The organism is Bifidobacterium oedipodis (genome assembly GCF_012932425.1).
Taxonomy (GTDB): domain Bacteria; phylum Actinomycetota; class Actinomycetes; order Actinomycetales; family Bifidobacteriaceae; genus Bifidobacterium; species Bifidobacterium oedipodis.
This window is the reverse complement of the sequence record NZ_JAAIII010000005.1, coordinates 1-57671: the sequence shown is the minus strand read 5'-3', so window position 1 is coordinate 57671 and position 57671 is coordinate 1. Positions and strand designations below refer to the sequence as shown.

The 57671-nt window shown below is 58.7% G+C and carries 49 protein-coding genes and 2 tRNA genes (1 of these 51 running past the window's edge); 16 read left to right on the top strand and 35 right to left on the bottom strand.

Features of this window, described 5'->3' with window-relative positions:
- The 3 genes from G1C95_RS08650 to G1C95_RS08640 form a co-directional block, all read right to left on the bottom strand.
- Window positions 1–320: the 5' portion of a purine nucleoside phosphorylase YfiH/LACC1 family protein gene (locus G1C95_RS08650; protein ID WP_169172564.1), read on the bottom strand. The gene continues 649 nt to the left of window position 1, outside the view; only the first 320 of its 969 coding nucleotides appear in the window; the start codon lies at window positions 318–320; its stop codon lies beyond the left edge, outside the window.
- 27 nt (window positions 321–347) lie between these two features.
- Window positions 348–1979, bottom strand: coding sequence for a peptidase U32 family protein (locus tag G1C95_RS08645; protein ID WP_169172563.1), 1632 nt, complete (start codon window positions 1977–1979; stop codon window positions 348–350).
- A gap of 77 nt (window positions 1980–2056) precedes the next feature.
- The gene (locus G1C95_RS08640; RefSeq protein ID WP_169172562.1) at window positions 2057–2713 is read right to left on the bottom strand and encodes a LysE/ArgO family amino acid transporter; all 657 of its coding nucleotides are present in this window, start codon (window positions 2711–2713) and stop codon (window positions 2057–2059) included.
- 232 nt (window positions 2714–2945) lie between these two features.
- Between G1C95_RS08640 and G1C95_RS08635 the strand changes: the two genes are divergently transcribed.
- Both G1C95_RS08635 and trmD read left to right on the top strand, forming a co-directional pair.
- Window positions 2946–4565: an aminotransferase-like domain-containing protein gene (locus G1C95_RS08635; protein WP_169172561.1), complete on the top strand. Its 1620-nt coding sequence runs from the start codon at window positions 2946–2948 to the stop codon at window positions 4563–4565.
- 112 nt (window positions 4566–4677) lie between these two features.
- Window positions 4678–5637, top strand: coding sequence for a tRNA (guanosine(37)-N1)-methyltransferase TrmD (gene trmD / locus G1C95_RS08630; RefSeq protein WP_169172560.1), 960 nt, complete (start codon window positions 4678–4680; stop codon window positions 5635–5637).
- A 24-nt stretch (window positions 5638–5661) separates the two neighbouring features.
- Here the strand turns inward: trmD and rsmD are convergent, their stop codons facing one another.
- The 3 genes from rsmD to rpmB all read right to left on the bottom strand — a co-directional run bounded on the left by rsmD (window position 5662) and on the right by rpmB (window position 9092).
- A complete protein-coding gene (gene rsmD / locus G1C95_RS08625) occupies window positions 5662–6273 on the bottom strand; it encodes a 16S rRNA (guanine(966)-N(2))-methyltransferase RsmD (protein WP_169172559.1) in 612 nt (203 codons plus the stop codon).
- A 10-nt stretch (window positions 6274–6283) separates the two neighbouring features.
- Window positions 6284–8788 (bottom strand): ATP-dependent DNA helicase RecG, encoded by a 2505-nt coding sequence (locus G1C95_RS08620; RefSeq protein WP_240947505.1) that lies wholly within the window; start codon window positions 8786–8788, stop codon window positions 6284–6286.
- Window positions 8789–8897: 109 nt separating this feature from the next.
- On the bottom strand, window positions 8898–9092 hold the full coding sequence (gene rpmB / locus G1C95_RS08615) for a 50S ribosomal protein L28 (RefSeq protein WP_169172558.1): 195 nt from the start codon (window positions 9090–9092) through the stop codon (window positions 8898–8900).
- Window positions 9093–9522: 430 nt separating this feature from the next.
- Here rpmB and G1C95_RS08610 point away from each other — a divergent pair, with 430 nt between their 5' ends.
- From G1C95_RS08610 to G1C95_RS08590, 5 genes are all read left to right on the top strand, one after another.
- Window positions 9523–10560 (top strand): PfkB family carbohydrate kinase, encoded by a 1038-nt coding sequence (locus G1C95_RS08610; protein ID WP_169172557.1) that lies wholly within the window; start codon window positions 9523–9525, stop codon window positions 10558–10560.
- A gap of 163 nt (window positions 10561–10723) precedes the next feature.
- Window positions 10724–12019 carry an MFS transporter gene (locus G1C95_RS08605; protein ID WP_169172556.1) on the top strand — a complete coding sequence of 432 codons (1296 nt, stop codon included), beginning with the start codon at window positions 10724–10726 and terminating at the stop codon, window positions 12017–12019.
- Window positions 12016–12171, top strand: a complete 156-nt coding sequence (locus G1C95_RS08600; RefSeq protein ID WP_169172555.1) for a hypothetical protein — start codon at window positions 12016–12018, stop codon at window positions 12169–12171. The genes G1C95_RS08605 and G1C95_RS08600 overlap by 4 nt, the downstream gene beginning before the upstream one ends.
- Before the next feature lie 62 nt (window positions 12172–12233).
- The gene (locus G1C95_RS08595; protein WP_169172554.1) at window positions 12234–13529 is read left to right on the top strand and encodes a hypothetical protein; all 1296 of its coding nucleotides are present in this window, start codon (window positions 12234–12236) and stop codon (window positions 13527–13529) included.
- A 241-nt stretch (window positions 13530–13770) separates the two neighbouring features.
- Window positions 13771–14283 carry a GNAT family N-acetyltransferase gene (locus G1C95_RS08590; RefSeq protein WP_169172553.1) on the top strand — a complete coding sequence of 171 codons (513 nt, stop codon included), beginning with the start codon at window positions 13771–13773 and terminating at the stop codon, window positions 14281–14283.
- A gap of 138 nt (window positions 14284–14421) precedes the next feature.
- Here G1C95_RS08590 and G1C95_RS08585 read toward each other — a convergent pair whose 3' ends face one another.
- Complete coding sequence (locus tag G1C95_RS08585; RefSeq protein ID WP_169172552.1) at window positions 14422–15009, bottom strand: adenylate kinase; 588 nt, start codon at window positions 15007–15009, stop codon at window positions 14422–14424.
- A gap of 172 nt (window positions 15010–15181) precedes the next feature.
- Here G1C95_RS08585 and G1C95_RS08580 point away from each other — a divergent pair, with 172 nt between their 5' ends.
- Window positions 15182–17179 (top strand): DEAD/DEAH box helicase, encoded by a 1998-nt coding sequence (locus tag G1C95_RS08580; protein WP_169172694.1) that lies wholly within the window; start codon window positions 15182–15184, stop codon window positions 17177–17179.
- Between the two features lie 115 nt (window positions 17180–17294).
- On the opposite strand, the gene G1C95_RS08575 is transcribed toward G1C95_RS08580, so the two are convergent.
- Complete coding sequence (locus G1C95_RS08575) at window positions 17295–17846, bottom strand: NADPH-dependent FMN reductase (RefSeq protein ID WP_169172551.1); 552 nt, start codon at window positions 17844–17846, stop codon at window positions 17295–17297.
- A gap of 237 nt (window positions 17847–18083) precedes the next feature.
- On the opposite strand from G1C95_RS08575, the gene G1C95_RS08570 reads away from it, so the two are divergent.
- The 4 genes from G1C95_RS08570 to G1C95_RS08555 are packed head-to-tail and all read left to right on the top strand — an operon-like array spanning window position 18084 to window position 21276.
- A complete protein-coding gene (locus G1C95_RS08570) occupies window positions 18084–18455 on the top strand; it encodes a GntR family transcriptional regulator (protein WP_205832787.1) in 372 nt (123 codons plus the stop codon).
- Between the two features lie 6 nt (window positions 18456–18461).
- The gene (locus tag G1C95_RS08565) at window positions 18462–19742 is read left to right on the top strand and encodes a DUF2974 domain-containing protein (RefSeq protein ID WP_169172550.1); all 1281 of its coding nucleotides are present in this window, start codon (window positions 18462–18464) and stop codon (window positions 19740–19742) included.
- Window positions 19743–19774: 32 nt separating this feature from the next.
- Window positions 19775–20428 carry a TetR/AcrR family transcriptional regulator gene (locus tag G1C95_RS08560; RefSeq protein WP_169172549.1) on the top strand — a complete coding sequence of 218 codons (654 nt, stop codon included), beginning with the start codon at window positions 19775–19777 and terminating at the stop codon, window positions 20426–20428.
- Between the two features lie 59 nt (window positions 20429–20487).
- Complete coding sequence (locus G1C95_RS08555; RefSeq protein ID WP_169172548.1) at window positions 20488–21276, top strand: mechanosensitive ion channel family protein; 789 nt, start codon at window positions 20488–20490, stop codon at window positions 21274–21276.
- 104 nt (window positions 21277–21380) lie between these two features.
- Here the strand turns inward: G1C95_RS08555 and G1C95_RS08550 are convergent, their stop codons facing one another.
- The 13 genes from G1C95_RS08550 to G1C95_RS08490 form a co-directional block, all read right to left on the bottom strand.
- Window positions 21381–22430 (bottom strand): CPBP family intramembrane glutamic endopeptidase, encoded by a 1050-nt coding sequence (locus G1C95_RS08550; RefSeq protein WP_417852268.1) that lies wholly within the window; start codon window positions 22428–22430, stop codon window positions 21381–21383.
- Between the two features lie 252 nt (window positions 22431–22682).
- A complete protein-coding gene (locus G1C95_RS08545) occupies window positions 22683–23927 on the bottom strand; it encodes an ABC transporter ATP-binding protein (RefSeq protein ID WP_169172546.1) in 1245 nt (414 codons plus the stop codon).
- A 4-nt stretch (window positions 23928–23931) separates the two neighbouring features.
- Window positions 23932–24807, bottom strand: coding sequence for an ABC transporter permease (locus G1C95_RS08540; RefSeq protein WP_169172545.1), 876 nt, complete (start codon window positions 24805–24807; stop codon window positions 23932–23934).
- On the bottom strand, window positions 24798–25721 hold the full coding sequence (locus tag G1C95_RS08535) for an ABC transporter permease (RefSeq protein WP_169172544.1): 924 nt from the start codon (window positions 25719–25721) through the stop codon (window positions 24798–24800). Before G1C95_RS08535 ends, G1C95_RS08540 begins: the two co-directional genes overlap by 10 nt.
- A 71-nt stretch (window positions 25722–25792) precedes the next feature.
- Window positions 25793–26962 carry an ABC transporter substrate-binding protein gene (locus tag G1C95_RS08530; protein WP_169172543.1) on the bottom strand — a complete coding sequence of 390 codons (1170 nt, stop codon included), beginning with the start codon at window positions 26960–26962 and terminating at the stop codon, window positions 25793–25795.
- Between the two features lie 167 nt (window positions 26963–27129).
- Window positions 27130–28323 carry a D-alanine--D-alanine ligase family protein gene (locus G1C95_RS08525; protein WP_169172542.1) on the bottom strand — a complete coding sequence of 398 codons (1194 nt, stop codon included), beginning with the start codon at window positions 28321–28323 and terminating at the stop codon, window positions 27130–27132.
- Window positions 28324–28439: 116 nt separating this feature from the next.
- Entirely contained in the window at window positions 28440–29438 is a 999-nt protein-coding gene (locus G1C95_RS08520) for an NAD(P)H-dependent glycerol-3-phosphate dehydrogenase (RefSeq protein ID WP_169172541.1), read from the bottom strand.
- Window positions 29439–29552: 114 nt separating this feature from the next.
- Complete coding sequence (locus G1C95_RS08515; RefSeq protein ID WP_169172692.1) at window positions 29553–30455, bottom strand: lysophospholipid acyltransferase family protein; 903 nt, start codon at window positions 30453–30455, stop codon at window positions 29553–29555.
- A gap of 265 nt (window positions 30456–30720) precedes the next feature.
- A complete protein-coding gene (locus G1C95_RS08510) occupies window positions 30721–31110 on the bottom strand; it encodes a Rid family detoxifying hydrolase (protein WP_169172540.1) in 390 nt (129 codons plus the stop codon).
- A gap of 359 nt (window positions 31111–31469) precedes the next feature.
- Window positions 31470–31937: a hypothetical protein gene (locus G1C95_RS08505; protein ID WP_169172539.1), complete on the bottom strand. Its 468-nt coding sequence runs from the start codon at window positions 31935–31937 to the stop codon at window positions 31470–31472.
- 117 nt (window positions 31938–32054) lie between these two features.
- Entirely contained in the window at window positions 32055–32528 is a 474-nt protein-coding gene (locus G1C95_RS08500; RefSeq protein ID WP_169172538.1) for an HTH domain-containing protein, read from the bottom strand.
- A gap of 104 nt (window positions 32529–32632) precedes the next feature.
- Window positions 32633–35626 carry a Spy0128 family protein gene (locus G1C95_RS12705; protein WP_169172537.1) on the bottom strand — a complete coding sequence of 998 codons (2994 nt, stop codon included), beginning with the start codon at window positions 35624–35626 and terminating at the stop codon, window positions 32633–32635.
- A gap of 294 nt (window positions 35627–35920) precedes the next feature.
- A tRNA-Arg gene (locus G1C95_RS08490) sits at window positions 35921–35993 on the bottom strand.
- A gap of 129 nt (window positions 35994–36122) precedes the next feature.
- Between G1C95_RS08490 and G1C95_RS08485 the strand changes: the two genes are divergently transcribed.
- Window positions 36123–36749, top strand: a complete 627-nt coding sequence (locus G1C95_RS08485) for a CYTH domain-containing protein (protein WP_169172536.1) — start codon at window positions 36123–36125, stop codon at window positions 36747–36749.
- Window positions 36750–36836: 87 nt separating this feature from the next.
- Here G1C95_RS08485 and G1C95_RS08480 read toward each other — a convergent pair whose 3' ends face one another.
- The 3 genes from G1C95_RS08480 to G1C95_RS08470 all read right to left on the bottom strand — a co-directional run bounded on the left by G1C95_RS08480 (window position 36837) and on the right by G1C95_RS08470 (window position 40200).
- Window positions 36837–37811 (bottom strand): co-chaperone YbbN, encoded by a 975-nt coding sequence (locus G1C95_RS08480; protein ID WP_169172535.1) that lies wholly within the window; start codon window positions 37809–37811, stop codon window positions 36837–36839.
- A gap of 143 nt (window positions 37812–37954) precedes the next feature.
- Window positions 37955–38962 (bottom strand): DUF8094 domain-containing protein, encoded by a 1008-nt coding sequence (locus G1C95_RS08475; RefSeq protein WP_169172534.1) that lies wholly within the window; start codon window positions 38960–38962, stop codon window positions 37955–37957.
- Window positions 38962–40200, bottom strand: a complete 1239-nt coding sequence (locus tag G1C95_RS08470) for a hypothetical protein (RefSeq protein ID WP_169172533.1) — start codon at window positions 40198–40200, stop codon at window positions 38962–38964. The genes G1C95_RS08475 and G1C95_RS08470 overlap by 1 nt, the downstream gene beginning before the upstream one ends.
- Before the next feature lie 80 nt (window positions 40201–40280).
- Between G1C95_RS08470 and G1C95_RS08465 the strand changes: the two genes are divergently transcribed.
- A complete protein-coding gene (locus G1C95_RS08465) occupies window positions 40281–41225 on the top strand; it encodes an FKBP-type peptidyl-prolyl cis-trans isomerase (RefSeq protein ID WP_169172532.1) in 945 nt (314 codons plus the stop codon).
- 178 nt (window positions 41226–41403) lie between these two features.
- Here G1C95_RS08465 and nucS read toward each other — a convergent pair whose 3' ends face one another.
- From nucS to G1C95_RS08415, 10 genes are all read right to left on the bottom strand, one after another.
- On the bottom strand, window positions 41404–42192 hold the full coding sequence (gene nucS, locus G1C95_RS08460) for an endonuclease NucS (RefSeq protein WP_169172531.1): 789 nt from the start codon (window positions 42190–42192) through the stop codon (window positions 41404–41406).
- Between the two features lie 105 nt (window positions 42193–42297).
- Window positions 42298–42597 carry a F0F1 ATP synthase subunit epsilon gene (locus tag G1C95_RS08455; RefSeq protein ID WP_169172530.1) on the bottom strand — a complete coding sequence of 100 codons (300 nt, stop codon included), beginning with the start codon at window positions 42595–42597 and terminating at the stop codon, window positions 42298–42300.
- On the bottom strand, window positions 42597–44069 hold the full coding sequence (atpD, locus tag G1C95_RS08450) for a F0F1 ATP synthase subunit beta (protein ID WP_169172529.1): 1473 nt from the start codon (window positions 44067–44069) through the stop codon (window positions 42597–42599). The genes G1C95_RS08455 and atpD overlap by 1 nt, the downstream gene beginning before the upstream one ends.
- 9 nt (window positions 44070–44078) lie before the next feature.
- On the bottom strand, window positions 44079–44999 hold the full coding sequence (locus tag G1C95_RS08445) for a F0F1 ATP synthase subunit gamma (RefSeq protein WP_169172528.1): 921 nt from the start codon (window positions 44997–44999) through the stop codon (window positions 44079–44081).
- A gap of 3 nt (window positions 45000–45002) precedes the next feature.
- A complete protein-coding gene (gene atpA / locus G1C95_RS08440) occupies window positions 45003–46631 on the bottom strand; it encodes a F0F1 ATP synthase subunit alpha (RefSeq protein ID WP_169172527.1) in 1629 nt (542 codons plus the stop codon).
- Between the two features lie 103 nt (window positions 46632–46734).
- The gene (locus G1C95_RS08435) at window positions 46735–47562 is read right to left on the bottom strand and encodes a F0F1 ATP synthase subunit delta (protein WP_169172526.1); all 828 of its coding nucleotides are present in this window, start codon (window positions 47560–47562) and stop codon (window positions 46735–46737) included.
- Window positions 47563–47610: 48 nt separating this feature from the next.
- Window positions 47611–48141 carry a F0F1 ATP synthase subunit B gene (locus G1C95_RS08430; RefSeq protein ID WP_169172525.1) on the bottom strand — a complete coding sequence of 177 codons (531 nt, stop codon included), beginning with the start codon at window positions 48139–48141 and terminating at the stop codon, window positions 47611–47613.
- Window positions 48142–48279: 138 nt separating this feature from the next.
- Complete coding sequence (gene atpE / locus G1C95_RS08425) at window positions 48280–48510, bottom strand: ATP synthase F0 subunit C (protein ID WP_169172524.1); 231 nt, start codon at window positions 48508–48510, stop codon at window positions 48280–48282.
- Between the two features lie 113 nt (window positions 48511–48623).
- A complete protein-coding gene (gene atpB, locus G1C95_RS08420) occupies window positions 48624–49430 on the bottom strand; it encodes a F0F1 ATP synthase subunit A (protein WP_169172523.1) in 807 nt (268 codons plus the stop codon).
- A gap of 509 nt (window positions 49431–49939) precedes the next feature.
- Window positions 49940–50974 (bottom strand): homoserine O-succinyltransferase, encoded by a 1035-nt coding sequence (locus G1C95_RS08415; RefSeq protein WP_169172522.1) that lies wholly within the window; start codon window positions 50972–50974, stop codon window positions 49940–49942.
- 264 nt (window positions 50975–51238) lie between these two features.
- On the opposite strand from G1C95_RS08415, the gene G1C95_RS08410 reads away from it, so the two are divergent.
- Window positions 51239–51315: transfer RNA gene (locus G1C95_RS08410), tRNA-Met, on the top strand.
- Between the two features lie 1058 nt (window positions 51316–52373).
- Here G1C95_RS08410 and G1C95_RS08405 read toward each other — a convergent pair.
- Window positions 52374–54608 carry a cell surface protein gene (locus G1C95_RS08405; protein ID WP_169172521.1) on the bottom strand — a complete coding sequence of 745 codons (2235 nt, stop codon included), beginning with the start codon at window positions 54606–54608 and terminating at the stop codon, window positions 52374–52376.
- A 236-nt stretch (window positions 54609–54844) separates the two neighbouring features.
- On the opposite strand from G1C95_RS08405, the gene G1C95_RS08400 reads away from it, so the two are divergent.
- Entirely contained in the window at window positions 54845–57076 is a 2232-nt protein-coding gene (locus G1C95_RS08400) for an alpha-1,4-glucan--maltose-1-phosphate maltosyltransferase (protein WP_169172520.1), read from the top strand.
- The last annotated feature ends 595 nt before the right edge of the window (window positions 57077–57671 follow it).

The window sequence follows — 57671 nt, the reverse complement described above, 5'->3', positions numbered from 1 at the left end:
AAGCTGGCGTTGGGCGCGTAGCCGGGCTTGTCGATATCGATGGCCTGGCCGGAATGCACTTGCCTGACCAGGCTGATCGGTGCACCGATTTCGCGCGACAGGGCTTCTCGATTGGCAAGCGTTTGGCCCGGGTCTCCTGCTTTGCCGCCAAGGTTGCAGTTGCCGGTTGCGCCTGTGGAAATACCGCCAAGGCGTGTGGTGTACACCACGGTGATGCCGGGGGCCAGCGTTACCGGAATGGTGACGGGGATGGGCTGGCCGGCTTCGTCGAGCGGGCTGATGGCGTTGGAGTTGAGGATTTCCTCATCGTATTGGCTCATAGTGGTTGGCTTTCTTGTGACGTGTGATTACTCGGCTTTGAGGGTGGGCTTTGCGGTGCGCGAACGGATGGCCGCGTTAATCGGCACCGGATGCGGGCACGGCATGGAGAAGACATGGGCAGGGTTGTTGATGGCGGGCACCCAGTTGCCGTCGGCGTCCCTGAGCCCGTCCGCCGGCACGGTGTAGGCCAGGGGCGGCTCGCCGGGCAATAGGAATTCCACATCTTGCCCGGGTTCAATTTTGTTGCGGCTCATCAGGGTGACGCGTCCGCCTTCGTCGGCGCTCCAGCTGAGCACCTCGCCCACAACCAGCCACGCACGGAAATAGGCGGAGCGGTCGGTGTTTTGCGTGACCTTATGCTCGGGGTAATAGAACCCGGTGGAATAGTCGCGGTGAGCCACCTTGTCTGGCTCGTCAAGCAGCCAGTCGGGCAGTTCGACGTGTGGCGCCGGGCGCACGGCCGCATGCTGCCAGGTGCCGGCCAGCATTTCGGGGGCGGTGTTGGATTTGCGCCGTGTGGAACGCGCGTGATAGCTCAGGTGATCGTCATCGATATCGGCCACAGCGGTGCGGGTATCAGCAGCCTGAGTCGCAGCAGTGCCGGCTGCGGCGCTCGACGCTGTGCTTCCGGCGGCGGGCGTCTCATAGCCATCATCGTTAACGCCGCCGAACGCCTCATCGGCGTGCAACGTGATGGCGTCGGGCTGGCCTTGAGCCTGCCGCATGGCCTCGGCATAGTCGGGATCCGTGGGGCGAATCACGCGATCACGGAAGGGCTTAAGCGTCTCCCCCTGCTCGTTTTCGAAGCCGCGCTGGACCATGTAGGCGTTCACGGCGGTTTTGTAGGCGTTGGTCATCGCCGCGATATAGTAGGCGGATTTCGACCGACCCTCGATTTTCAGGCTGGTGGCGCCCGAATCGATGAGGTCGTCGATGTGTTCGAGCATGTTCATATCCTGCGAATTGAACAGGTATGCGCCGTCTTTGGTTTGCTCAATCGGATAGTACTTGCCGGGGCGCTTCTCTTCCACAATGGAATACTTCCAGCGGCAGGGCTGGGCGCATTCGCCGTGGTTGCCGTCGCGGCCGGTTAAATAGTTGGAGAACAGGCAGCGGCCAGAGAAGGCCATGCACATCGCACCATGCACGAAGCATTCGATGTCAAGATCGTCGGGGATGTTGGCGCGGATGTCGCGCACGGCCTGCAAATCCATTTCACGGGCCAGCACCACGCGGCGCGCGCCGAGTTCATAGAAGGCGTTGGCCGCCTGATAATTGGTGACGCCGGCCTGGGTGCTGACATGCAATTCAAGATTCGGAGCGACGGATCGGGCCATCATCATCACGCCGATATCGGAGACGATCAGTGCGTCCACGCCGGTGTCTTTAAGCTGACCGACGTATTCGCGCAGAGCCTCGACCTCGTTGTTGCGCGGCAGCACATTGCAGGTCACGTATACGCGGGCACCACGCGCATGGGCGTAGCGCGAGCCCTCTTCGAAGTCCTCAAGGCTTAGGTTTTTTGGCGCGGAGCGCATGCCGAAGGCCTTGCCGCCGCAATAGACGGCGTCGGCACCATAGTCCACTGCGGTTTTCAGACCCCTCAAGTTGCCTGCGGGGGCGAGCACTTCGGGTTTGCTGCGGGTAGGAAGGTTCATCGTCTCATTCATCACCGCAATAGTGTAGCGGCTGGGGTCATACGGATTACATAAGCCCACGAACCGCACCAACCGGCTTACAGCACGGCAAGTGCGAAATCGACGAGGAGTTTGACGCCGTAGAGGCAGATGACTGCGCCGCATACCTTGTTCAGCGCGGCAAGCAGACGCGGGCCGAACGCGTGGCTGAACGCCGATACCACCAGCGTCAGGCCTGTGAACCAGCACACGGATGCGGTTTCCACGCCGGTGATGAATGGCGCGGTCTGCCCCACAGACAGGGACGCTGCGAAGGCACCAAGCATCAGCGTGCCGTCGATAATCGCCTGTGGATTGCACCAGGTAACCACACATGCGGTACCGATGGTGTGCAGCCAGCCGCGCAAACCAGTAGCTGTTACTGCCGTAGACGATGCGCTATCATTCGAAGTCGCCACACCACCGTTAGCCTTGTTACGTTTAGGCAGCAATAGTCCCAAACCAATGCGGATCACGACCAGACCGCCGGCGGCCAGCACCACCAGTTTGAGTGCAGTGTAACGCTGCATCAGCGTGCCGATGCCGAAGAAGCAGGCCAGCGACAGCATAACGTCAAAGATGGTTACGAATAGTGCGGTAAGCAGCGCGCGGCGACGCGGCTTGGTAAGCGCTGTGTTGATAACGAACAGGTTTTGCATGCCGATCGGCGCGATATACGCCAACCCCACCGTCAGCCCTTGCAAATACAAACCCATATTCGCGCCCCCTTACCTCTCGCTGCACCTTGCAGCATTCCACCAAATCAGTTTGGCTGGTTGATAGCCACCCAACCAAATCCAGCCATATGCAGTAAGGCGATACGCAATAATGACTGGAATTACTTGATTTCTTGCATTACCGTCGCATCATTCTAGCGATTAGAATACAATGGACAACCAGCCAAATATGTGCGGCCGTAACCAACCAAACATCAGAAAAGAGGGCAGTATGGCGCGTATCGCACCACTGAATATCGACTGGCAGCCGGATCGCAACTGCCCTACTCCTCTTGCCGAGCAGATTGTGGACTATGTGTGCCGCAAGGTATCGGATGGTAGCTGGCCGATCGGCTCGCGCCTACCCTCCCAACGTGCGTTGGCCGAATCCTTCGGCGTGAACCGCTCCACCATCATCGCCGCCGTCAACGAACTTGCCGACTATGGTATCGTCGAGGGTTCGCATGGTGCCGGCACGCGCATCGCCAGCAACACCTGGTCGCTGATGCTGCCCGGCGCACCCGACTGGGCCGACTATGTCGCCTCCGGATTCTTCAAAGCAAATAACGACACGATTCAGGCCATCAACCGGCTGGAATTCGATCCTCGACTCACCCGTTTGGGCACCGGCGAACTCGACCCACGGCTGTTCCCCAAAGCCATGTGGCGCACCATATGCGCCGATGCAGCCGAGCATATCGATTCGCTTGGATACCCGCCGCCCGCAGGCCTGCCTGAACTGCGCGAGGCCATCGCGGCGCATATGCGGGCCACCGGCATCGATTGCACGGCAAACCAGGTTCTTGTGACCTCGGGCGCATTGCAGGCGTTGCAGATGATTTCGGTGAGTCTGCTGTCTGCGGGTTCCACCGTTTTCGCCGAAGCGCCGAGCTATATCAAGTCTTTACAGGTGTTCCAGTCGGCCGGCATGACACTCAGTGGCATTCCGATGGATGCCGATGGTTTGGATGTGCGGGCGTTGGCGGCGATATTGGATGGTGGCGATGTCAGTGATATTGGCAAGACTGGTGGAACTGGCGATTCTGGCAAACCCGGCAATGCTAACAATGCTGACAACGTGACAGCCCACAATGCCACGCACGCCATATCGCAAACCGAAGCGCCGATTATGCCTCGTTTGCCGCGCAAATCCTCTGGCGCGCAACGCGTACTCTATACTATCCCGACCAATCACAATCCCACCGGCCTGACCATGCCCGACGCACGCCGCCGTCAACTAATCGACCTGTGCGTTCAACATCGACTGCCCATTATCGAAGACAATGCTTACCGTGATCTGGTCTTCGACGGCCCTGCCCCCGCGCCTCTGAAATCATTGGATGCCACCGGCATGGTGATCACGCTGGGCAGCGCTTCCAAGTCGCTTGCGCCCGGCCTGCGCATCGGTTGGATTGTGGCCGACGAGCATGTGGTGCAGCGTTTGGCTGATGTGAAAATGCAGATGGACTACGGTGCCAGCACATTAAGCCAGTGGGTGTTCGCAAGATTTTTAAGCAGCGGCATGTATGGCGAATATCTCGCAAGCCTCAACACCGAACTGCGCCGCCGACGCGACGCCGCGCTTGACGTGCTGAGCGGGCTGTTTGCCGGCCAGGCGCATTGGACCACGCCTTCGGGCGGCTTCTATATCTGGCTTACCTTTGAGCGTCCCATGCGCATGGGACGTCTGTTCCAGCGCGCCGCTCAACGCGGCATACTGCTCAATCCGGGCGATATCTATGATTTTGAGGGCGATAATTCCTTGCGCCTGAGCTATTCCTACACCACTCCCGACGAGTTTGCTGCGGCTGCGGCCACGCTCGCGCAGGTTGTTGCCGAAGTGCGCGAATAATCCTTGGGATTGCTGGGAAATATGGCGCAAACTGGCGTTGTGAATTTGCTTGGCAAGCCTGCGGCACAGGTCTGCCATGCAAACTTACAACGCAGCCGTTAGGCTGGTGGCTATGAAAATCGATATCGTGAGCGTATTCCCCGAGTATTTCGACGTGCTGAACCTGAGCCTGTTCGGCAAGGCACAAGCCAAGGGACTGGTCGAGGTGAAGGCGCACAATCTGCGCGACTGGACGCACGACGTGCATCATTCGGTGGACGATACGCCGGTGGGCGGCGGCGCCGGCATGGTGATGAAGCCTGCCGTCTGGGCCGAATGCCTGGATGATCTGCTCGGTTTGGAACCGCGGGAATCGACTGCCGATGACGCCGACGCCGATACAGGTACCAATGCAGATACGAAGAATGTTGATGCTGCAGACGGTGATGTGACCGATGCTGACGCTACGGCCACCGACACCGCAGACACCGATATTGCAAACGCCGATATCGCAGGTATCGATATGGGCGCGGAATCATCCCGTCCTGTGCTGATTTTCCCCAATCCTTCGGCCCCGCTGTTCACCCAGCGCGATGCCACGGAACTGTCGCACGCCGATCATCTGCTGTTCGGCTGCGGACGGTACGAGGGGTATGACGCACGAATCCCCTCGTATTATCGCGCCCAAGGTGTGGATGTGCGCGAATATTCGATTGGCGACTATGTGCTGAACGGCGGCGAAGTGGCTGTTTCAGTGATGCTGGAGGCCATCACCCGCCTGCTGCCGGGGTTCATGGGCAATCCCGATTCGATTGTGGAAGAATCTTACACCGGTGAGGGCGCACTGTTGGAGCACCGGCAATACACCAAGCCGGCCGAATGGCGCGGCATTCGTGTGCCCGATGTGCTGCTATCCGGCGACCACGCCAAAGTGGATCGTTTCCGCCGCGACGAGGCGCTGGCTCGCACCAATGAGATTCGCCCTGACCTTATCGAAGCGTTGGATTGCAAGGCGCTGTCCAAAGCCGACCGCAAAACGCTGATGGCATTGGGCTGGGAGGTTTCCAGCGCACATCCGCGCCATGTAGCGTAGCGATATACCTTCTGCTGACAGGTTCTACTCGGACATATCCGATTCAGACACATCCGATTCAGGTATGTCCAGCTCGATATAGAACACGGCGGTTTCGCCATAGTTGCGCTGCTCGCTGATCGCCCAGCCCGCAGGTGCTGCGGGATCGTCGGAGCGTACGGAGCGTTCGAGCATAATCACCGTGCGGTCGCCAGCCATGCCACCGGCCACCAAATCGGCCAGCAATTGATTGCAGGCTTCGGTGGTGAAGGCGTACGGCGGGTCGATGAAAATCACATCGAATGCCTGCGATGCACCGGCTGCCACATATTGCTCGGCCTTGCGCACCACCACTCGTGCGCGCATATCCGACTGCCACGAACGATTGCGTTTCAGCTCGTTCAACGTCGCTGAGATCAGCGCTGCGGCCGGACGTGAAGATTCCACGGCCACCAATTCCTTGGCACCGCGCGACAGCGCTTCAATGCCCAGCGCCCCCGTGCCGGCGAACAGGTCGAGCACGCGGGCATCGTCCAGCACGCCCCACGAGTCGAGGTGAGAGAAAATCGCCTCTTTGGTGCGGTCGGTGGTCGGCCGGGTGCCGGTTTTCGGGCTTGCCAGCGCTACGCCTTTGAATCGTCCAGAAATCACTCGCATGAGTGTCACTCTACGAACTGGTCAGGAACGTTTCATTGCCACGCATGAAATCCAGCACGGCACCGGCCAGTTCAACCTCCCCAGACAGTTCGGGATCGCTGGCAAGCAGTTGTTCGGCGCGCAAGCGCGCGTCAGCGATCATATCGGCGTCTTTGACCACGCGCAATAGTTTGAGGCTGGATTTGCCGCCGGATTGGGCGTCGCCCAGCACGTCGCCTGCACCACGGAATTCCAGATCGGCTTGTGCGATTTCGGCACCGTCCAAAGAATGATGAATGACTTCCAGACGGGCGCTAGCAGGGGTGTTTTCATCGGCTCTGGAAATCAGGAATGCCCACGAATTGGTGCCGCCGCGCCCCACGCGGCCGCGCAGCTGGTGCAGCTGGGAAAGCCCGTACCGGTCGGCGTCGAAAATCACGATGCAGCTGGCCTGTTTGACGTCCACGCCCACTTCGATCACGGTGGTGCTTACCAGCACCGGCGTGATGCCCGAGGCGAAGTCGGCCATAACCGCTGTTTTGGTGTCGTCGCTGTCGCGCCCGGTCAGTGTGGCGAACGCAATGCCTTGGAATTGTGGCAGTTTGGCCAAACGTGCGGCGATTTCCTCCACCGAATGCAGCGGCGGGCGTTTGGGGGCCTCACCGTTGTCATCCACGGTGTCGTAGGGGCTGTCGATGCCGTCAGCGTCGCCTTCGTCATCATCCATGTCGATGCGCGGGCAAACCACATACGCCCGCTCCCCTGCATCGATACGCGCGCGGATATGCGCGAACATGCGCCCCATGGTGTTTGCGTCGTTTTCCTGCACCACGATGGTGCGAATCGGCTTGCGTCCGCCAGGCAGTTCGGTCAGCCAAGACAAGTCAAGATCGCCGAACCAGGTCATTGCGGCGGTGCGCGGAATCGGGGTGGCGGTCATCACCAATAGATGCGGCGTGGTGCCATCTTGCGCTTTGGCGTTAAGGCTTTCGCGCTGCTCAACGCCGAATCGATGCTGTTCGTCGATAACCACCAACGCCAGGCGCGGGGCTTGGAAGGTTTTGGAAAACGCGGCATGCGTGGCCACAATAATGCCCGCTTCACCACTGGCCGCCTGTGCCAGCACTTTGCGGCGCGCAGCCAGTTTCATGCCGCCGGTGAGCAGCGCAACCGGCACTTCGGGGCCGATCATCGCACGTATGGTTGCAGCGTGCTGTTCGGCCAGCACTTGGGTGGGGGCCACGAGCACGGCCTGATAGCCAGCCCCCACGGCCTGCAGCATGGCGGCGAGCGCCACCACGGTTTTGCCGGAGCCGACTTCGCCTTGCAGCAGCCGTTGCATGGGCCAGTCACGCTCCATATCCGCGCTGATGTCGTCAATGACCTGACGCTGGCCGGCGGTCAGTTGGAACGGCAATAACGCGATAAAGCGGTCGCGCAAATTGCCAGTGCGACTGCCGGTTGAGCTGGTTTCACTGCCGGGTTGCCCCGCATCCTGCGCTCCCTGCACACCCTGTGCATTCAACGGGCACGGATGAGCTGAGGTTGCATGCGCATGCTGGCGCGCCTGCAACAGCGCGGTTTGGGCGACGAACGCCTCCTCATAGCGCAAGGTATCAATGGCTTGGTTGAATCGTGCGCGCGACTGCGGGTCATGAATCGCTAAAAACGCTTCTGCCCGATGCATAAGACCTTTGCTGCTGCGGATCTGTTCGGGCAGAATGTCCGGTATTGCGCGGCTCAGGTCACATGCCGCAATTCCCGTAGCCGCCTGGTTCTCCGCCAACTGGCTTTCCTCCGGCTGCACGGCAATGGTGGCAGTATCAGGCGCGGCTAATCCCTGCATTGCTGCAGCGCCATTCAGTCCAGCCGCGGCAGTCTCATCGCCTCCCATGCCCTCGGGCACCGAAGATACGCGCGCACCCATCATCCACAACAGTCCGAGAATCGTTTCGTGAATATGCTCGGATGAAATGCGTGAACTGGCGTGGTAGACGGGCCGGGGTCGGCAGACGCGGGTCAGCGCATCGGCCACGGTCGCGGCATCATATTTGAGCGCCGGCGAAGCCTGGGCGGCATCGGTTGGCATTACGGTCAGCAGATCCGGGTGCATGAATTGCAGTTGGCCCATGTATTCGTCGGGCACGCCGGATATGACCACGGTGGTGCCGGCTTTGAGCCGCATACTCACCCAATCCACGTAGGATTTGCGGTAGGAGAAAAAGGTGAGGCGTGCTAATGAGCCGCCGAGCGAACGACTACGGGCAAAATCAGTGTCATCAACGGTGGCTTCGAGACGAAAACCACGGCGCGTGTTCATCGGCACCACGCGCAGATCCCGCACCGTCGCGGCGAAGGCCATGGCACTGCCCAGCTGCGCTTCACATAATGCACGCAACGGCACCGGTTCGGTGACACGGAAGGGGTAATAGGTCAGTGCATCGCCCACGGTGGCGACGCCCAGCGATTTGAGCGCGGACACGCGTCGTTTGTTGGTGACCAGCGTGGCGATCGCCGTGTCCATGGTGATGCTCATATCGCTCCATTCTATGCGCCTGTGTGTGCGTGTGCCGGCACGCTAACGAACGTAAAACAAAACCCGCCCAGCCGAAGCTTGAGCGGGTTTCGATACGTTAGTACGCGATTCACGCGGCCACGCGCTGAACCTTGCCGGCCTTGATGCACTTGACGCACACGCGCAGACGAGTGTTCTCGCCCTCGACGGTGGTACGCACGGACTGCAGGTTCGGGCGGAAGCTACGCTTGGTACGACGATGCGAATGGGAAACGGTAAAACCGACCTGCGGACCCTTACCGCACACTGCGCAACGAGCTGCCATGATGGACTCCCTTAAACCTTGACTGTCAAGTCTTTCCTGTGCTCCTCACGGCAGTTAACCCGTCGCGCTGAACACACAACTTCACAAATATATAGCCCAATACCGACAAACGCAAGTCAATGTCGTATCATGCGGATTCAGCGGCGATTGCGCCATACGCGAACAGCCCGCCCGCGCCAATCAGGTTCCACCGTTGCAACGCCGCCCGTCAAGGCAAGAAAGCCGCGGCAGACCAGATACGAAACAGGCAGCAGCCCTACCGGCACAACCGCCCGACAACCTCCCTGCGGCAGCCGAAACGATCGGCTTATCCGATACAACACGCCCCATTGCCTATCCCCTATTCAGTGAACTCCCATATAATCTCGATATATGTGGTTCAAGAAAACGAAGGGGTTTCTTGGCACAGAAGCAACGTAAGGAGGCCGTTATGTTGAATCTTCGGCGAGGTATCAGCTCTCACCAGCCCACTGTTATTTCCATGGGGCAAGTGTGGGTAGACATCATGATGAACGTGGACGACGTGCCCTCACCGGGAGGATTCGCCGTGGCCGACCACCCCAAGCCTGCCATCGGCGGCAGCTATCGGGTGCTTGAAGCCGCCAGCCGCATGGGCACGCCAACCGAACATGCCGGCATTCTGGGCAATGGCTTGTGGGCGCATTTCATCCGCCAATCCTTCTCCGACAACGGCATTACGCACACCGGCCAGGATCGTCTTGACGAGGATTCCGGCTTCCGTGTGGTGCTCAACTCCGGCCAGCCGAAGAAGACCTTCATCGCATCCTATGGTGCCGAAGCTCACGGTGGCCCCGATACCTTCGCCATGCTGGAACCACAGGATGGTGACGTGGTACATATCAGCGGCAATACGTTGATGGATCATACGGCGGCCGGCGTGGACGGCTTCCTGCTGCGCGCCGGAACCGACCCCACCGCACGCGACTATTCGCTGGTGATCAATCCGACCAATACGCTGCGCCTGGTCAATGATCATATGCTGGAGGATCTGGTGCTGGCGCGACCAATCTGGTCGTGCAACCGCCAGGAAGCCACCACCCTGGCCGAACGGCTGGGAGCGCCGATCGACAATTCGGAGGTGACCATCGGCGGCGGGCTTGACGATTTCATGCGTCAGCTCTGCGAGGGCCTGGGCACCACGTTGCGCGCGCCGCTGGTGGTGCGCGTCGGCTCCCGCGGCGCATGGGTGCGCGAACCGGGTGGCGAGACCGTGCACGTGGAAGGCTATCCCACCAAAGCCGTGCACACCCGTTCGGCAGGCGGTTGCCATACCGGAGCGATGTGTGCAATGCTGGCCGATGGGCGCAAGCTTACGGAAGCGGTGCGCATCGCCAACGCGGCGACGTCCATTGCCATCCAGCGCAATATCAATGGCATCCCACAGTGCCCGGATTATGACGAGGCCGCGGCACTGATCGCACAGCCGACGGCTCAATCGGCTCGATAGGCCTTACAGGCTCGATAAAGCCGCGATAAATCTCCAAACAGACTTGGGTGCCGGCGCGTAGGCGCTTTCGAATAATTCATATGACGTTCAACTCAGACGCTTCCGGCACCCAGTCGCAGCCCTTACGATGGAGTGTTGTTATGCAATCGTAAGGAGTTGTGAAATGGCCGTGCGAGAACAACGAGACGATAAAGCGTCTAACGCCGCCGCCCCGAGCGGTAAGCTCACCAAACGCGAGAAGCAGTGGATTGTCTACGACGTGGGCAATTCGGCGTTCGTGCTGCTTTCCACCGCGGTGATTCCGATTTACGCGAATTCGCTGCTTGAGGCTGCCGGCCAAGACAATATCGTGTCCACGTGGGGTTACGCGCAGACCATCGCCTCGCTGGTAATCGCTGTGCTGATGCCGCTGCTCGGCTCCATCGCTGACGTGCAGGGCATGAAGGTGAAGTTCTTCCTCGGATTTTTCCTGACCGGCGTGGTGATGTGCTGCGCAATGGCCCTGCCGCTGGGCTGGCTGGCGTTCCTTGTCGTTTATGTGTTGGCCACCATAGGCCTCAACGGCTCGCTGACTTTCTACGATTCGATGCTTATCGATACCACCAGCAATGAGCGTATGGATAAGGTGTCTTCGCACGGCTACGGCTGGGGTTATGTGGGCTCCACGATCCCCTTCCTTGTGTGCATCGCGCTGATTTTCGGCGGCCCGGCGCTGCTGGGGCTTGATACTGCGCTATGCACCAGAATTTCGTTTGTAATTACGGCCATTTGGTGGGTGGCGTTCACTATCCCTCTGCTGACGAGCTATCGGCAGGTGCATTACCGCGCCACTCGCGACCAATTGGGAACGGCTGTGCGCGGTACCTTCCGCGAATTGGGCGCGACCTTTGGCAAAATCTTCCGTAATAAGCCGCTGTGGATGTTCATGGTTGCGTTCTTCTTCTACATCGACGCGGTGAACACTGTGATCACTATGAGCACCTCCTACGGCACGCAGCTTGGGCTCGATTCCACACAGCTCGTGATCGCGCTGCTGGTCACGCAGTTCGTCGCCTTCCCTTGCGCGATTCTGTACGGCCGACTGGCCGGCCGTTTCGGTGCCAAGCCCATGATTATGGTGGCCGTGGTGGCGTATATGTGCATTGTGTTCTTCGCCGCGTTCTTCTTGAAAACCGAGCTGCAGTTCTGGATTCTGGCGATTATGGTCGGCATGTTCCAAGGCGGCATCCAAGCGTTGTCGCGCTCGTATTACGGCAAGATCATTCCAAAAGATCACGCGAACGAGTACTACGGCTTCTACGATATCTTCGGCAAAACCGCCTCGATCATCGGTACCTTCCTCGTCGCCACCACCACAACCCTCACCGGCAACCCCTCCATCGGCGTGCTCTCCATCGCCCTGCTGCTAGTGCTCGCCCTAGTCTTCCTCATCCTGCAAAAAGACCCCACACGAGCATGATGAAGGATGCCGAAATTATTGGCGACGGGGTGAATTCATCCAGCCCCGCCGCCAAGGGCGTTACCATAGTCGGCGAAGATGAAGACGGCCACATACTGATTACCGCGCCAGTTATAATTGATTTGAGTATTTTCGCATTCGCCAAGTCATAATTCATGGCCGGTCTTTATCAATCGTTCACACATCCTAGTCAACGAAGACTCAAGGAGTTTCAATGAAGAAGAACAAAGTTCTGGCTGCGTTGAGCGTGATCGTGATGTCGTGCGTCTCCCTGTGCCTGGGATGTTCTGGCCCGATTGTGGGCCCGATTACGGAGAACCGGTTGCGGAGAGCCGACCGTTATGTGCTTTCTGACTATGTGGCGGTGATTCCGTTCAGTGTGACACCGGCGTCAACGAGGAAGGTTCAATATCTCGCGTTCATCCGTGAGGATGGGTCGTACAAGTTGATGAAAACCGGGCGGATGTTGACGATGCGCCCCTATTGGGATGAAAACGGACTGTACTTCGGTGACGAAGACAAGGACTACCACATCGACTGGTCGGGCAAGATAACCACATGGGAGAATCCTAAAAAAGATCCGCTCAATAGCGCCGTGGCCAGGGATGCGGACGGTTGGATCGTCAACGCCTATGACAATGGCATCAACCCGGATGGTTCAAATGCTGTGACAATGACGTTCCGCAAAGGCGACGCCGTGGAGAACCGCGAGATGACCTTCGGCGACGGGCCGGTCACTTTGATGGCGTCCTGCGCTTCTGGCATCTACACTGTGTCGGAGCCTGCCGAGAACGGGGACGGCAACGCGATCCTGAACCTGCGCCGTTTCCGAAAGCCGGATCATATCACGATGAAGAAGGCCGGCAAGCAGTTCATGGGAAGAGGCTATGACGAGCGAACCGGCCGCTATACCTATGGCAACGCACTCGCCTTATGGGGTGAATACCCACCCCCGTGCAATAACGACGTCATTCACTACATCACTTCGATGCCCGTTCAAAAACTCTACGGTATCGACGAAGAGTTCGATTGGAAACGATTCCTCGTGACCATGAACACTTGGAATGTACAAACTGGCGAAGTCACGACCATACCCGTAAGAAATAGGGTTGGCGAGCCGTTCTATGATTCCGCTGATGCGGGGTTTAACGCGTCAGTCAGCGACCTGCAGTCCCTCCGCGGGGACGAGTTGCTCACGGTGGATGAATCGACCGGTCAGGTCATCGCCGTGAACATCCACACCGGGGTATGTAGGGAGGTGGTCAAGGCGTCAGTGCCCGATAAGTCGCCGCGCTGGGGCCGGTGTTACATGAACACCGGGAAGGGCTCATTCAGTGTCATCGTCGTTCCCGGCACCGATAGATTTCGGAAGACCATCACCATATCCCGTTACTCGCGGGATGATGGGCACCTTCTTCAAAGCATCAAAGTCAATGATTCGCTAACGCTGCCGTTCACTGAGGGTTACCTCTCGTCGGCCCCCGCAACCAACCCCCGCATCCTAGAATGACATTTCAGGATTGCAATATGACGCATTCGAAGGTCGGCTGAAAACACCATCAGCCGGCCTTACTTATTCCCAGTCTTGATATCAGACAATCTTGCTTGCTTGTTCCTAGACTTACGGCATGTAAATGAAGGTCGCAAGATCACCCTAGGGAACGGGCACATCGCAGCACCTTGCGAAGCCTGCTCCCATACGCGGCATTTGGCACCATCCCGACGCGCAACCAGTAGTAACATAATCAGCCATGCAACTGATTGAGGCTTGGATGGGTGATTTGGGGAAGACCTACGAACTGTTTCAGCAGTTTCCGGCCGATGAGAATGGGTTCGAGAACGACGCCGCAGGTCTGAATCGGGACGAATTTGACGCTTACCTACGCGAATTGAAGAATACGGCCGCGGGCATCAACTTGCCTGAGGGATACGTGCCCGCCACCAAATACATCCTCGTTGATGACGATGGCGCATACGTTGGCATCTTCAACCTGCGCCACCGGCTCAACGATTTTCTGCGCAAAGGCCCGGGCCATATTGGATACGGTATTGCGCCCGCCTACCGCGGCAAAGGATATGCAACCGCAGGCCTGAAGCTCACCCTCGAGAAAGCTCACAACGAATTCGGCATCGACGAGGCGTATCTTTCGGTACACAAGACCAATGTCGCGTCCCTTAAGGTCCAGCAGCATTGCGGCGCACGTATTGATCACGAGGACAATACCCACTACTACACCCGTATCGCCACCACATCCACACACTGAGCCAACAAAACACCGAATTTCAGGCGTACGATACACCGATGCAGTCACCGCAACACCTTTGCTTGTACACGAAATTACCTAATTTCGTGTACAAGCTGTACATTTTTTCGCACTATTTCGTGTACAACAAGCGTGCGGTTAGATTTTCACGCCGGGCAGGCCGCACTGTTGGAGGTGCTTCACGATGCTGGCTTGGGTGTCTTCGATGACATCCTCGCTATCCACGGCAACCACAAAGCCGCGATCTCGGTAAATATCCAGCAGGGGCGCGGTTTCCTTGTCATAGGTCTGCAACCGCTTGGCAACCGCCTCGGGATTATCATCGGCACGCCCCTCAATCTGGGCGCGCTCGTGAATGCGTTTGATCAGCTCGTCATAATCGGCGCGCAGCTCCAACACCACATCGATACGCTGATCGGACTGCTCCAGCACCGCATCCAAGGCGCGCACTTGTTCGATGGTGCGCGGGTACCCGTCGAGAATCCAACCGTTGGCGCAATCCGGCTGCGCCAAGCGGTCGGCGACGATGCGATCCGTCAGTGCGTCAGGCACCAATTCACCCGCATTGATCAGGCTTTCAATCTGCTTGCCCAGTTCGGTTCCGGCGGAAACATTCGCACGGAACACATCACCAGTGGAAATATGCGGAATGGCGCAACGCGCGGCCAACATCTTCGCCTGCGTGCCCTTGCCAACGCCCTGCGGACCCATCATCAGCATTCTCATGATCTGAACCTCCCTTGTGTTTGACAACCTTGTCATCATCAGAACATGCTTCCCCATGATATACCACAATTCACGCAGCGCAGGGATTCCGCAAAGGTCGCCACGCAGGTCTCGCGACGCTTATCGTGAGCTCGACCTAAACTAAAGTGCTATTTATTTTCTGATGTGAAAGATCAACGTGTCTACTAGTGATAACCCTGTAACCTTTTCTCAACTTGGTGTGCCCGCGCCTCTGGTGCGCGTGCTGGCGTCCGACGGCATCACCACCGCCTTCCCCATTCAGGCCGATACTCTGCCCGATTCGCTGGCCGGCCGCGATATTCTTGGCCGCGGCCGCACCGGCTCCGGCAAAACACTTGCTTTCTGCCTGCCCTTGGTGACCAGGCTTGGCGAATCCTCATCGGATATCGCCGATATTGAGCTTGAGGCCCAGCGTGAAGTCGAACGCCGTCGCTCCAACCGCGACAAGCGTTCCTCCGCCCACCGTTCCGGCCGCTTGCCGCAGCCGCGCGGCTTGGTATTGGCACCCACGCGTGAGCTTGCCAATCAGATTAACGACGTGCTGTTGCCGCTCGCCCAAGCGTACGGCATGACCACGGCCACCGTGTATGGCGGCGTGAAATACTCCGGTCAGGTTGCCGCGCTGAACGCCGGCGCCGATATCGTCATCGCCTGCCCGGGTCGTCTTGAGGATCTGCTGCGCCAGAACCTGCTCACCCTATCCGCCGTGCAGGTCGCCGTGCTTGATGAGGCCGACGAAATGGCCGATATGGGATTCCTGCCCCCGGTGGAACGACTGCTGGAGCAAACCCGCCCTGATGCGCAGCACATGCTGTTTTCCGCCACGCTCGACCACGGTGTCGATAAGCTGGTCGAACGATTCCTCAAGGACCCCAAGGAACACAGCGTGGATGATGCCACCTCGCCGGTGGACGAAATGACGCATCATGTGTTCGAGATCACCAAGGGCGAGAAGCCTGAGATCGTGCGCCTGCTGGCCAGCGGAACGGCCAAGCGCATCCTGTTTACCCGCACCAAATTCCAAGCCATGAAGCTGGCGAAAAGCCTGACCAAGCAGGGTATCCCCTGCGCCCAGCTGCACGGCAACCTCAACCAGAACCAGCGCGACCGCAATCTGGCGGCGTTCGAGAACGGCGATGTGAATGTGTTGGCGGCCACCGATGTGGCTGCTCGCGGCATTGACGTCGGCGGCGTGGAGCTGGTGGTGCAGGTCGAGCCGCCGGAGGATCCGAAGGCGTTCCTGCATCGCTCCGGCCGTACCGCACGCGCCGGGCATACGGGCGACGTGGTCACGCTGGTGCTGCCCAACCAGCGCCGCGAAACCCGCCGTATGCTGGCCATCGCAGGCATCAAGGTCAAGGCGATTGCGGTGACGCCGAAATCTCCCGAAGTGCTGGAACTGGTTGGTGAGACTGCCGAACTGGTGCAGGATTGGGAGCTGGCGCCGCTGCAGCCGAAGAAGCGTCCAGGGGCTACTGACGCGAAATCCTCGTCCAAGCGTCGCCGTTCCAAGAAGAGGAACGAGCGCAAGGCTGAGGGGCAAGATAGCTTCGCGAACAAGACTGCACGCCGTGAGCGGACGCAGGATCGCAAGGCGAATCAGCAGGAAAATCAGTGGGAAGGTAAGGCTTCGCACAACGATTATTCGTTTGATGAAGCCAGCCATGAGTCCGGCCACAAATCCGGTCACGATTCCCGTCGCGAGAACCGCCGCGAGAATCATCGCGAGGATCGCTACGCGGATCAGCAGCAGGCGCAACGCTCGGATCGTCGCTCGGATCAGCGTAAGTCGCGTGGTGCCGAGGGTCGTATTGTCGAGGAGCCGCGTGGCCGCAAGGGCGGCAAGCGCGTGCATCATAAGCCGATTCGCATTACTGAGGATCTGCGCAGTGAGGATGCCAAGCGTCACGATCGCCGCACGCAGGCGCGCAAGCACAGCGATTTCGTCGATTCCGCGGACTTCGCGCAGGACAAGCGATCCAAGCAGGCGAAGCGGACCAAACAAGTCAAGCAAGCCAAGCAAACCAAACGGTTCAAGCAGTCTGACGGCCGAACGTCATCGTCCGCACGCGGCGGCTTCGATCGCGGCTTCCAGCAGTCGCATCATCGCCGTTCCAAGTCCAATCGAGCGCCGTTCCGCACGCGTTGATTGACGCTAGTTGACGCCGATTAATACAGCGAAGCGCGGCCGGTAGGGAATCAACAACATCAGATTCGATTCCCCTACCGGCCGCGCTTCGCTATTGCTGCTGGCGGCTACGCACTCAGGCCACAAACTTCAGGAAGGCCTCAACCTCGGCAGACAGCTCGGCCTTCTGCCCGTCGTTCAGCTCAAGCTTGCCCGTGCCGAAAGCTTCGGGAGCAAGCGCCACACCAGTACGCTCCGGCAGCAGTTCGGACTGGAAGCCGACCAGCTCGGCGAGCTTGCCAAGAGTGCCGGCCGCAGCGGTGCGCGGGCCAGCGACGCCGGCGATGGCCACCTTCTTGTCGGCGAGCACGGAAGCGGATTGTGCCGGGAACGGTTCCAGCGGGCGAGACAGCCAGTCCAGCAGATTCTTGAGCACGCCCGGGTAGCTGTAGTTGTATTCCGGCGAGAAAATCCACACACCGTCGGCCTCGACCACGGCCTTACGCGCGGCGGACACGGCAGCCGGCGGATTCGGGAACTCGATATCCTGGCTGAAGAATGGCACATCCGTGTAATCCAAGAACTTCACATCGGCACGGTCGCCGATCAACGTTTTGGCCTCTTCGGCAAGCTGGGCGTTGAAGCCGTTCTTGTGCAGGCTGCCCACAATGAACAGAAGCTGAGTCATGATACTCCCCCTTGGTGCGGTCGAAGCGACCAGGCGCATAAGCCCGAACGCCAGATCCGCTGCAATACGTTAACAATATTAGACGCGCATCATTGTGCCGCCTCATTACCGACATACTATGCCAGCAGTGAAGAATGGCGGAATTCCGCGCCTGCGCAGCCAGCAAACTGTACTATTGCTGTAGTACAGTTTTCAGCCGCCGCCAAAGCACCGACTGAACGGAAGAAAGGATTGCGCATGCTTCCCATCAGCGTCAACACTGCCAGCGCAGCTCCCGTATTCGATCAGATCGTAGCGCAGCTCACCGGCCTGATTCGCACAGGTGAACTCGCCGCCGGCACCAATCTGCCATCCATCCGGCAGCTTGCCGGCGAACTCGACGTGGCGCCGGGCACCGTACAGCGCGCGTATGGCGAACTTGAGCATAAGGGCATGATTATCACGTCACCAGGCAAGCCGGCACGCGTCGCCGAACGAGAGCAGGCACCTTGCGAAACGCTGGCCGCCGTGCAGGTGCTGGTGAGCACCGCACACAAGCATGGCATCAGCCAGTCGGAGATCCACGGCGTCATCAGCAGCATGTGGGACATGCCCGCCCCGGAATTGTAGGCGATTATGGCCAATATCATTGATTATGTGCGCGAAGAGACGCGCTCGCTGCGCGACTTGCCGTTCAACGAGGTCGATGCGCTGGTGCTTGCCACGCTGGTGTATGAGGATGTGGCTCGCATATCCCCCAAACTTGCGCTTGACGAAGCTCGCACCGATTCCTTTACCGACTCCTTTGTCACACGTATTCGCGTCTTCGAGCCCAAGCATCCGTGGATCGCCTTCCGCAGGCTCTGGCACCCCACGTTTGAATCGGTGAGCCTCGAAGAGGCCAATCTGGAACTGCATCGTTCACTGGATACCGAGGACGACGATAAGCCCCATGATGCGCAAATCGTGAGCTTCGTGGACGGCTCGGCCACGCACATGCTGTTCCAGGTCGCCGGCGAAAGCCCCCGCTTCTCATCGATGCGACTGGGTGCGGTGGTCGAGCATGTCAATCCCGGAGAGCAAACGCAGTTCGCCGCGGTCACCTTCCAGCTGCCCGACGGCCCACGCGCCAAGGATCCGACCTATCAAGGCACGTTGGTCATCTCACTGCGCGGCACCGATGATTCGCTGATCGGCTGGAAGGAGGATTTCAATATGACCTTCCAATACCCGGTGCCGGCCCAACGCGCGGCCAGCGCCTACCTAGACACGGTGGCGCGCCTGTGGAAAGGGCCGATTGTGCTGGTGGGCCATTCCAAAGGCGGCAATCTGGCGATTTACGCGGCCATGAACGCCGACGAAAAGGTGCGTCGGCGCATCAGGCACGTGTATTCGCTCGATGGCCCAGGGTTTCCCCCGCAGGTGGTCACCAGCCCGGAATATCAGGCGATTTTGCCGAAGGTGACGAAGATTGTGCCCGATTCGTCGATTGTCGGCATGATTTTCGAGACCCCGGAGCCTTGCCGTGTGGTCGCCTCCGATTCGGACGGTCTTATGCAACACAATGCGTTCACCTGGCAAATCGAGGGGGATGATTTTCTTACGGAGCCGTCGCTGAGTTCCAGTTCGCAGCTGTTCAACGAGGAGCTCAACCGTTGGATTGCGAATCTGACGCCCGGCCAGCGCGAGCGCGCGGTGGATGCGCTGTTCAAAGTGCTGCACGCCAATGGCGCGGCCAGCGTTCACGATGTGATGAGCAATCTGCCGGCTTCGATCCCTTCGATGCTGGGTGCCTATGTGGGGTTGACCGCCGAGGATCGGCGCAATATCGCCGCCGCGCTGGGCATTCTGTTCAAAGCCGCCACCGCACGCACCAAGCGTTCTTCGTCCAGTGATATTGGTTATACTGTCCAATAATTATTAGGCACTGTGACTATCAGGAGGAATTCATGCCACGCCCACGCCATGATTCCGAAATATTGCCCGCCCGCGAACGTATGGAGAATGCGTTTTGGGAACTGCTTGCCGACCGTGACTGGCGCAAAATCACCGTCACCGACATCGTGCACGAAGCCGGCGTGAACCGAAACTCGTTCTACTATCATTTCTCCGGCTTGCCCGAGCTCGCCGACTCCGCCATATTGCATCAGGTCGAGGCCATGCCGTTCCTGCGTTCCACGCCTGACCCCAGCGCGGATCCGCGCGAGCAATGGTCACAGCGCGTCACCGCCATTCTCGCCGACCCTGTTCAGCGTCAGCGTCTTGACAGGCTCGCCACGCTGGCTGGTCCGCACAGCTCGCCCGAACTGGCCGAATCACTGCGCGATTTCGCACGACTGCAAATTCTGAGCATGCTTGAATTGGAGTCCGACCAGCTTGACCTCAAAACCGATCTTATGGTGGAATTCACCGTCGGTGGCATTCTGTCGATTCTGCGCCGATGGCCTGAGCTGAGCGACACCATCGATATTGCGGATCTGGTCAAGGAGGACGTGGCCGTGCTGGCCATGGGCATCTATCTGGCCATGAGCCGCGAGGATCTGCTCGAATATTGCAATCGTATTTTCGCAGGCGGCATACCGCAGACTATCGTCAGCCGTTAGCCGCACAACAATCAGCCACAGCCCAGCGCACAAGCACCCCAACCGTTACGATGGAGCGCATGAACGATTGGTTGAATGCCGTAGTGCGCCTACTGGGTGCGAATCTCAACAAAATCATCCTGCTGGCGGTGGTGATTGTTATCGCCGCCGTAGCCGACAAGCTGATATCGGATCTGCTACGTCGCGTACTGGATAAATCGAATATCCCCAGCGCCTCCATCTTTGTGAATCTAACGCGCGTGCTGATTTGGGTGACAGGCGTGGCCATGGTGATGCAACCGGTGTTCGGCATCAATCCCAACACCATCATCACCGCCCTCGGCATCGGCGGCGTTGCCGTTTCGCTGGGTATGAAAGACACGATAGCGAACGTGATCGGCGGCTTCGGCCTGATGCTGGGCCATGTGATCCAGCCCGGCGACCTGGTAACCATCCAAGGCGTCACCGGCACTGTGCGCGATATCACCTGGCGGCAGACCGTGGTGATGACCCGCGGCGGCGATCGCATGGTCATCCCGAATTCGGTGCTGAACACCGCCGCCCTGACCAAGCTCACACCGACTACTGAAGCCCTAGCAACGCTGGAATTCACCGCAAAAGCCACGGCCGATCCTACGACGATCAGCGAGAAAATCGTTGCCAAAGTCACCGAGGCCACGGCTGATCTGGCTATGGAAGGCCAGTCGCCGATCGTCAAATTCACCGGCTTTTCGCCCTACGGTCAGACTGGCCAGATTCTGATGTTTGCGCGCGAGGGCGTGCTGTTGTCTACAATCTGCGACCGTGCTGCCCGCGCTATTGCCGGTGAGGACTGGCTGGTGGCGGATGATACTTCCAGTGAGGAGTAGGCCGAAGCATGGAGCAGACCGAAGCATAGGGCGGACCGATAACGGGCTTACGCCATAGCCTATTGATGCCGGTTCAGCGCGATATCGGTCTCAGCGATACCGAACTACTGGAACAGCATCAGCACCGACAACGCCACGGCGATCAGGATATAGACGATCATGCCGGGATTGCCGATGGAAATGCGCAGCTTCGACCCTCGTGGTAATTCTTCAGGCGCGGTGTAGAATTCCCAGCGGCGCTGCCATTTGACCAGCAGCACAATGCCAGTGATGACCAGTGCGAACAGCACCATGCCGTACAGCATCATCGCGCCCATGCCGCCCAGGTTGCCGTTTTCAATCATGCTCAGCAGATCGGCTTCGCTCAGCGAGCCGTCAAGAATCCGGGAGTCAACCGAACGCAGCAGCAATGGTGCGATCACTGAACCGTTGAAGTTGAGGAGCATGTGCATCAGCACCGGATAGATAAGCTTCGACGTGCGCATGTAGACGTAGCCAAACAGCAGTCCCAAGCCAAAGGCATAGAAGAACTGGAAGAAGTTCTGGTGGAACAGCGCGAATGCGAGTGAGGAGATTACGATCGCCGTGCGTTCGCCGTAGCGGCGCAGGCGCGAAATAATCTCTTTGCGGAAGATCCATTCCTCAAAAATCGGCCCCAAAATCACCGCGAACAGAACGGTAACCCACCATTGCGACCCCATCAGCAACGATGACACACGATCGACGGCCTGCCCATCGGTGGCAGTTTGCGAGAACATGTTGCCGATAATGTTGCCCAGATACATCACCGGCACACACATGATCAGCAGCTGGAAGAATTCCTTCGCCCCCATGTTGTACTTACGGGTTTCGATGGCCGGCACGCGCGTGAACACCAGCATGCTCAGTGGCATGGCGATCGCATACAGCGGGCCGCTGGAGGCCAGGAACAGCGCCCAAGTCGGCATATTGCCGCCTGGGAATAGTAAAGCCAACGCGTTGCTGGCCAATATGTTGAGAGCAATCCAAAACACCAACATGATGGCGAGCGCCGCACCAATCAGCGAGAAGTTGCGGCCGGCCTCCACCCACCAGACGCGTTTCGGTGTCGGATTCGGTGTCGGCTGAGGCTGAGGCTGTTGTTGGGGCTGCTGCTGAGATGGCATATTCGGCATGGATTCGCTCGGTTCATTCATGGGCACCAGTATTCCACAGCAATCTGGCAAAATCATGCATCTTAAAGCTGGCCGTCCCATTCGTACTGTGGATTATCACGGTTCACCTAACAATCCGCACGGTTCAACTAACGATCCGCACGGTTCGGCTGCGGGATTATCACGTACCTATGTAACAATCTCGCAGGCGAACCGTGCCAAACCACAGGCGAACCATAACTGGACACCGATCTCAGCCACAACCAGCCACAATCAGCAGGCGAGGGCGGCGACAGGCCGGGGCGTGACGATGACGTCGTCTCCGATGGCAAGTCCGTCGGGCAATTCGCCGGCTGGCAGCTGCACGGTGACTTCAAGCGGTTTGCTATTGCCTCTGTGCTGATATTCGCCGGAGGTAATTACCGTATCCACACGCACCAGCGCGCCAAGGAAGTGGATGGCCGCTACGCGCGCATGCTCGCCCACATGCGAATCGTTGGCATCCGCACGTATCAATGTGAGGTTTTCCGGACGAATCAGCACCGTCACGGCATCGCCTTGAGCAGAGCCCGTGATCAGCGGCAGACGCTGGCCGAATACCACGGCTTCCTCACCGTTGGAGGCACCGGGCATGCGGTTCGTCAGTCCGATGAAGGTGGCCACGTATTCGGTGGCGGGACGCTGGTAGAGATCGCGAGGTGCCGCAATCTGTTCGATTCGACCCTTGTTCATCACACCGATACGATCGGCCACGGCAAGCGCCTCTTCCTGATCATGGGTGACGAATACGGTGGTGGTGCCGGTGGTCAGCTGGATGGAGCGAATCTGGTCACGCAGTTGCACACGAACCTTGGCGTCAAGTGCGGAAAGTGGTTCGTCCAGCAACAACACGCGCGGCTTAATGGCCAGGGCACGAGCCAATGCCACACGCTGCTGCTGTCCGCCCGACATCTGCTGCGTGTATTTGCCGGCCTGATCGGCCAATCCCACCAATTCCAGCTGCTCCATGGCGGTCTTGCGACGCTCGGCCTTGCCCATGCCACGCACTTCAAGCCCGAAGGCCACGTTTTCAAGCGCGGTCATATGCGGGAACAGGGAATATGACTGGAATACCATGGCCATTTCGCGCTTGTTCACAGGCGTACCGGTAACATCCTGACCGCCGACCAGAATGCGGCCGCCTTGAATGTCTTCCAAGCCGGCAAGCGAGCGCAGCGCGGTAGATTTGCCACAGCCGGAGCCGCCGAGCAGCACCACCATTTCGCCGGGCTTGATGTCAAGGTTGAAGTCATCCAGCGCACGCTTGGCGGCACCGGGATAGATTTTGACCACGTCCTGCATTTGGATGGAGCCACCGCCGCGCTTGGCGGAATCCTTCAACAGGGCTTTGGCGGCGCGGGTCACGTCTTTGCCACGCACGCCGGCGAGGCTGGCGGCGGGATCGTTCTTAAACGCGTCCTCGTCCTGCGACAGAGCATGTCTGGTGGCCGATTGGCTGGTTGTTGGTTGGTTGAGCATGGTATTACTTGCCTTCCTTACGCTTGCGCATCGCGCCCGAAATCAGGTCGAGGGCGACGAGCAGCACCACGCCGAACAGCAGGGCCAGCAGCGACATGGCGGTGGAGATTTGAGAGTTGGATTGGCCGAGCTGGTAGAGCGCGACTTGCAGATTCATACGCCCGAGCAGCGAGGCGACTGTATATTCGCCCAGCACCACGGCGATGGAGATGAACGAAGCTGACAGAATCGACTGCCACAGGTTCGGAATGATGACCTTGAAGAACACCTTGGGCCATGAGGCACCGAGCGAGCGTGAGGCTTCCACGAGGGTTTTCACATCGATGGAGTTCAACCCCACGGCAATGGCGCGGAAGGCGAACGGCATAACAAGCACCACATAGGCAAAGCACAGCCAGATGGGATTGGTGTTGAGCACGTCGGCGGACAGCCACCGGTAAATCGGCCCCAAACCAACCACCAGCACGATAGCGGGGATGGTCAGGGGCAGGGTGGCAACCCATTCGATGGCACGTTCCAGCGCACGCGAACGGATATGGACGATAACCATCGTCGGCACCATCAGCAGCAGCATAATCGCCACCGTTACCACGCACAGGGCAAGCGATGAGCCCAAGCCCTGCCATAGCACGGTCAGATCCGCACCCAATGTTTCGCCGTTGCCGGTGAAAATCGCCACCCATGGGGCCAGCGACCAACGCCCGGACAGCGGGTGGCGCAGCGTAAAGACCAGCATGGCAATCAGCGGCACCAACAGAAAGCCGAGCGTAAACAACAGGATGACGAACTTGATGATGCTTTGCCTGCGCGCTCGCGCCGCCCTGAGCTGCGGCGGCATAGGAGCAGTAGGAGCGGTATTGTCGGCATTGTTCACTGCCATCGGCCGGCCCTCTTTTCCACGGCGTGGCTGAGCATCATAACGATGGCCACGACGATGATCATCGCGAACGCCAGCACTTGGGCGAAGCCCTGCTGGCTGGGATCCATTTCGTTGCGCATCGCGCCCTGAATCATCAACGGCACCAGAATCGAACGCTGTGAGAACAGCGCGGCTGCGGTGGCATAGGCGGAGAATGCGGAGGCGAACAGTAGCAGGAAAGCGGAGATGAAGCGGGGGGCCAGAATCGGCAGGGCCACGCGCGTCCAGTAATCCCACGTATTGCCGCCCAACGATTCGCAGGCTTCGCGCCACTGCGGGCGGATTGAATCGACTGCGGGCAGGAAGATGATGATCATCAGCGGAATCTGGAAGTAGCAGTATATGGTGATCAGGCCGGGCAGGGAGCTGAGCCAATTGGGGTTCACTGTCAGCCCTGTCACGGCTTTGATCAGCATGGTGCCGATGCCGTTGATGCCGATGGTGGCGATGAACGCGAACGCCAGCATCACGCCGCCGAATTGGGCGAGTACGGATGAGATGGCCGAAACCATGCGCCGCAGCAGGCCGTTGGGTTTGGTGCCGATCACCAGCGCATAGGAGGCGAGGCCACCGACGATTGCGCCGATCACCGAAGAGGCGATGGAGACGAGAATCGAGGTGACGAATGCGGAGATGGTGTTCGGTTCGGCGAGTTTGGCGAAGTTGGCGAGCGTAAAGCCACCGTCCCTCGTTTGGAATGCGCCGATGATCACGATGATGGTGGGCGCGAGCAGGAAGCACGCGGTGTAGGCGAAGAACGGAATGGTCACCGCGACGGTGCTTAACTCCTGCCGATGCTTCGCCAGTGCGGAAGTGGCGGATCGGGCCGCGCCCTTACCAGTGGCGGGCGCGCTCGAAACGATTGCAGCAGTCATATCAGTTGCCTTCAAGTTGCTTTCAGCAGTTGATTTCAACAGTTGCTTGCAGAGGAAAGGCCGGGCAACGGTCAGTTGCCGATGGTCTTATCCCAGTTGTTCTGCAGCCACTCGGTGATGCGGGTGGAGTCGTCGTTGGTGTAGGAGATGGCGTCGCCTTCAACGGTGATCGCGTCCTTCAAAATATCCTGGTCCACGGTGCCGTCGGCTTTCATGGAGTCGAGCAGCACAGGGTTGGCACCGCCCTTAAGCCATAGGTTCTGTGCGTCGGCGCTGTACAGGTATTCCTCCCACAGGCGAGCCGCAGCGGGGTGCGGAGCATCCACGTTGATGGCCTGATTGTAGTAGCTGACGACCTGGGCCTTGGGGAAGGTCTTGTACTTCCAGTTCACGCCCTTGGCCTTGAGCGACGACTGGTAGGAGGCCTGGTTGTAGCTCCAGTCCACTACCACGCCGGTCTGGCCGGAATCGATGGTGCCGTCGGTGACGTCCACGGTGGTGAGGTTGCCGGCATCCTGAAGCTTCTTGAAGAAGTCCAGTCCGGGCTGCAGGTTGTTGATGTCGCCACCGGCGAGCTGGTTGACCATCAGATAGCCGTTGAATGCGGCACCGGCTTCGGCGGGCTTGCCGTTCAGCGCCACAGTGCCGGCGAATTTCGGATCAAGCAGATCCTCAAGCTTGGTGATGTCACCGTATTTGTCGGCGTTCCAGCCGATGGACATGATGCCGGTGTAATCGGCGTAATACTTGCTGTCGGTGTCCTTAAGCTCGTCCGGAATCTTATCCCACGCGGCCACCTTGTATGCGGCGAAATTGTCGGTGGAGGTGGCGGCCACGGCCTGGCCAAGGTCGAATACGTCGGGAGCGGCGTCAGTGCCTTTATTGGTTTTGGCGGCGTCGAGCTCTTCCTTGGAGGAGGCGTTCGGGTTGAGCTCGGTGATTTTGATGTCCGGATACTTCTTCTTGAAGCCTTCAATCACTTCACCGTAGTTGGACCAGTTGTGCGGCAGGGCGATGACGTTGAGCGCGCCTTCTTCATTGGCGGCTTTCTCCAAATCCTCCATGGTGCCGAAATCGGCCAGAGAGGTGGCTTTGGCGGACTTTTCGCTTACAGTGATGGCTTTGCCGGTTCCCTGCTGATCGCCGTTTTCGGAGGCGGAGCTGCTGGTGCCGCAGGCGGCCATTGACAGTGCCAGCACGGCAACCAGCGGGGCCGCCATGATCTTGCGCAGATTATTCATAAGAAGGTTCCTTTATTCACTATCCTCTTGGAAATCCCATAGTTGATTCCAAGGAGTGAATCTAGAAGCCTTATCTGTCGCGCAAGGAGACTGAATATGAATTGCGTTCGCCATTTGCCATACAGTGGCTGAACAATGGCGAACGCACGGTGAACTGCTTTTGCTGCTTAGCGCAGCACGCCTTCGATCAGGCGGGTGATGAGCTCGGTGTATCCCACACCGGTGGCCTCCCAGGCCTTGGGATACATGGAAATCGGCGTGAAGCCGGGCATGGTGTTGATCTCGTTAACCATCACCGTGCCGTCGGGCGTGACGAACGTGTCCACACGGCTCAAGCCTGCACCGTCAACGGCTTTGAAGGCGCGGCGGGCCACGTCACGCACATCCTCCAGCACGCTGACCGGCAGGTTGGCGGGCACTTCCACATGGCTGGCGGCGGAGTCCATGTATTTGGAATCGAAATCGTAGAACTGGTCGTCGCCGTCTTCGCGGCGGTCGAGCACGATTTCGCCCGGCCAGCTGGCTTCGGGCTCGCCACCGGGTTCAGGGCACAGCACGGCGCATTCGATTTCACGGCCGTCGATGCCCTGTTCGATCAGCACCTTCCAGTCGTGCTCGCCGGCCTCCACAATGGCGGCGGTCAGACGATCCAGCTGCGTTTCGCGATCGTCGGCGCGTTCCACCTTAGTCACACCGAAGCTGGATCCGGCGCGCGAGGGCTTGACGAACAGCGGGTAGGCCAGTCCGGCCTCTTCGATGGAAGCCAACGCTTCGGCGGCGGTGAAGTTGCGGGCGTCGACCATGATGCCGGGGGCAGTGGGGATGCCAGCGGCACCCAGCACCACCTTGGTGTAATGCTTGTCCATGCAGGCGGCGGAGGCGAACACACCACAGCCCACATACGGCACGTTCATCATCTCCAGCAGGCCCTGAACGGTGCCGTCCTCACCATAGGGACCATGCAGCACGGGCAGCACTGCGTCGATATGCCCCAGCGAAGTGATGACGTGATGAATTTCCGGATCGGACAGGCTTACGAAACTGGTGCCAAACCCATGGTCGGCGGTGTTCAGATGATCCGGTTCGCCGGCGAAGAAACCATCCTGGCCACGCGTGGGATCCAACAGCACCGGGCGGGAGCCGGGCGTAATCGTCACGGTCGGCAGTTCGCCGCCATCAAGGCTCCATCCGCGCGGATCCTCGCCATTAACAATCCACTGGCCATCTTTGGTGATGCCCACCGGAATCGGTTCGAAACGCTCAGTATCCATGGCGTTGAGCACGCCGGCTGTGGAAATGCAAGAGATCGAATGCTCGTCGGCTCGCCCGCCATACAGCACCACAATGCGTTTCTTGGCCATATCCATCCTTCATATTCATCGTGTTGGCCACCGGCGCGTATATATGCGGCCGATGGCCAATGTCAATTATGTACTGCTTATGTATTGCTGTCTGCTAGCGTACTCGCCGTTGTTCCCTATTCTTCGGTGATGTCTTCACCGAAGAGTTCGGCCATCATCGCATCGAAGCTGATGCCATCGTTGATCACGCGGCTTACGGCGGCGGCCAGCGGCACGGATACGCCAACTTCCTTGGCCAGTGCCAGAACGGCGGTGGCGGTAGGCACGCCTTCGGCCACACCGTTGCTCACCTGAGTGGCTTCCTCAACGCTCATACCCTTGCCCAGGTTGTAGCCGAATGTGAAATTGCGGCTCAACGGCGACGAGCAGGTGGCCACCAGATCGCCGAAGCCCGCCAAACCGGCGAAGGTTTCGGCCTTTGCACCGGCGGCGATGCCCAGCTTGGTCAGTTCGGCCAGGCCACGCGTCTCGATCATGGCGGCGGTGTTCTCACCGTAGCCGGCGCCGCGCGACATGCCGACGGCGAGCGCCACGACGTTCTTCATCGAGCCGCACATCTCCACACCGATCACATCCTCGGAGGTGAAGGGCTTGAAATAGTTGGTCTGGCAGGCTCGGGCCACACGCAGCGCCACGTAGGGGTTGCAAGAGGCGATCACCGCACCTGCGGGGTTGCGCGCGGCGACCTCCTTGCTCAGGTTCGGGCCGGAAAGGGCCGCGAAACGACCGTCGGGCAGGTCGAGGGCCTCTTTGACCACTTCATCCATACGCTTGCCCGTGCCACGTTCGATGCCTTTCATCAGGCTGACGATAATGGCTTTATCGGGAATCAGCCCTTTGAATTCCTCAAGGGCCACGCGCGCGAACTGGGCGGCGATGGCCACGATAATGATTTCAGCGTCCTTCACCGCCTCGGCGCGGTCGCCGGTGGCGGTCATATTGTCAGGCAGCTTGGCGACGGATGGCAAGCGCACCTCGTTGCAGTGCCGTTCGCGAATCGACTCCACGATCTCCGGTTCTCGCGCCCACATCAGCACGTCATTTCCTGCGTCGGCCAGCACCTGGCCGAAGGCGGTGCCCCATGCACCTGCACCTAATACTGTAACCTTTGCCATTACGCCAACCTCCTTTGGGGCACTACTGCCACATTCCTTCGCGGCTGTTGCCGCGCAACGTCACCTGCACCTAGTGCAGTACGTTTTGCCATTATTCATACTCCTTTGTAGCAACTATTGCTCGGTTTGTGCAGGCCAAGGCTTGCGAGCCATGGCGCGATAATCCCAATAGCCGGCCTCGGGCATTGCTTCACCACGAATCTCTTCCAACACGGCGTTCATGCGGCGGAACACACGCCATGTCAGTTCGTTAACGGCTTCGGCGGGCGGCTCCGCTCCCCACGAATCCATATCGGCCAGCAAGTCGGCGTAATCCAGTTGCTCGTCGTAGCACATCACCACGTTCTTGCGCGGCCACGGCCACCAGTGGTTGATGGAGGCGGCGCCCCAGGTAATGGCGGGGAAAATCGGCACCTGACGGCCCAAACGGCGCGAGGATTCAAGGGCGATATACCCCACGCCTTCCTTGATGCTCATCACCCATTTCTTCGGGTCGCGGGTCACGGTGCCTTCGGGCCAGATCGTTAAGGGGCGGCCGGAGGTCAGAATCGAAATCGAGGTTTCCTCAATGGCCTTGGCTTGACCGGAGTGGCGTTTCACCGGCTGCATGCCCACCAGTTGGAACCATTTGCCGATCAGCGGCCATGAGGCCATCTCGGCCTTGGCCATATACCGGGGGCGGCGGCCCATATGAAACAGGCTCATCATCGGCACGAATACGTCGAACATGGTGACGTGACTGGCTGCGGTGATGAACGGGCCGGTTTCGGGCACGTGTTCCAAACCCCAGGCGCGCGTTTTGCAGCTGGCTCGGAATACTACGGAAACCCCGGCCAGCAGTCGTTTGGTGGCTTTGGGGTTCTGGGCGTCGATTTCAGCCTGATTGGGCGTGCGCGGGCCGGTAGGGTAATACTTGGTGGGGTCAACCAGCGTGTGTTTGGCGGCCAGTTTGGCCACCTGTGTGTCGCTCAACGGCGAGACGGCTGAACGCGGTGAGGGTTTTCCTTTGGATGCCATGCCCACTATTGTGCCGCAACCCGACGCCAACGGACTGGCTGGCTGGGCTGGCTGACTGAGCTGGCCGGACTGTCGGTCGTCACGGTTCATCTGTCGGTTATCACCGTTCGCCTATCAGTTGTCACGGTTCACCTGCCGAATTGTTACATAGGTATGTAACCATTCCGCAGGTGAACCGTGACGATCAACAGGTCAACCGTGACAACCGGAAGGTCACCCGTGACAAGTCACAGCCCAGCCGTAGTACCGTGCCCGATATGCCCAACTACAGCACGGCGATGGCGTCGATTTCCACCAGCGCGCCCTTGGGGATCATGTTGTTGCCGAAGGCCACGCGCGCGGGCTTGACGGGACCGATGAACGCCTGCGCATAGACGGCGTCCACGTCCTTGAAGTCCTCCACGTTCTTCAGGTAGATGGTGGCGCGACACACATGCTCGATGCCGGTGCCGGCAGTGTCGAGAATGTGCTTAATGTTCTTCAGCGCCTGAGCAGCCTGCTCGGCGGCGGATTCGCCAGCCAGTTCGCCGGTGGCCGGGTCAATGCCCAGCTGGCCGGAGACGAACACGAATCCGTTGGCCTTGACGGCCTGGCTGTACGCGCCCAGCGCGGCCGGCGCTTCAGAAGTGGCTACTGCTTCCATTTTCTCGCTCATACTGTTCCTCCTATGAACACGAGCATGCGTTATTGCATTGTCGCGCCACAGTATAAGAAACCAGCGTTACGAGCCCCTGACCATGCCCGCAATACGGGCTGGCCAACATGCTCGGCAACATATCTGCCACTATCGCAGACAGCGGAAGCCGTGCACACAGTCTTAGGGGTTATTTCAGGGGCTGTTTCAGGGACAGCCAACTACCGTCAGAAACACATGAAACACAACACCCGCACATCATCCGACGTCACCTGTGGAGGTCGATTTTGTGCGGGTGGATTGTACTGTGGCATACAACTTGCGTCATGCTGTTTATCGGCAGCATGACGCAAGATTCCACGGAATGTACTGCTTGGAACTTACTGCTTGGCGGCGTTCACTGCATCCACTGCCTGCTGCAGCGTGTCCAACTGATCCTGATACCAGCCGGTCAGCTCGTTGATCTGCTGGGTAGCGGATTCGTAGCCGGCCTGATCGTCGGCCACGCAACCGGGATATTCGGGGGCTTCGGCGGCGAGCGCCTCGTTCAATGCCTCCAGCGTGGAGGCGTCGGTCACATCATCCTCGGTAAGCGCTGCGGCTTCGGCGGCATCGCCATTAACCAGCGCGCTGTATTCGTTGGCAGCAACGCGGTTCTCGTCGGAGGCCGTGGCGCAGGCGGCTTTGGCATCATCCAGCGAGGCAACGCCGGCTCCACCATTCATCATGCGCACACCGAATACGATGGCCACAGCCAGTACCACCACCGCCACAATCACGATGACCGGCACCAGCCACTTGTTGGTCTTCTTGGACCCGTTCTGATTCTTGATCTGCTCTTCAGCCATGACATACACTCCTGTCGTTCATGCGTCAGTCCTCTTGTGGACGACGACTCATATAGGCCGCAGGCCATCCTAACGGCACCAATGCCCAGCCCAGCTTCAGCAATGCGCATGATGCCATCACAGTTGAGTGCGATTTGTCTCATCTGCACGTTCTACAGATCGATCTAGCTCACGCTCGAGTTCACCAACATATTCCTTGAGCTGTGCAATCTGTAACGCCTGATCGGCAATCAACCGATCGCGGAGGTCGAAACCAGTCAGACGATGCGTGCCATCCGCTTCAGAGGCATCCGAAGCCCGCCCGTCACCTTCGACAACAACCCATCCCCTGTCAACGCCGGGCGATGACTTCGCACCTAGCTTCCATCGCGCGAACGCACGTTCGATTCGTTTGTATCCGATAATTTTGGGATCAAGTCCCGCCTCGCGAAAGATTCGCACCGGACTATCCCCTGACAAATACCGTGCCGTCGCCTGAGTGCGGAACCTGTCCGAATATGTAATTCGCACCGCAGTCACGTTTGCGACCGCCGGCAACGTACGCAAATATTGGATTTGCTGCTTGGTGAATTTACGACGTGCGTTAACCATACGGTTACGCTCCCCCTATTACGTCAATGAATACGAAGATAAGGAGGTTCGGAAATCTCACTATTCCGAACCTCCTTTTTGTCATGCCCTGCTATGCATGCCAATCACTGATTGCGACGCTGGCGCACTACCGTCAGCGCAATACCGGCGATGAGCAGGAGAACCACTGCACCCGCAACACCGGCAATAGCCACACCGGTTTTGCTCAGTTCTGGCTTCGGTTTGTTTCCAGTGTTGGGAACCGGAACCGGCTTAGGCTCAGGGGTCGGCGTCGGTTCAGGTTCTGGTTCAGGCTTAGGTTCCGGCTCAGGCTCAGGATCAGGATCAGGGGTAGGCTCCGGAGGCACCGGACAATCCTCACCCTTGTTCGTCACCGTAACCGTCACATGCTGTCCCGGCTTGATGCTGCCGCTGAACGCGGTGCCATCCACTGTGGACGTGCCATCGGAAACACTAACCTGATATCCGTTGCCCGGATCTGCTTCCTGAACGGTGTAGGCAAAGGCACCATTCGGATCCTGGAAATGAATCGTATAGTCCTTCGAATCGCCATCGCCAAGACTGACCGTATCGTTCACACCCGCGTAAGGCACACTGGTCGTAACATCGAATGAACCGTTCTTGTCGCAGCCTTCGATGACCTTCTTGACGGTTAACGTTGCGTCCTGAGGCGTCGGAGTGGGAGTCGGCGGAGTCGTACTGGTCGTGTTGTCGAATCTGATGACCATGTTTTCACCGGTTAATTGGGTGATGACTTTGCCCACCTGTTTGGTGAGATAGGCGATGCTCGCCTGCATGCTATCGTCAACGGTCACGCCAACCGTATATACAGCAGCGTCGCCAACATATCCGTCGGGAACCATGTCTGCAGGCTCGGTCACCAGGAACTGATAGCTTCCAGGCTTGGTGAAGGTAATCGCGTCGAACGCGAACTTGCCCTCGGAGTCATTGCCTGTGTACATTACGCTGCCATCCACAGCACTATCGGGAAGCACAATGCTACCGTCGGTGATGGCTTGCTTCGTGGCATCGTTACCGGGCACAAGCTTGAACTTGAAGTCCGTGCTATCCGGCTTCTCGCCATCAACCGTCTTCAACCCCTGGACCGTCAACGAAGCATTGACAGGGAGCTTATTGATGAGACTCGTTGTCAGCGTATGCTTGTCAGCATCGTGTGTCCATGCACCGTATTCCACTTCATAACCAGAACTGGATTCAACAATCTGGAACTTAAGGTGTTCGCCATCCTTGTCGCTAAGATACGGAGTGCCATTAGCATCGTACCCATCGGGAGCGGGTAGATGATCAAATGTCGCTGTCCACTCATTGTTTGCGCTGAGTTTCGCGCTGTCGATGAGATTATTGCCGATCTTAAGGTCAATGGATACATCTTTGCGATCAGCTTCAGCGATGGCATCATCCCACTGCTTGGTGACGGTCAGCGAATAATCAATGTCTTCACCTTCGTCGTCGCCTCCAAAGGAAATCATCGAATTTGTGGCCACGCCACCGCCGACCTTCGCCTTATTGCCCGAGATTACGACCTTGCCTAACTTGTTCGCAAGCGCCTTGGCACCACCGGTAGTCACATTCTTGAGTGCACGAGCTTGTTCGTCGTTTTCCAACACGACAGCTTCGCCAGGGTTTTCGGCATCATAACGAGGGACCTCAGCGTTGGCCTGCGGATTGGGACGGCTATAGCTGCCATCATCATTGGTCAAGTTCGGCAGCAATCCTCCATCCTGATACCAGGTTGCTTTACCGCCGCCGAGCATACGCGAAGCCAAGGTGACCGGATACTTGGCATCCCCTTTGCGAGGATGCGCAACGAAATCATCACCTGCAGCTGTCGATGCCGAAGAATCCGAATCATTCGGCGCACTGTTGTCATAGATTGCTGCTCCCTTGGTCACGCTGAGGCTACCGCGACCAGTCGGGCAAATCCATAGGCCGCCGCCAAGATTGGTTGCAGTGTTACCAGTGATAACCGTGTTGTAGAACTTATTATTCGAAACGCCATCAGTGGCAAGACCGTCCACATACAGACCGCCGCCCATACCGGTGGTTTCGTTGTTACTGATAGAACCACCTTGGGCTTCAAACGTAGCTTCAGTGTGAACCATGACACCGCCGCCGTGGCCACCAATAGCCGACAGTGCTTTATTGCCGCTGATAAAGCCACCGTTCAATACCACATGAGCTTTACTGCCCATTCCTATAGCCGCAACGCCACCGCCTAACGCGTCCTGTTGGAAATCCATTGAGCCTGCCACGTTGTTCGTAATCTCGCCATCGTTCATAGTGAACGTGCCACCATTGAACAACATGACACCGCCGCCAAAGATACCGTCACTAGTATCGTTACGAGTGGCATGATTGCCGCTGATCTTGCCACCGTTCATGGTCATGACAGCTTTATCGCCAGCAAGTTTAACGCCGCCACCGCCATAATTCGTACCGGCAGTAGTGTTCTTCTCAATGGAACCGCCATCCATAATGAACTCACTCTGGCCATCACCGGTGCCATCAATGTATACGGCATTGATACCAGTCAAAGACAAATAAGCATCGTTTACCGAAGGATTACCGCCTGTGAAATTCTGAATGATACCGGCTTTCAGCTTCAGCTTGCCTTGGGACCAGATCATCGGCACAGCGTGCGCTGCAGCTTCAGTACCACCGCCATTGCCGCCATCCCACACCAACTTGTCGCTATCGATAATTAACGACGCATCGTCAGGAACTTTAATACCACCAGTTGTTCCGAACTGAATTGTTCCCTTGCCGCCAACCGTAATATCTGACTGCTGCGGCAATACCACCATATCGTCAAGTTCAAAATCACCATCAACGGTAATCAGATTGCTCTGAGCAGCAATCGCTTTTTTGAACTCGTCGACGGTCTTCACCACGGTGGCCGTCTGCGGCGTCTCGTTAGATTGCGGTTCCGCTGCTGCTGCGGTGGCGACGATACCACCTGTGGCCAGCATGGCGAAGCCTGCGACAAAGCCCGTTATTTTCTTTCCCAGCTCTCTACAAGCCAATAGGGGGGGGGGGGAGCGAATGATTTCGCATGTTTTCACGCTTTCCCCGGTCACGCTCTCTTCTTCGCGACCGGACGTTTGCATGCGCCCGATGGTCGAACGCATCTATTCAACCGTCACGGTAGCCGTTGGGCGGAACGCTCAGACCCCCTTAAACCGCTTCCTTCCTCATCTGAGAAAACATATCTGAACGCCATCAGGAAGTCGTTTTCCAATACCCCCTTCACACCACCTCTTTCGACGGCGTGTCGCCTTCACCCATTACACCGCACCAACAAACGCACAGCCTTATCACAACGTTTTAAAGAACACAAAAGGCTGGAATCTTTGGAATTCCAGCCATTCTCGTGGGCTCGATGGGGATCGAACCCACGACCTTCTGTTCCGGAGACAGACGCTCTATCCACTGAGCTACGAACCCGAGCAACTCCACTACTGTACACCACCCGCGTCCATATTGGTCAGCCGGGTCGTGTGTGAGTGTTTCACATTTTTTGCAATCGTTCATCTCTAGCCGATTTCGCGGCACAATACGCCCTACAATGGGGCTATGTCGGACCACACGAATGATTTCGAATACGAGCGCCGCTTCTTCTGCCGCGAACTGCCGGAAGAATACAACGACGGCGATAATCCCACGCTGATTATCCAGAGTTACTACGTGTATACCGACAATTATGCCCTGCGCGTGCGCTTGGCCTCACGCAATATCAGTCTTGACATGACGCCGGACGTCGATCCCGCAGCAGTGTTGAACCAGTATCAGGATCGCTTCTCCGAAGCGTACGTCACCGTAAAAGGCCCGTCCGTGGGCGGCACGCGCTACGAGGTGGAGCGCTCCATCGATACGCGCATCGCCGCCGAGCTCATCAAACGAGGCGGCTCAATCATTATCAAAAACCGATATTCCGCATGGATCGCCGAAGACGGCTGGAGCGTGGACGTGTTCGGCGGGGCGAACGCGCCACTGGTGGTCGCCGAGGCCGAACGTTCCAGCCCGGTAACCAACCTGACGATTCCGAAATTCTGCATTACCGAAATCACCGATCAGGCGCGGTTCAACAACGACGGGCTCGCCGGCCGCCCGTTTAGCGAGTGGGCGGCCGATTTCGAAGCCGAACTGGCTGAAACAGGACCTCAGTTCCAGCAGCTGTTCGGTCACAACAAAATGGTCTGACAACTCGCAGACACCCCGCAAGCGCTGTTGCCGCATCAGCCCCGCTAAAACAACGACACCAATCTGCGCATCAATGCGGCCAGACAATCAGTACATCAACGTGGCCAGGCGACGGCGAGCCTGCTTCAGGCGCGCGTCAGTCGGCTCAGGAATAGCAAAGTATTCCAGCAGGCGCTCACGCACCGGCTCGATATCCGCCTTGTGACCGGAGGCCAGGAAGTCCAGCAGACGGTCGAAGGCATCCTGAATCTGCCCGCCGATCATATCGATATCGGCCACAGCCAGCTGGGCCTCCACATCATCGGGAGCAGCGGCTGCAGCGGCACGCACCTCACGCACATTCGCCTGGGCCGAGCGCGCCAGCAGCAACGCCTTGGCATGCTCGCGAGCGGCCAGCGTATCCTTCGGATCCTTTTCCATCACACGCGCATATTCGGCAGCGGCAGCGGCGTAATCGCCCTCTTCGGCCAAGCGATGCGCTTCGGTATGCTCCGGCGGTACCGTTTGTGCGGCAACCCCAGCGGCACCCGCGCCAGCACCATCGGCACCGGCGGCATCCGGATCGCCGGAATACGGCGCAGTGCCATTCACACCGGACTGTGCGGCGGCCTGAATAATCTTTGGAATCACTTCATCGCAAATCTGCTTGAGCTCGTCGTCGCCGGGCAATCCCTGCAGCAGCGGCATCGGACGACCACCAATCAGCGCAAACAGCGCGGGCGCACCCTGCACCTGCAGAGCCTGAGCAATCGAAGCATTCGTGGCGATATCAATACGCGACAACTGAATCTGGCCGTTCAGCTTGTTCACCGCGTCGCCCAGCGCACGGGCCATGGGGAACAGGCGATCATCGGTCGGCACCCACAGGAACATCAGAATCGGGAAGGTGGCGGAGGTCTGCACCATGGCTTGGAACGTGTTCTCCGTGGTGTCGATCACATAGCCGCCAGCTGCAGGCGCGCCACCAGCCTGCCCAGGTTCGGCCTTCACCTGATGGGCCAGCGCGCCCAAATCGACCGCGCCCGCCAACGATACGCCCGGATTGAATTGCTGATCTGCCATAGTTGCCTCCATACATCGCCCACAACAAAAAGGTGCTGGAACCACATCCTAGTTCCAGCACCTTCCAGCATCGAAATTGCGCTCAAAGAAGAGACACGACTTACCGACTTACCGACTTATCGACCTACCGGCTTACCAGCGCACTACAACGCTTCGACCTTAACCGGCTGACGATCGGCACCCACTGCGGTGATCTGCTCGTCCGAATCCGCTTGCGGAATGTACAGCGCCACCACGTTCACATACGTCACCTTCATAGTGCTGGTGAACTTGTCGGAGTTGTACAACGCCTTCTCATCGTCGGAGGCGGGCTGCGATTCGCGCCCGTCGCCGGCCTGGCGCGTCCACACGGAGTCGATACGGCCAACCACCAGATCGCCACCGTCGGGCGATCGCATTATCCACATCTGATCGGGAACCGCGGTGAAGGTCTGCTGCTGCGTACCATTGTTGCGCTGCATACCTTCCTGCACCGTGGTCGTCAGTTCAGCGATATTGCTGCGCAAGTCGTCATCGGCGAACTTGTCGGAGTACTTGCTGTTCGTGCCATTCTGCAGCACGTCGGCATACTGGGCCAACGCGTCGGCGGGAGTGGCGACCAGGTTCTCATCCTTTGCCTGCCCCATGCGCGAACCGTGGGAGGCGATTTCGAACTTGGGCAGCTGCGCGCCTTGGAACAGTCGCGCCATGGCCACGAGCTTGTAGTTCTGCTGCGCCGATTCCTGATTGAATACCAGCAGACGGTTGGATTGCTGATCCTCCGTGGTGGTGGTGATAGTGAACACCGAGCGAGGCCAGCCATCATCGGTGGGGATCACGGTTTGCGTGATGTCTTTGGGGATGGTGGCGAACGCGCTCATATTACCGGTGCGCTGGGCGATGGTGATCTGACTGGACCGGATTTCCAGCTGAGGCCCGCCCATCCAAGCGTCCAGCCCATCCGTGCTTTTGCCTTGATCGGCTTTGCCGATTGCCTCAAGAATGGCAGTGCGGATCTTTTTCTCCTGCGCTTCGGTGAGGTCTGGCGTGGCCGCCGCCGAAGAACCAGCAGTGGTGGGAGTGGGCAGTTGACCTTCGCAAGCACCCAGCGGTGCGATCAGGGCAATAATGGCCACTGCGGCCGCGCAGGCTTTGTTCATTCGTATGCTCATCAACGATTCTCCTGACCAGTGTCGCTGCCGGCATCGCCGACTTCCTGCGCCAGACGCGCGAAATAGGCTTGCAATTCATCCGGAGTGATTACCGAGGTGGATTCCACATCGTTGTCCGGATGCCCCGACTGCACCACGCGATCGGCATTGTCCGAAGCATTGCTCGAAGCATTATCCGTAGCGTTGCCCGCAGCGGTGGTCGCGGCAGTATCCGTAGCAGCAGTCGCAGCAGCGCCGGCGTCAGCACCAGCCGTACCAGCCGCACCTTGCTGCTGGTCGGCAACCAGGTTACGTGCGGACGGATCGATGATGGTTGGCGTTTCGAGAGCTTCGGAAACTTCAGTATTCTGCGTCGGGCGCGCACCGGAACGACGATGTGACGTGGCATGACGACGACGTTTCGACGGGGTGATCTTGCGCATAGTTCCAGCCAGTGCCACACCAATCGGCACCTCATCGGCAGCTCGTGTACCGGCGGCAGCGGATACAGCAGCACCAGCAGCCTCAGCAGCCACAGAACGATGGCGACGCTTATGCGGCGGCATGGCAAATAGCGATGCGCTCAATACAGCCAGTACGGCCAACAGACCGCCGCTTAAATAGAACGGCATGGCAAAATCCGGCACCTCGGAGCGCACCCAGTGCATCTCCACCGTGGCCCGAGCGTTACGCTGGCCCAAATCGATGATGGCCATCGTCGTATCGTCGGTGTTCTTGCTATCAATGGACACGGAACCTTTGTCGCATTCAACGGAGGTCCACATCTGTGAATCGCGGAAATCCACCGGCTCACTCTGTGTGCCAGAGGAGGATGAGCTGCTGGACGACGCCTTGCCCGTCTGCGTCGACAGTTCGCTCCATGATGCCAGCCCGGTGATGCGCTGGTAGCTGTTGCCGTCAGCAGCCACCCAACCGGCAACGTCCTTGGACGATCCCAATGCCACGCATATCTCATCGGAAGATGAGGATGCGTTCACGGTGAGTGTCGCATTCTTATCCAGCAGCGGCAGCACACCTGGATCGGTGACGATATAGCGCGAGCCGGAAACGCTGGCCGTGGCGTCAATATCGTGAGAAGGCTTCCACACGGTAGCATTGAGCAGCCCCAAGGCAATGGCCGCTACGGCGAGCAGGCCAAAGATGGGCGTCACCACTCCGCGCATGATTACGGCATGACGAGTGGGGCGCTTGGTGTCGCGCTCATGCTCGTGCTCTGTTGTCTGTTCTTCAACACTCATAACGTTGCCATTCTACAATCACCACCTGTTGATTACCTAGGACAGCTGAAAATCAGGGTTCCCCGGTACTGTGGTGTGCCATGCGCAAGTCTGTAACCTCCGTATTGTCGAAAACCGCCGCCGTGGCCTGCTCGCTGATGATGTGCATCGCCGTGGCCGGTTGCTCCAATTCCTCCGACTCGTCCAACACTTCAAGCGACAGCAAAAACCAGATCGCCGGCGTCACCGCCACCGGCAAGCTCGGCGAGAAGCCGACCATCTCCTTCAAATCGCCGATGACCGTCTCGGATGGCTCGTACGTCGTGCTGCAGAAGGGCGACGGCGACGTCATTGAAGAGGGCGACCGTGTGTGCGCCCGCGGCGTGGCCGTCAACCTCAAGGACGGCACCGAAATCATGGACACGTGGGGCGATGGCCAAGCCGCCGATTGTTCGATTAAGGTGAGCGAATCCACCCTCACCTCTCCGTATTACGAAACGATCAAGGGTGCCAAGATCAACACCACCATCGGCTTCGGCATCAACGACGAAAGCTCCTCCGGCTACAACTACATTATGGCGATGACGCTGGTTTCCAAGTCCAAGGATCTGGACAAGGCCACCGGCACCGAAGTAACCGATGTGCCGGCCGATCTGCCGAAGGTTACGCGCGCCAAGGATGGCAAGCCCTCGATTGATATGAATGGTCAGGGCAAGGTCGATAAGTTGATTACGCAGACGCTGATCAAGGGCGACGGCGCTAAGCTGACCGACGCCAGCACCGCCGTGGTCAAGTACACCGGCTGGCTCACCGACGGCACTCAGTTCGATTCCTCGTGGGATCGCGACGCCACCTTCGACGCCGATCTGTCTTCCTCCGGTTCGATTATCCAGGGTTGGAAGGATGGTCTGATCGGTCAGACCGTCGGCTCCCAGGTACTGCTGATAATCCCCTCTGACCTGGGTTACGGCGATAGTGGCTCCGGTGACACGATTCCGGGCGGCGCTACGTTGGTATTCGTGGTGGATATCGTTGCAGCATACTGATTCGTATAGTTCCGCACGGATTCACCCGTTAGCGGACCAATAGACGAACAATAGACGAAGGATCACGAAGGCCCGCTGTCGGACGGTTTGATATCGTCCGACAGCGGGCCTCTTCGTATCTTGACTGAAGAATTTACGTTCGATTGGTCAGCGCTCAAGTTGTGGGGCGTCGAAAACCTTAGAACAGACGCAGGGAGTCGTCTTCCACGCCTTTCATCTCGTCGTAGTCGAGAATCAGGCAGGTGAAGCCGCGGTCCTTGGCAAGCACCTGAGCCTGCGGCGTAATGGTTTGGGCGGCGAAGATGCCATGCACGGGGGCCAGCAGCGGGTCACGGTTGAGCAATTCGCAGTAGCGCGTCAGCTGTTCAACGCCATCAATGCCGCCGTGGCGCTTGATTTCGACGGCCACATGCTCGCCGTCGGCGTTGATGGCCATGATATCCACCGGGCCGATGGCGGTGGGGTATTCGCGGCGCACCAGTTTGGCGCCTGCGCCGATACGTTCGATTTGTTCGGCTAGGTAGCGCTGGAGATGGTCTTCGACGCCGTCTTTGACCAAGCCCGGATCCTCGCCCAGATCGTAGCTTTCGTCGCTGTAGACGTGGAACAGGCTCACTTCGAGTACGTCCGAGGATTTATCGGAGCTGACGCGCAGTACTTGTTGCGGCAAGGTCTCGGAGGGCTCGGCAGAATCAGCGGATTCGTTGGTTTTAGACTGAGCATCGACTTGTCCAGCCTCAGCGGCTTCATCACCAGATTCATCACCGACTTGCCCGATGACTTGCGCGGTCACATCCTTAAGTGTGCAAGGGGCTGCCATCCAGTTCAACGGCTTATAGGAACCGAGTTCGGAGAAAATAAGCAGGCTGTTGTCGGCCTTGATAAGCAGCACACGCTTGGCCAGCGGCAGAGAGGCGTTGAGGCGGCCGGAATATTCGGCCGAGCAGTCAGCAACAATGATTCGCACGTCCCACCACTGTACCGTATCCCATGACAGCCCAAGGCTAATAAACAACAGCGGAGCCTCACTCAGGGGTTGAGTGAGGCTCCGCTGTTATGAAATGAAGAAACTCTACTGCTCCTCGGTAGTGGAGTACTTCACGTCGCGGCCGCGTTCAACGGCCACAGTGAGCTTGTTCGAGTCGAAGGCGATGAATCCGTCGGTCACCTCGAACATATGGCGGTCGTTGTCGGGCTCGACCACGGTGACCGTGCCGGACTTGATCACCGTGAGCACCGGCTCGTGGTCCGGCAGGATGCCCATGCCGCCCTCGTAGGCGGGGATGGTCACCGACGTCGCCTCGCCGTGCCACACAGGATGGTCGGCGGCGACGATGTTCACCTTCATGGTGGTCTTTGCCGATTCAGCCATTACGCACCCAGTTCCTTCTGCATGTCATGCCACTTGGCTTCGAGGTCGTCGATGCCACCGATGCCGGAGAACGCCTGCTCCGGGACGTCGTCATACACGCCGTCGCAGATGCGGGTGAAGGCCTCGATGGTCTCGTCGGCCGGCACGTAGGAGCCCGGGCGACCGGTGAACTTCTCGGCCACATAGAAGTTCTGGCCGAGGAACTGCTCAATCTTACGGGCGCGGTTAACAGTGGTCTTATCCTCTTCGCCAAGCTCGTCGATACCGATCAGGGCGATGATGTCCTGCAGCTCCTTGTTACGCTGCAGAATCGCCTTGACGCGGTTCGCGCAGTCGTAGTGCGCCTGGCCCACGTAACGCGGGTCGAGGATGCGGGAGGTGGAGCTCAGCGGATCCACAGCCGGGTAAATACCCTTGGATGCGATATCACGAGAAAGCTCGGTGGTGGCGTCCAAATGGGCGAAGGTCGTGGCCGGGGCCGGATCGGTGTAATCGTCGGCGGGCACGTAGATGGCCTGCAGCGAGGTGATCGAGTGGCCCCGGGTCGAGGTGATGCGCTCCTGAAGCGCACCCATCTCGTCGGCCAGGTTCGGCTGGTAACCCACGGCGGAAGGCATACGGCCCAGCAGGGTGGACACCTCAGAACCGGCCTGCGTGAAGCGGAAGATGTTGTCGATGAACAACAGCACGTCCTGGTTCTGCACGTCGCGGAAGTACTCAGCCATGGTCAGTGCGGTCAGCGGCACGCGCAGACGGGTACCCGGCTGCTCATCCATCTGGCCGAAGACCAGTGCGGTCTTCTCAAGCACGCCGGCTTCGTCCATTTCGCCGATCAGATCGTTACCCTCACGGGTACGCTCACCAACGCCGGCGAACACGGAGACACCGCCGTGGTTCTGCGCCACACGCTGAATCATCTCCTGGATCAGCACGGTCTTACCCACGCCTGCGCCACCGAACAGACCAATCTTGCCGCCCTGCACGTACGGGGTCAGCAGATCAATCACCTTGATGCCGGTTTCGAACATCTGGGTCTTGGATTCCAGCTGATCGAATGCAGGCGGGTTGCGGTGGATGGGCCAACGCTCGGTGACGGTAATCGTCTCATCCGGCTTCTTGTTGAGGATGTTGCCGGACACGTCGAACACGTGACCCTTGGTCACATCGCCCACGGGCACGGAAATCGGCTCGCCAGTGTCGGTCACGGAAGCACCACGCACCAAGCCATCGGTCGGCTTCAGAGCCACGGCGCGCACAGTGGAGTCGCCGAGGTGCTGTTCGACCTCAAGGGTGATGGTGTGGGTGGTTTCGCCCTCTTCCTGCGTGCCGGTGTTGCTCAGCTCGACGGTCAGAGCGTTGTAGATGTCGGGCAGGTGGCCCACCGGGAATTCAACGTCAATAACCGAACCCTGAACGCGGGTGACGCGCCCGTTGGTCGGTTCGAGTCTCGCTTCGGTCTGGTTGTCAGCCATATCGCGTTCCTACTCTTCTTCTTTGTTCAGCGCGTCGGCGCTGCCGATGATTTCGGTAAGTTCCTGGGTGATCGAGGCCTGGCGCGAAGCATTGAGCTGGCGCGTCAGATCATCAATCAGACTGCGAGCGTTGTCAGTTGCCGTATGCATGGCGTTCTGACGGCTCGCGGTTTCGGATGCGGCTGCGGTCAGCAGGCATTCGTGGATACGCGACTGGATGTACTTCGGCAGAATGGCATCCAGCACTTCATCAAGGCTTGGCTCGAAGGCGTACAACGGAGTCACATCGTCCACTGGAATCTCAGATTCCGGCGCGCGATCCGGTGTCTCGTTCTCCACGATTTCGACAGGCAGCATGCGCAGCACGCGCACCTTCTGCACCACCATGTTGATGAACTCGGTGTAGACGATATAGAGTTCGGAGACTCCGCCCTTGTCCGCCGGCTTCATGTAGGCGTCCATCAGGGTGTTGGAAATCGTCTCGGCGATTTCAACGCCGGGCTGGTCGGTGTCACCTTCCCAAGTCGCCGCGATGTCACGGTTGCGGTACTTGTAGTACGTCGAACCGCGACGGCCGTACACGAACAGCTCCGGCTGCTTGCCGTCCGCCTCGAGGCGGGCCAGCAGCATTTCCGTTTCGCGGATGATCGAGGAGGTGTAGGGACCCGCCATACCACGATCCGAGGTGAGGGCGAGCACCGCTACACGCGGATTATGCTCGTCCCTCACCGCAATCGGATGCGTGATATGGGTGTGGGCCACCAACGCTTGCACGGCATCGAAAATCGCATCGGTGTACGGCTTCGCGTTCAGGGCCACGTCGCGGGCCTTGGCGATATGCGAAGACGCGATCATCTCCTGAGCGTTGAAGATCTTCGCCAACGACTCGGTGGAATGGATGCGTGATTTCAATGCGAGTTGCGAGCCCATGGCTTACTTGTCTCCTGCCACGATCGTTTCCTGATCGACCGGGGTGGCCTTGGACACGTCGGGCTTCTTCTCGACCAGCGGCTTGCCGTTGGAGGAGACGAAGGTGGCGCGGAAGGCATCCACGGCCTTAGCGAGGGCAGCCTCGGTGTCGGCGGTGAAGTCCTCGGTCTCACGGATGGTCTTGAGGATGTCGGTGTTGTGCTCGATGTAGTCCAGCAGACCCTGCTCGAAGGGCAGCACGTCCTTCAGATCGAGGTCGTCAAGCTTGCCGTGGGTGCCGGTCCACACGGACACGACTTCCTGCTCCATCGAATAGGGATGGAACTGCGGCTGCTTGAGCAGCTCGGTCAGGTGGGCACCACGGGTCAGCTGCGCCTTGGAGGCCGCATCCAGATCGGAGGCGAACATGGCGAAGCTTTCCAGCGAGCGGTACTGGGCCAGGGAGATCTTCAGCGTGCCGGAGACCTTCTTCAGAGCCTTGGTCTGGGCCGCGCCACCAACTCGGGACACCGAAATGCCCACGTCCACTGCGGGGCGCTGGTTGGCGTTGAACAGATCGGACTGCAGGAAGATCTGGCCGTCGGTGATGGAGATCACGTTGGTCGGGATGTAGGCGGACACATCGTTCGCCTTGGTCTCGACGATCGGCAGACCCGTCATCGAACCGCCGCCGAGGTCGTCGGAGACCTTTGCGCAGCGTTCGAGCAGACGGGAGTGCAGGTAGAACACATCACCCGGGTAGGCTTCACGCCCCGGCGGGCGACGCAGCAGCAGCGAAATCGAGCGGTAGGCTTCGGCCTGCTTGGACAGGTCGTCGAAGACGATCAGCACATGCTTGCCGTTGTACATCCAGTGCTGGCCGATGGCCGAGCCGGTGTAGGGGGCGATGTACTTGAAGCCTGCGGAATCAGAAGCCGGGGAAGCCACGATGGTGGTGTACTCCATAGCACCGGCGTCCTCAAGCGACTGCTTGACGGAGGCGATGGTGGAGCCCTTCTGGCCGACGGCCACGTAGATGCAGCGCACCTGCTTCTTCGGATCGCCGGATTCCCAGTTGGCCTTCTGGTTGATGATGGTATCGATGGCGATGGCCGTCTTACCGGTCTGGCGGTCGCCGATGATGAGCTGACGCTGGCCACGACCAATCGGCGTCATTGCGTCGATGGCCTTCAGGCCGGTCGACATAGGCTCGTCCACCGGGTGACGGTGCATCACATCGGGGGCCTGAGCCTCCAGGATGCGGCGGCCTTCGCTCTTGATCTCGCCCAAGCCGTCGATCGGCTTGCCCAGCGGATCGACCACGCGGCCAAGGTAGCCGTCGCCCACGGGCACGGAGAGCACTTCGCCGGTGCGGCGCACTTCCTGGCCTTCCTCGATGCCTGCGAAGTCGCCGAGGATCACCACGCCGATCTCGCGGGCGTCAAGGTTGAACGCCAGGCCCAGCGTGCCGTCCTCGAAGGTCAGCAGCTCGTTGGCCATGCAACCAGGCAGTCCCGTCACGTGCGCAATGCCGTCGCCGGCCGTGGCGACATAGCCCACCTCTTGGGTGGGAGTGTCGCTCGGCTTGTACGCCTGGACGAAATCGTCCAGCGCCTTGCGTACCGAGGCGGGATCAATGGTGAGTTCTGCCATGATCACTCCTTATTGTTTTCTTGTGTATCCTCCCCTTGCGGGGAGGTGTTCGCCGCAAACGACGGAGAAAAACTCCGTGCGTCAACGGCTAACGCTGTATTCGTCAGGCCTTAGCCTTCACTGTTCGATGCAGATTCTCCAGCTGCGCGACCACCGTATTATCGGTTACTTCGTCGCCCACCTGAATGCGCATGCCGCCCAGAACGGACGGGTCAACCACCGAATTGATGTGGACCGCGCGACCGACCTTCTTGGTATAGATCGCAATCAGCTTCTTGATCTGCTCGTCGCTCAACGGGCTTGCGGTGGTCACGGTGACCATCGACTCGCCCATATGGCGGGAGAACTTGTTGATCAGCCACTGAATGGTGGTCAGGTAGCGGCGGTTCCTCAGATTGCAGGTGGCATGTTCGGCCAAGCGCATGGTGATGGGGTTCAGGTCCTTGCTGGAGAACAGCTCGCGGAACAGCTTGACGCGGGTTTCGCTGGACACCGAAGCATCATAGAGCTTGGAGCGCACCACCGGCAGGTTGAGCAGCGCGGAATGCAGCTGGGCCAGCTCGATGGCGACCTTGAGGGTCTGGTCGGTGGCGTCCGCGTAATACATCATCGCGTCCACGCCGAAATCTTCGACGGCGTTGGCGATATCGGACACGCGGCTCCACTTGCGGCCCACCAGATCGGCCATGATCTCCATGGTCATCGGGTGTGCCTGACCGCCCACGAGGGTGTTAAGCACATCCACCTTGTCCTTAACCGGACGGGATGGATCGGTGAGCGCACGCTCGACCTGGATGTTGTGGTCCAGCAGGCTGGTGAGGGTGAACAGCTCGTTGCCGATGCGCCAGGCCTCCTCGCGCGTATCGCGCAGCTTGGGGGCCAGCGTGTCACGCGATTGCCTGTCGGCTATACGCGATGCTTCTCCTCGCATTGGTCACCTGCCTTTCTTCTGTGCCGTATTTGCCTTCTGTGCCATGGCTCACTTGCCGCTGGTGCTCATATCGTCGATCATCTGATCGATCATCGACGACTGCACGTCGGCGTCCTGAAGCTTGGTTCCAAGAATCTTGCCTGCCAAAGCGGTAGCCAGCACGCCGACCTCGCCCTTGAGCGAGACCAGTGCCTGCTGCTGCTGCGACTCGATGGAACGCTGCGCGTTGGCGGTGATCTGTGCCGCGTCGCTTTCGGCGCGGGAACGGGCATCGGCGATGATATGCGATGCTTCGGCGCGGGCGTCGTCACGGATCTTGGAGGCTTCCACGCGAGCGGTGCTCAGCTGGGCCTCGTACTTCTCCTTGGCGGCGACGGCATCAGCCTGAGCCTGTTCGGCCTTGGCAATGCCACCCTCGATCTTGGCCGCACGCTCATCGAACACGGCTTGGAACTTCGGCATGAAGAACTTGTAGAAGAACACCGCAACGATCAGCAGAATAATCAGCGACCATACGATGTCATAGACCTGGGGGATGAACAGCGCGATGCCGCTTTTTTCACCTTCCGCAATAGTCATGTCGTTCTCCTTTTCTTAAGGCTCTTCCGTGATTCCTAGTTTGCCGGCCGCCTGTTTTCAGCTCCCTGCGCATTCCCTGCACCGTGGTGCGATGGAATGGTTCAGGCGCACGATGCGGCGCCACGGCCTACCGAGGACTCACTGGAAGATGAAGCCTGCCACCAGACCGAGGAGGGCCAGCACCTCGACGAATGCAAGGCCGAGGAACATGAGGGTCTGCAGACGGCCGCCGAGCTCAGGCTGACGAGCGGTGCCCTCGATGGTCTTGCCGATCAGGATGCCCAGACCGATGCCAGGTCCGATGGTGGCCAGGCCGTAGCCAATAGCGTTGAGGTTACCAGCGACCTCGGCGAGGGTGATGATATCCATGGTTTGTCCTTTCTGGGTTTTTCTTCGGTAACGAAGGAAATCTTGTGTTGATCCTTTAGGGCTGTGCGACTTGATTTGTGGTGTAAGCCGCAGGGCCTATTGGATAGTGCGGATTATTCCGCTTCGGGGTAGCTCATATTGATGTATGCAGTGGTCAGCATCGCGAAGATGAAGGCTTGCAGGGCGGCGACGAACGCCTCGAACAGGGTCATGGCGATGCCGGCGGCGAAAGTGCCCACGCCGATGACGGCCATCAGGCTGTGGCTTTCCACCAGGAACAGCTGAGTTGCGGCCAAGCACAGACCAACCATGATATGGCCGGACAGCATGTTGGCGAACAGTCGGATGGTCAGGGAGACCGGACGAATCACCAGCAGCTCAAGCAGCTGAATCGGGGTAAGCAGAATGTAGATCGGAGCGGGAACGCCCTTGGGGAACAGCTCTTCCTTGAGGAATTCGCCGAGGCCCTTCTCACGAATGCCCGCAATCCAATACTGTACGAAGCACCAACCGGCGAATACCAACGGCATCGTGATCGTGGCGGTGGCCGCGATGTTGAAGCCGGGGATGATGCCGCAGATGTTGAATACGAAAATCGTCAGGAACATGGTGGTGATCATCGGCACATAGCGCTTGCCGCGTTCCTCACCCATAACCTGATAGACGATCTGCTCGCGCACGAATTCAAGCACCCATTCCACAGCGGCTTGCCAGCGGCCGGGAATCAGCTTGACGCGGGCGGCGGTCAGACCAAGCACCACCAGCATGATTACCGTGGCGATGACGCGCACCATGATGATGCGGTCCATGGCGAACGGCGTGCCGGGAAAAATAATCTCAGGCAAGAGAAAATCGCCAACGCCGGGCAGTTCCACATCGCCTGAGGCCAGCATGACCCCGGATAGCAGGGTTTCGTTCATTCGCGCGCCTCCTACTTCCTCTTTCTGTAGCTGTCAGTTTATCCCACTACAAGCGAACTATGTGACCAGTTGGTTACGGTCGTCCACCTCGTGGCAATGCCTAGCGAGCATGGGAGGTTGAATACCTCGATGCGACGTTGGGCACTCAACTGCGAATGGCTATCGAGTGATTATTTGCCTTCGGCTCGACAAAGTCAACCGTATGTCGGCGCGTTCCTCATCAGGCGTTCTGCTGCCTTGGTTTGCACGGCGTTTCTTTATGTGAATGTGAGCGCAAACAAACTGGTAAATATGTCACAGAATGCCCAAAAACCGAACAGCTGACGTGTCCACATTGTGGTCATCGCAGATCTTCAAGGGGAAGCTTGCGCGCCCGTGAAGAGTATTGCGTGTTCGCTGCCGATATCGAAGTGACAACTGCGGCATTACCTGCCCAGTCCACATCTGCGCAGAACCTATGGGAGCCCATGCGGCCATTGCCGAACACCCGCCGGGGTCGGCAATACCGTTCAGCCGCGGATCACGCCGTAGCCGTCATGCAGGAACGGCTGGAAATCGTCGCCGCGCGGCCCGCCCGGCTCATGGCGAATCGAACGGTCGGTGCCCAGACGCTTCTGCGCGCGCAGCTGCGGCACTTCCTTGAGGTCGTAGGGCGTGGTCTGATACACCCAGTTCAGCCAGTTGCGCCACAGCAGATTGCCATGCGCACGCCATGAGAACAGCGGCTCGATGCTTGGATCGTCGTGAGGGAAGTAGTTCTTCGGGAACGGCACGTTGGTCATGCCCTTGGCCATATCGCGCTCATATTCTTCGGCAAGCGTGGTTTTGCCGTACTCCCAGTGCCCCAGCGCGAAGACTTCGGAGAAGTCTCGGGTGGCCACCAGCCCAGGGCCGGATTCAGGCCCCCACGTCAACACTTGAAGGTCGGCTTGAGCATTGATGTCGTCTTCGTTCACACCGGCGAGACGGGAGTGCGGCTGCAGCGCGATCTCATCAAAACCATTGGTCAGGAAGCAGTATTCATCCTGCAAATACTGCGGGAACACGCCGAAAATCTTTTCCGGCAAATCGATTTTGCGCACGCCGTAGCGGTAGTACAGCGCGCCCATCGCGCCCCAGCACAGATACATGGTGGAGAACACGTGGGTGGACGCCCAGTCGAGGATGGTCTTGAACTCATCCCAATAATCCACGTCCTCGAACTTGAGATGCTCCACAGGGGCACCGGTGACTACAAAACCGTCGTAGTAGTTATGCTGGAAGGCATCCAGCGTCTCATAGAATTTGACCAGATGATCGGCGGAAACATGCGTGGCCTCGTGCGTGGAGGTCTTCATGAAATCGATCTCCACCTGCAGCGGGCTTTTCGAGATCAGGCGCAGCAGCTGCGTTTCCGTTTCGATTTTCTTCGGCATAAGGTTCAAGATCACCAGTTTGAGCGGCCGCACGCGTTGGCGCTCCGCTTCGGGCTTTTCGAGGGCGAAGATGCGCTCCGAATCGAGGATCTGTCGGGCCGGAAGGCCTCCGGGAATCTTGATAGGCATGGCCCTATTATTAGCCGCACATTGGATAAGAGCGGCTTATGAGCGGTCGGCCGATGCCAGCGCCGACATAACCCGCATACCCGCTCAACGGAATGGTCCAAGACTGGTCGGCCTGTGCCAGCACCGACAAAACACAGCGGAACTTTGCGAGAAACCTGTTCTGCAACACGCATCCTCACGCATCCCCCAACTCGACACGCCGATATCTTGACATATCACCAATCGCGCCTATTGTAGATAGAGCTGTTCAAACGAACAAGCCGACGCGGGGTGGAGCAGCTCGGTAGCTCGCTGGGCTCATAACCCAGAGGTCCATGGTTCAAATCCATGCCCCGCTACCACTGACAGGCTAGGAATCACAACGATTCCTAGCCTGTTTCCGTTTTCGAAGCAATTGGCGCTGAAGCCGTTTCTGGGGTTATAGGGCTGGGTTATAGGCCCAAACCCCATCTGCCGGCCTGCACGGCTGACCTACCAATCGGCACGGTTCGCCTGCCGGCCTGCACGGTTCGCCTGCGAGATTCTCACGTAAGCATGTAACAAAATGACAGGCGAATATAACAAAACAACAGCTTTGCGGCCATTCCTCTCTTTCACATGGATGCTTAACGCCGCATTCAGATCTTCATACACCAGGCAAGCTTGCACAATTCCGCAATCCCCGCCTCCGACAACCAGAAGTGCGGCCCGTACGCGTCCTAGCGCACGGAAAGTCAGGACCAATGCATCCGGCATGTACCGTTCGCTCAATGTCACACTTATTCAGTGCACTGACACACCTACGAAGGCCTATTTGCAATGCTAATTCGCCTTTTGTAGGTGTTCTGATCCAAGTTGCATCACGACCATGGATTGAAAACCGTTGATATTTCAACGTTTTTACGACTACCGTCTCACTGCCGCGGCTCAGACGACACCTACAGAAGCTGATTTAGGTGCCTATTACGCTATCCGTAGGTGTTTGTCTTCATGCAGCAGAACGAAGGACAATTTGAAATCGTTGATATTCCGCGGTTCTTCAAATGCCGTTATTACCAATCCGTATCTCCACACACCTACGAAGGTCGATATATGCCGCTATTTCTGCGTCCGTAGGTGTTTCTTGATACGGCATGGGCCAGGATTAAGGCTCTGGCTACCGGATTCCCCATAGGATTCGTTGCGATAATGATGACAACAGCAGTGGGCCGGAACCGGTGAGGGCTCCGACCCACTGCTTATGGACCGACGACGGTTGGGAACATCAACGAGGAACGGGATAGGGCTCCGCCGACGGTACAGTTTTTGCTGTCAGTCTGGTTACCAACCATTTTCACTAAGCGTCAACCACACTCCTTGCGGTTACCATGCCTTATTGGTGGTTACCAGCGATCCAGCCGCAGATGGCTACCAGCTCTAGTCACCAACTGCGTCGTTTGATAATGATGAGTGTTACGCCGGCAACGATGAGCGAGGCCACCACAATGCCGATCACCAGCATCGCGTCCATGCCCACACCGGTTTTACCCAGCTGTTTGACTCCAGTCGTTTTGACCTTTGCTGTTTTCTCAGGGCCCGTAGTGTCTTCGGGAGACTGAGTATTGGGATCAGGTTCAGGTTCAGGTTCAGGATCAGGTTCAGGATCAGGATCCGGGTCGGGCTCAGGCTCGGGCTCGGGTTCCGGGTCGGGCTCAGGCTCGGGCTCGGGTTCCGGGTCGGGCTCCGGCTCGGGATCGGGATCCGGCTCCGGTTCCGGCTCAGGTTCAGGTTCAGGTTCCGGCTCAGGTTCCGGCTCTGGCTCAGGTTCCGGCTCACACGGATCATCCGGCTCACACGGGTCCGGTTCCGGTTCGCACTCCTTTTCGCATGGATCGGGCTCGCACGGTTCTTCGCATTCCTGCTCGATGGCCCGCGCCCGCTCCCAGCCGTCATCGTATCGGCTGGCCGCAGGCATCACACGGCTGTCGCCGGCGAATTCCCATACGAACACGTACCAACCATGCTTGGGCACCACAATGGAAATCGGATTGCCGTGAGCATCCGGAGCATCGGCACCCACACGATACACACCATTCTTCGCCGGCAAATCCCAGCTACCTACCTTGGTGTGATAGGCATCTTCCTCAGGCACTTCGGCACCTTTGGGCTTATACCGTTCGTCCTTGGAAGCGTCGTCCGGGTCTCCAGCCCACCACAGGCTGACCTTGGCATAGGGGCGATCCGCTTCGAACCCATACTCCTCATTGCCGGCGAAGTCGCCATGGTCGTCGGGGAAGCCAGACACAGTAATCGTGTCACTCAGCTCCGCGCCCACCGTAACCGAATGTTCGGTAATCACCGAGGAGACCTCTGCCATATTGCGATTGCTGGTGGTTTCGGCCACTTCAAGGAAATCCGAAGCATAATCCTGATCCAGATACACCGGAGCGTCGCCCTGCTGTGCATCCCGTTCGATCACCCACACCCAGGTGCCGAAGCCATCATCTTGTTGTGCGAGATATGCGGCTCCCGCATCATTGGCGGCATTCACCTCAACCGTCTGCCCGGGCCCGGTGAACACGGCCGTGCCGTAGGCCTTGGGCTGATAGCCGAGTGATGCAAGCCTGCCGATGAAAGCCTGAGCCGACTCCCCCGCCTCCGGCTTAACAATATTGCCCAACGCACTGTGATGTATGCCGGCATAGTAATATCCTTTCGCTTCAATCGGCAGTCCTTCCAGCCATTGATCATCGGCATTGACCAACCCGCTGGTCACCGTGTCAACCACCGGTTGGCCAGCATCAACCTCCTTGGCAGGCACCGTGGTGCTCACCGATGGCGCGAAATCGCGATGCACTTGGAAGGTGGTAGCCTCACCGCCCACCGAATCATAGGAGTCGAAGGCCAGCAAATCCTGAGTCACATTGTCGTAGCGCTTAACCTGCCCACGCGTGTATTCAATGCTGGCAGTCACTTCGCCATAACCTGTGGCCTGCCAGGCAAACACCTGCGGCTCATTTGTGGAGGTTCCCGACAACGTGGTCTGCCCATTTTCCACAAACGCGGCAGGCCCGCTCAGCGTAACGGTAAAGGGCACACCGGCAATCAGATTGCCGTTGTAATCCTCCACACGAACCTTCACCGAACCGCTGCGCAACGCCACAGCATCGATACGTTCGACAGTGGCCCGTCCAGGCACCTTGCCCTCGGACTCGGCCCAAATCTCACCGGCTCGACTCACAACATTCGGCAACGCGCCAAACACCGAATTGAAATGTTTCTCCCACTGGCCGTCATCGCCGAAATATTCCTGGATGATCACGGCGATCGCGGCATGCGAAACCGTATCCGTTTCGCGATAGTGGTCAAGAATCCAAGCCATGCGTCGTGCTTTTTCGCTGTCCTCGACCGTTTCGGGTGAGCCGATCACCATATCGGTGAGCTTATCTGCCTGGATGCAATAGAATTTGTTACCACTTGAGTCCGAACCTATTACGCCCAGGTAACGCAGCTGCCCGTTATACACATACGAAAGGTATTCGCTTTTGTCGGGTGTGCGCAGCGTTTCCGCACGTGCGGTTTGCGCGGAAATCAGCCCTGCGGCAATCACTATGACCATACTGATGAGCAGTGCCACGATGGCCTTGCCCCTTCGCTGCCATATCGTGTTCATCATCTGTCCTTTCTCTTGGAATTAAGCCCCGCGCAGCGATGCGCGAGTGGTAATGAGCATGGCAGATTTCGCCGTCGCACGGCATGGTTTTTGGGCAATGTGGAGAGAGCTTGCCCGTTGTCGGCGAGTTGTGGATAACTTCGAGTGCAGAGTTATCCACTTGAAGCCGTTTTACGGCCCTTGAGACAAAAGTTATCCACATCGTGCATTCTTCGGTGCCAAGGCTTAGAATGAGCGCTATGGCAGCAATACAAGAAAGCGCGAATACGCGCAATAGCAGTGAACAAAGTAAAGCGCCGAAGCCGCGTAAGACCACGGCTAAGAAAACCACCACGCGTCGCAAACGTGTGGACGCCGAGACGGCCAAGGTCACCAAGGCACTGAGCGGCATGACCGGAGAGGTTCCCGCTCCCACCATTGAGGCAAGTGCGCCCGGCCAGTTTGGCCGTATCAATGTTATGGACATCACCCCCGCTGAAGAGCGCGGCACTTATGCGCCTCGCGTCGAGCTCGGCGAACCGTTTGAGATGACCGCCCAGGTGTTCATCGAAGGTCGCACCAAAGTGGGTGCCACCGCCGTGGTTCGCAATCCTCGCGGACGTGAAACCATGCGTCGCGCCATGACCTGCACCAACCCCGGTCTCGACCGCTGGGCCGTGAGCGTCAAGTGCGGCGAGCACAGTGATCTGAAACCTTGGGAAGACGGCTATGCCGCAGTCAAGCGCCAGCTTGGCGAGTGGACCGTGACCATCGAAGGCTGGGAGGACACTTACATCTCCTGGCTGCGCGACGCCCGCATCAAGGTGCAGGTGAACGACGACGTGGATAATGCGCTGGATTCCGGCGCGGAACTGCTCGCCCGTTGGGCCGTCACCGCAGACGCCAAGCTCAGCGCCCAGGATCGCAAGACCCTGCAGAAGGCCGCTGAGACTATGGCCGATTCCTCGCTGAGTGCTGAGGATCGTCTGGCCGCTGGCGACAATCCGCAGATCGCTCAGCTGCATGACACCCATCCGCTGCGCGACGGCCTGTCGCCCAGCCAGCCGCAGCGTTTCAAGGTGGAGCGCCCGAAGTCCAGCTTCGCCGCATGGTATCAGTTCTTCCCGCGCTCCGAAGGCGCTTATGTGGATCCGAACACCGGTGCCATCGTGCAGGGCACGCTGCAAACCGCGCTGGCGGGTCTCGACCGTGCCGCCGCCGAAGGTTTCGACATCGTCTACCTGCCGCCGATCTTCCCGATCGGCACCACCAACCGTAAGGGCCGCAACAATTCGTTGGTCGCCGGACCGAACGATCCGGGTTCGCCGTTCGGCATCGGCTCTGAGCTCGGTGGCCACGATACCGTCGACCCGCTGCTGGGCACGATGGATGATTTCAAGGCCTTCGTTGCGCGCGCCCATGAGCTGGGCTTGGAAATCGCTCTTGATTTCGCCCTGCAGTGCTCCCCCGACCATCCGTGGGTTAAGCAGCACCCGAACTGGTTCCGCCACAAGCCGGACGGCACCATCGCCTTCGCCGAAAACCCGCCGAAGAAGTATCAGGACATCTATCCGATTGACTTCAACGCCGACATGGCCGGCATTGAAAAGGAAGTCGAGCGGATTATGAACCTGTGGATCGATGCAGGTGTCACCATCTTCCGCATCGATAACCCGCACACCAAGCCGGTGCGTTTCTGGCAGGATGTAATCGCCGCCGTCACCAAGAAGCACCCGGAGGTGCTGTTCTTGGCCGAAGCGTTCACCCGTCCGGGCATGATGCGCGCGCTGAGCTATGTGGGCTTCACCCAGTCGCACTGCTACTTCCCGTGGCGCAACACCAAGGAAGAGCTTGCGGAGTACCTGCCCGTCACCAACGGCGACGATGGCTACTACCAGCACAACACCTTCTGGCCCACCACGCCGGATATCCTCACCGCCTACGTGCGCGACAACGGCATCGCCGGCCACTGCGTGCGCGCGGTGCTGGCCGCCATGGGCTCGCCGTCCTGGGGCATCTACAACGGTTACGAACTGATCGAGAACCGTCAGCGCCCCGGCTTCGAGGAGCAGATCGACAACGAGAAGTACGAAGTCAAGGTGCGCGACTGGGACCAGGCCAAGCAGTTCGGTGTGGCCGAAATGCTCACCGCTCTCAACAAGATTCGTCGTAACCACCCAGCGGCTCTGAGCTACCACAACCTCACCATGCTGGAAACCTCGGATCCGAACATTCTCGCGTTCGCCCGCCACACCCCGGCCGAACTGACCGGCACCGGCAAGGCGGATACGCTGATCGTGGTTGTGAACCTCGATGGGCACAACGCCCATCAGTCGATGGTTCACATCGAGCTGGCCGACCTCGGCCTGCCCACCAACCGCCCGTTCAAGGTGCGCGACGAACTGACCGGCCGCGAATTCCAGTGGGGCTGGGACAACTTCGTCTCGCTTGCCCCGTGGGCTGACGTGGCACACATTTTCAGCGTGCAGTAACCGAGCTCTAATAATGTGTTGTGTGCCGTCGAAGCGTATGTTTCGGCGGCACACAACTGTTAGCACAGCCATTACAACCAGCTTTAAGAAACCTTAATCTGAGTTTGGTCCTCGTCTTCGAATCAACCACATACGCAGGAGCATAGTCCAACAGCCTACGAGACAATGAAGTTTCGCTAGAGAAAAAGCTGCTGTTGGGTTATCAGGAATTCAAGAACCAGCTGTTGAATGTTCCGCACAACCAGTAGGCATTGATACGATGACGACGGAGAGTCAAAAATGTCTGGCGGCGAATAACTCCCGTTATGAATCCCAACAATCTGTCGTATAGCCAATACGAGACCAGCCGCGTGTTCCTGAAACCAACGCCACATGCTGTTTTCTTTTGCTTCCCAACGCCTTCAACCACGCACAGACGCGACAAAACGGCGGAATTCCAACGAAAATCTCTTTTGCCTGCCATTTGCTTCTTGAATTTTCAGAGCAAGTGCAACGGGTGTGAATGATATGGGCCCATGGGTTCCCGATAGCATGGTGTTTGCTTACGACAACCAGACATCGGGAGGGCCCATGGGCCGGTACACCCATCTTACCT

Coding starts and splice junctions, on each gene's coding strand:
- G1C95_RS08645 (WP_169172563.1), bottom strand. CDS start 1,979: ATGAACCTTCCTACCCGCAGCAAACCCGAAGTGCTCGCCCCCGCAGGC.
- G1C95_RS08640 (WP_169172562.1), bottom strand. CDS start 2,713: ATGGGTTTGTATTTGCAAGGGCTGACGGTGGGGTTGGCGTATATCGCG.
- G1C95_RS08635 (WP_169172561.1), top strand. CDS start 2,946: ATGGCGCGTATCGCACCACTGAATATCGACTGGCAGCCGGATCGCAAC.
- trmD (WP_169172560.1), top strand. CDS start 4,678: ATGAAAATCGATATCGTGAGCGTATTCCCCGAGTATTTCGACGTGCTG.
- rsmD (WP_169172559.1), bottom strand. CDS start 6,273: ATGCGAGTGATTTCTGGACGATTCAAAGGCGTAGCGCTGGCAAGCCCG.
- G1C95_RS08620 (WP_240947505.1), bottom strand. CDS start 8,788: ATGAGCATCACCATGGACACGGCGATCGCCACGCTGGTCACCAACAAA.
- rpmB (WP_169172558.1), bottom strand. CDS start 9,092: ATGGCAGCTCGTTGCGCAGTGTGCGGTAAGGGTCCGCAGGTCGGTTTT.
- G1C95_RS08610 (WP_169172557.1), top strand. CDS start 9,523: ATGTTGAATCTTCGGCGAGGTATCAGCTCTCACCAGCCCACTGTTATT.
- G1C95_RS08605 (WP_169172556.1), top strand. CDS start 10,724: ATGGCCGTGCGAGAACAACGAGACGATAAAGCGTCTAACGCCGCCGCC.
- G1C95_RS08600 (WP_169172555.1), top strand. CDS start 12,016: ATGATGAAGGATGCCGAAATTATTGGCGACGGGGTGAATTCATCCAGC.
- G1C95_RS08595 (WP_169172554.1), top strand. CDS start 12,234: ATGAAGAAGAACAAAGTTCTGGCTGCGTTGAGCGTGATCGTGATGTCG.
- G1C95_RS08590 (WP_169172553.1), top strand. CDS start 13,771: ATGCAACTGATTGAGGCTTGGATGGGTGATTTGGGGAAGACCTACGAA.
- G1C95_RS08585 (WP_169172552.1), bottom strand. CDS start 15,009: ATGAGAATGCTGATGATGGGTCCGCAGGGCGTTGGCAAGGGCACGCAG.
- G1C95_RS08575 (WP_169172551.1), bottom strand. CDS start 17,846: ATGACTCAGCTTCTGTTCATTGTGGGCAGCCTGCACAAGAACGGCTTC.
- G1C95_RS08570 (WP_205832787.1), top strand. CDS start 18,084: ATGCTTCCCATCAGCGTCAACACTGCCAGCGCAGCTCCCGTATTCGAT.
- G1C95_RS08565 (WP_169172550.1), top strand. CDS start 18,462: ATGGCCAATATCATTGATTATGTGCGCGAAGAGACGCGCTCGCTGCGC.
- G1C95_RS08560 (WP_169172549.1), top strand. CDS start 19,775: ATGCCACGCCCACGCCATGATTCCGAAATATTGCCCGCCCGCGAACGT.
- G1C95_RS08555 (WP_169172548.1), top strand. CDS start 20,488: ATGAACGATTGGTTGAATGCCGTAGTGCGCCTACTGGGTGCGAATCTC.
- G1C95_RS08550 (WP_417852268.1), bottom strand. CDS start 22,430: ATGCCGAATATGCCATCTCAGCAGCAGCCCCAACAACAGCCTCAGCCT.
- G1C95_RS08545 (WP_169172546.1), bottom strand. CDS start 23,927: ATGCTCAACCAACCAACAACCAGCCAATCGGCCACCAGACATGCTCTG.
- G1C95_RS08540 (WP_169172545.1), bottom strand. CDS start 24,807: ATGGCAGTGAACAATGCCGACAATACCGCTCCTACTGCTCCTATGCCG.
- G1C95_RS08535 (WP_169172544.1), bottom strand. CDS start 25,721: ATGACTGCTGCAATCGTTTCGAGCGCGCCCGCCACTGGTAAGGGCGCG.
- G1C95_RS08530 (WP_169172543.1), bottom strand. CDS start 26,962: ATGAATAATCTGCGCAAGATCATGGCGGCCCCGCTGGTTGCCGTGCTG.
- G1C95_RS08525 (WP_169172542.1), bottom strand. CDS start 28,323: ATGGCCAAGAAACGCATTGTGGTGCTGTATGGCGGGCGAGCCGACGAG.
- G1C95_RS08520 (WP_169172541.1), bottom strand. CDS start 29,438: ATGGCAAAGGTTACAGTATTAGGTGCAGGTGCATGGGGCACCGCCTTC.
- G1C95_RS08515 (WP_169172692.1), bottom strand. CDS start 30,455: ATGGCATCCAAAGGAAAACCCTCACCGCGTTCAGCCGTCTCGCCGTTG.
- G1C95_RS08510 (WP_169172540.1), bottom strand. CDS start 31,110: ATGAGCGAGAAAATGGAAGCAGTAGCCACTTCTGAAGCGCCGGCCGCG.
- G1C95_RS08505 (WP_169172539.1), bottom strand. CDS start 31,937: ATGGCTGAAGAGCAGATCAAGAATCAGAACGGGTCCAAGAAGACCAAC.
- G1C95_RS08500 (WP_169172538.1), bottom strand. CDS start 32,528: ATGGTTAACGCACGTCGTAAATTCACCAAGCAGCAAATCCAATATTTG.
- G1C95_RS08485 (WP_169172536.1), top strand. CDS start 36,123: ATGTCGGACCACACGAATGATTTCGAATACGAGCGCCGCTTCTTCTGC.
- G1C95_RS08480 (WP_169172535.1), bottom strand. CDS start 37,811: ATGGCAGATCAGCAATTCAATCCGGGCGTATCGTTGGCGGGCGCGGTC.
- G1C95_RS08475 (WP_169172534.1), bottom strand. CDS start 38,962: ATGAGCATACGAATGAACAAAGCCTGCGCGGCCGCAGTGGCCATTATT.
- G1C95_RS08470 (WP_169172533.1), bottom strand. CDS start 40,200: ATGAGTGTTGAAGAACAGACAACAGAGCACGAGCATGAGCGCGACACC.
- G1C95_RS08465 (WP_169172532.1), top strand. CDS start 40,281: ATGCGCAAGTCTGTAACCTCCGTATTGTCGAAAACCGCCGCCGTGGCC.
- G1C95_RS08455 (WP_169172530.1), bottom strand. CDS start 42,597: ATGGCTGAATCGGCAAAGACCACCATGAAGGTGAACATCGTCGCCGCC.
- atpD (WP_169172529.1), bottom strand. CDS start 44,069: ATGGCTGACAACCAGACCGAAGCGAGACTCGAACCGACCAACGGGCGC.
- G1C95_RS08445 (WP_169172528.1), bottom strand. CDS start 44,999: ATGGGCTCGCAACTCGCATTGAAATCACGCATCCATTCCACCGAGTCG.
- atpA (WP_169172527.1), bottom strand. CDS start 46,631: ATGGCAGAACTCACCATTGATCCCGCCTCGGTACGCAAGGCGCTGGAC.
- G1C95_RS08435 (WP_169172526.1), bottom strand. CDS start 47,562: ATGCGAGGAGAAGCATCGCGTATAGCCGACAGGCAATCGCGTGACACG.
- G1C95_RS08430 (WP_169172525.1), bottom strand. CDS start 48,141: ATGACTATTGCGGAAGGTGAAAAAAGCGGCATCGCGCTGTTCATCCCC.
- atpE (WP_169172524.1), bottom strand. CDS start 48,510: ATGGATATCATCACCCTCGCCGAGGTCGCTGGTAACCTCAACGCTATT.
- atpB (WP_169172523.1), bottom strand. CDS start 49,430: ATGAACGAAACCCTGCTATCCGGGGTCATGCTGGCCTCAGGCGATGTG.
- G1C95_RS08415 (WP_169172522.1), bottom strand. CDS start 50,974: ATGCCTATCAAGATTCCCGGAGGCCTTCCGGCCCGACAGATCCTCGAT.
- G1C95_RS08405 (WP_169172521.1), bottom strand. CDS start 54,608: ATGATGAACACGATATGGCAGCGAAGGGGCAAGGCCATCGTGGCACTG.
- G1C95_RS08400 (WP_169172520.1), top strand. CDS start 54,845: ATGGCAGCAATACAAGAAAGCGCGAATACGCGCAATAGCAGTGAACAA.